This is a genomic window from Rhizobium sp. FY34 (assembly GCF_005222845.1).
GTDB lineage: Bacteria > Pseudomonadota > Alphaproteobacteria > Rhizobiales > Rhizobiaceae > Neorhizobium.
Window position 1 is genome coordinate 112,727 of record NZ_STFZ01000002.1, and the last position, 46,769, is coordinate 159,495.

The following is a 46,769-nucleotide window of genomic DNA, read 5'->3' on the forward strand; positions in this document are numbered from 1 at the left end:
GCGACATTCGACAAGAATGGCGAAGCCGCCACCGTGGAAAGCGTCAAGGCGGCGTCTGACGTCTATTGTCCGCTGGCCGGCGAAATCGTCGAGATCAACGAAGCTGTCACCACCGATCCCTCGCTCGTCAATTCCGATCCGCAGGGCAAGGGCTGGTTCTTCAAGCTGAGGCTCGCCAATATCGCCGACGCCGATGAGCTGATGGATGAGGCCGCTTACAAGGAGCTGGTCGCCTGATGTCCGACACACGCGATTTCCATTTCACCGATTACCAGCCTTACGATTTTGCCAATCGTCGGCATATCGGCCCCTCGCCGTCTGAAATGGCGGAGATGCTGAAAGTGGTTGGCTACCGGTCACTCGATGCGCTGATCGATGCAACGGTGCCGTCCACCATCCGCCAGCGCGAGCCGCTCGCCTGGGGTGCGGCACTCACCGAACGCGAAGCGCTCGACCGGATGCGCGAGACCGCCAACAAGAACCAGCCGCTTACCTCGCTGATCGGCCAGGGCTATTATGGCACGATCACACCGCCGGTCATTCAGCGCAACATTCTGGAAAATCCCGCCTGGTACACGGCCTATACGCCCTATCAACCGGAAATCAGCCAGGGTCGTCTTGAAGCTCTGCTGAACTTCCAGACGATGATCTGCGATCTCACCGGTCTGGACGTCGCCAATGCCTCGCTTCTGGATGAGGCAACCGCTGCCGCCGAAGCCATGGCGCTTTGCCAGCGCCAGGCAAAATCCAAGGCGACCGCCTTCTTCGTCGATGAAGCCTGCCATCCGCAGACGATTGCGCTCATCGAAACGCGCGCAGCGCCGCTCGGCTGGAGCGTCGTCATCGGCAATCCGTTTACCGATCTCGATCCCGTCGATGTGTTTGGCGCCATTTTCCAGTATCCCGGCAGCCTGGGCCATGCGCATGATTTTTCCGGCCTGATTGCCCGCCTGCACCAGACGGGTGCGGTGGCCGCCGTCGCAGCCGATCTTCTGGCGCTGACGCTTCTGAAATCACCTGGTGAAATGGGCGCCGATATTGCCATCGGTTCCTCGCAACGCTTTGGCGTACCGATGGGCTATGGCGGTCCGCATGCCGCCTTCATGGCGGTCAAGGATGCGCACAAGCGCTCCATGCCCGGCCGTCTCGTCGGCGTGTCGGTCGATGCGCGCGGCAATCGCGCCTATCGCCTGTCGCTGCAGACCCGCGAACAGCATATCCGCCGCGAAAAGGCGACCTCCAACATCTGCACCGCACAGGTGCTGCTGGCGGTCATGGCCTCCATGTACGGCGTCTTCCATGGGCCGGAAGGCCTGAAGGCGATTGCCCAGCAGGTTCACCGCAAGGCCGTTCTGATGGCCAAGGGCCTGGAAAAGCTCGGCTACAAGGTTGAGCCGGAGACCTTCTTCGATACGATCACGGTCGAGGTTGGCCATATGCAGGGCCTGATCCTCAAAGCCGCCATTGCCGAAGGTGTGAACCTTCGCAAGGTTGGCACGACGAAGATCGGCCTGTCGCTGGATGAGCGCACCCGACCGGTGACGCTGGAAGCGGTCTGGCGGGCCTTCGGCGGCACTTTCCAGGTGTCCGATTTCGAAGCCGATTACCGCCTGCCGAAGGATCTGTTGCGCACCTCGCCCTATATGACGCATCCGATTTTCCATATGAACCGCGCTGAAAGCGAGATGACCCGCTATATCCGCCGGCTGTCGGATCGTGATCTGGCGCTCGATCGGGCCATGATCCCGCTCGGCTCCTGCACGATGAAGCTCAACGCCACGGCGGAAATGCTGCCGATCACCTGGCCGGAATTTGCCGACATGCACCCGTTCTGCCCAGCGGACCAGGCGCTGGGTTACAAGGAAATGATCGAGGATCTCTCCGCGAAACTCTGCCAGATCACCGGCTATGATGCGATCTCCATGCAGCCGAATTCCGGTGCGCAGGGCGAATATGCCGGGCTTCTGACCATCCGCAACTATCATATTGCCGAGGGCAATGCGCATCGCGATGTCTGCCTGATCCCGACCTCCGCGCATGGCACCAATCCGGCATCTGCCCAGATGGTCGGCATGAAGGTGGTGCCCGTGAAGGCCAAGGATAATGGCGATGTGGATCTTGATGATTTCCGCGCCAAGGCTGAAGCACATTCCGCCAATCTTGCGGCCTGCATGATCACCTATCCCTCGACACATGGCGTGTTTGAGGAAACGGTAAGCGAGATCTGCGCCATCACCCATCAGCATGGTGGCCAGGTCTATCTCGATGGCGCCAATATGAACGCCATGGTCGGCCTGTCGCGGCCGGGCGATATCGGCTCGGATGTCAGCCACCTTAACCTGCACAAGACCTTCTGCATTCCCCATGGCGGTGGTGGTCCCGGCATGGGCCCGATCGGCGTCAAGGCGCATCTGGCAAAGCATCTTCCCGGCCATGTGGCGACGGATGGACGCGATGGGGCTGTGTCGGCAGCGCCCTTCGGCTCGCCGTCGATCCTGCCGATCAGCTGGTCCTACTGCCTGATGATGGGCGGTGAAGGCCTGACGCAGGCGACGAAGGTTGCGATCCTCAATGCCAATTATATCGCAGCCCGTCTAGCCGGCGCCTATGACGTGCTCTACAAGTCGGCCGCTGGCCGGGTGGCGCATGAATGCATCATCGACACTCGACCGCTGGCCGTGTCCGCCGGCGTAACGGTCGATGATGTGGCCAAGCGCCTCGTCGATTGCGGCTTCCACGCACCGACCATGAGCTGGCCGGTGGCCGGCACGCTGATGATCGAGCCGACCGAATCGGAAACCAAGGCGGAAATCGACCGTTTCTGCGATGCCATGCTGGCAATCCGCGAGGAAGCCCGCGCCATCGAGGAGGGCCGCATGGACAGGGAAAACAACCCGCTCAAAAATGCGCCGCACACGGTGGAAGATCTGGTGGGCGAATGGGACCGCCCCTATTCACGCGAGCAAGCCTGCTTCCCGCCCGGCTCGTTCCGCGTCGACAAATATTGGTCGCCGGTCAACCGCATCGACAATGTCTATGGCGACCGTAACCTGGTGTGCACCTGCCCGCCGATGGAAGCCTATGCCGAGGCTGCCGAATAGCAAAGCCTGATCCCATCCCCGGCCTGCCGGGGGTGGGACGGACTTGCGCCCCATCCCTTGATTGATCCATCCAATGCCACCGCCGCATTCAGCCGGCTGTCAGCTAGGAAGCCGAGAAGCGCATCGGGTCACATCAAGGAGATTCCCAATGGCACGTCGCTTTCGTTACTCCACTTTCGTTGCTTTTTCGCTGCTTCTCTCGTCACAGGCCTTTGCTGCCAGCACCACAGTCATGGTGGCGGAAGATGGAGAAGGCGGTGGCCCGATGACCATCACGCTGGACAAGACCACGGTGCCGGCTGGCCAGGTTACCTTCAAGGTTCACAATCATGCAGCCTCCGAAGAGCATGAAATGGTGCTGGTAAAGCTGAAATCCGCCGATCAGATGATCGCCGTCAACGCGGCCAAGCACCGGGTGGACGAATCGAAACTCAAGAGCCTTGGTGAAGTGGCCGACCTGAAGCCCGGCAAGGACGGCCAGCTTTCCGTCTCGCTGACACCGGGCAGCTATCTACTACTCTGCAATATCAAGGGTCATTTCGAAGCCGGCATGAAGGCGTCGTTTACCGTCACCCCCTGAACCAGGCCATGCCGGCGTAGCGCCGGCAACACGCCAGCAGACAGCGGCTTCCATCGACCGACCAGAAGCGAACTGGTCTCTGGCGTGGAAGCTCGCACCGTCGTTCCCAGCGGGATCAGGCCGCGTGCGACATCCGCGACCGGGTGCGACGGCTATCCAGTTCTGCAGTCTTGAACTGCGAGACCAATGCCCGCAGGCCTGCAGCTTCCTGCGCCAGAGCTGCCGCCGCAGCGGTCGATTCCTCCGCCACTGCTGCATTCTGCTGCGTCGTCTGGTCCATATGATTGACCGCGACATTGATCTCGGACAGTCCCGTCGCCTGCTCGCGGGCGGAACTGAAAATCGCTTCCATGTGCTGGTTGATGGCGTGGATATGCTCAATGATCGTCTTCAGCGAGGCGCCATTGTCACGCACCAGCCGCACACCCTCATCCACCTCGACAGACGAATTGTGGATCAGCGACGCGATTTCCTTGGCCGCCTGGGCGGAACGCTGCGCCAGTTCCCGCACTTCCTGCGCCACGACAGCAAAGCCCTTGCCCGCCTCTCCGGCGCGCGCTGCTTCAACGCCTGCATTCAGCGCGAGCAAATTGGTCTGGAAGGCGATCTGATCGATCACCCCGATAATGTTGGAAATCTTCTGGCTGGCCTGCTCGATCCGCTGCATGGCGCCCTCGGCCTGGGTGACGACCTCGGCGCTTTCCTTGGCGCTAACGGCCGCAGCCTGGGCAACCTTGCGGGCCTCTTCCGTCTTGCGGGTGGATGAACTCACATTGGCGGTGATCTGCTCGAGCGCTGCTGCGGTCTCCTCCAGCGACGCGGCCTGACGCTCGGTTCTTGTGGAGAGGTCGTTGGCACTCGTGGCAATTTCCTGCGTGCCGGAATCAATCGCCTGCGTCGTGCCGTAGATCTGCCCGATCGTCCTGCTCAGGCGTTCAGCGGATGCATTGAAGCTCTGGCGCAGATCATCGAACCCTTCACCAAGGGGTTGCTCTATGCGAAAACTCAGATCTCCATCCGCCAGATGCTGAAGGCCTTGCGAAATGGACTGGATCGTCGCCTGCTGAACACGCGAAAGCTGCTCGGCCTCGTCGTTCAGGCGCTGCTGCTTTTCACGCAAGGCGACCATGGTGGCAATGTCCTGCCAGAAGCAGACCATCAGTCGCTGGCCGGCAATTTCGGCAGCTATGAGCGTGGCATAGACAGGGAAAACCTTGCCATCCAGGCTCTGCACCCACCATTCGAAACGCGATAATCCCTTGGCACCGATCTCTGCGAGCATGGGCTTGATAGCCTCCTGCGACGGCAGGCCACTTGGCTGCTTTTCAATGGAAAACTGAAGCGGATGCAAGCCTATCGCCTTCTCGACGGTCGTGCCGATCATCCGGGCCATGGCCTCATTGCATGCAATCACCTTGTCGGCGTCCATCACCCAATAGGCATCCGGTGATTTCCTGAAAATGAACTCCGCAATCTGCTCATCGAGTGTCTTCTTGCGAGCAAACATGAAAGCTTCCTTCTCTTGCAAAAGGCATGAATTGGCAGGCCGTTTTACTTCGACCATCATTCCCTATTTGTGCATTGTTCGGTTACCAAGAGGTAAAACTTAAGGGTGAAATCGCACTCAATACAACAACGGCATGCTGCCGGATCGCGAGGGGAAGCATCATTGGCCTCACTGCAAACACTTCCCCCGCCACAACCATTTACCGCTTGTCAGCCATCCTCATGCTCAAGACAGGCAGACCCGGTCATTTCACGCTATAGAGGGTAACAGGCAGATTTGCCTGGAGAGGGACGGGAAACAACGATGCTGAACGCCGTAGCCAACACCGCATTGTCGGGCATGCAGGCACAAATCACGCGGGTGTCTGCCACGGCAAACAATATCGCCAATATCAACAGCAGTGGATATGCCCCCCTCTCCACCCAGTTCCAGACCACCGCAAACGGTGGTGTCACAGCAAGTGTCGAGGCGTCCAGCACGCCCACACAGCCAGACCCCCTCGATGACATGACAGGACTGATCGAATCCGAGCTGGCGTTCAAGGCAAATGCCAGCGTCTTCGAGACCGGCGCAGATCTCTGGGATGTGCTGGCGAGCATCAAGAAAGACTAATACCGTTAGCCGGAGAATAATAATTCATGATCCGGCTAAAGAAAATTGCCTATTCGATCGTGTAGGTTCCGATCTCACAAACATTCAGCTTTTCACTAAAGCTCTCATAGCCCTGGGTTTCGTCCGCTTCCTCGAATTCGGCACGGATCTGAACAAGGCAATTATCGCCCACAACCGGGATCGATACGGTGCGCGACTTGCCACTACCCAGGCCGCGCTTCTTGAAAAGCTCGACTTTCTGCCCCTTGCCATTGGCCGGCTGGGCATAGAACCGCACAATCATGCCCTTCGTCTTGTTCTCTATGACAAGTTGTTCATCGGCCTTCGCCGACACGGCCATCGTATAGGACGCAGACCCAATTAGGGCTGCAAGCAAGACTGACAGCATGCGCATACGCAATTCCCCCCAAACGCGTGAGAATCACAGTTTTACACGTCGTCTATTGATGGGCAAGCCATGCAGCATCCCATACGTGGCTGCGCCGTCGCCAACTGCTCCCGGCCCTTCGCTTGAGGCTCAGGGCGTTCGTTGCTCAAATCGCTCCACTGGAGCGATTTGCCGGCTGCGCCGTCTCAACTCACCCCACAAATGCACGTTCAATGACGAATTCGGCAGGCTTGTTGTTGGCGCCCTCGGTCAGCCCAGCCTTTTCCAAGAGTTCCTTGGTTTCCTTCAGCATCGCTGTCGAGCCGCAGATCATGGCGCGATCAATGGCCGGATCGAGCGGCGGAACGCCGAGATCGGTATAAAGCTTGCCGCTTTCCATGAGGTCGGTGATACGGCCCTGATAGGAATAGGCCTCGCGGGTCACAGTCGGATAATGCTTCAGCTTGGTGCCGACGATTTCGGCCAGAAATTCGTGATTGCGGATCTCTTCCATCAGGTCGAAACCGTATTTCAGTTCGGCAATCTCGCGGCAGGTATGGGTGAGGATGACTTCCTCGAACTTTTCATAGGTTTCCGGGTCGCGGATGAGGCTGGCAAATGGCGCAATGCCGGTGCCCGTCGAAAACATGTAAAGCCGCTTGCCGGGTGTCAGCGCATCGAGAACCAGCGTGCCGGTCGGCTTCTTGCGCATCAGCACGGTATCGCCAGGCTTGATTTTCTGCAGATGCGAGGTCAGCGGGCCATCCGGCACCTTGATCGAGAAGAATTCCAGTTCTTCGTCCCAGGATGGGCTCGCGATGGAATAGGCACGGTAGATCGGCTTTTCGCCAACCATAAGACCGATCATGGCAAATTCGCCGGAGCGGAAGCGGTAGCCGGCCGGCCGTGTCATGCGAAAGCGGAACAAATGATCTGTGTAATGCTCCACGGCCAGGACCGTCTCGGCATAAACGCCGTCCGGAATGGCGGCAGGCGCCTTGGCGGCAAACTCTTCGGTCTTGGCTGGAGCGTTCATTCCGTCGTCTCGTTCTGTTCTCGTGTTGTCTCGCGATTGCGAAATATACCATGCGCGACCGCTTTTGAAGGCATGCGCGTTCATATGTCGCGGTCGCGGCAGAAAATATGTGTCGTTTAGTCCAGTTTAACGGGCGTCGATGGCCTGCCACCGCCGCCCGACGGGCTCAGGCGGAGCGGCGACGCCAGCTATAGGTCTCGCCGTCTCTGGCCGCGCGCGCCGTGGGCTGATAATGCACATCGATGCCCGGCAGACGATTTTCCGCCAGCCGCTTCAGCGCCGTCGCATTGCTGACAGCAAAGCTGTCGAAGCCGCAGCGCAGCATCAGCGGCACATGGTCGATCAGCACATCACCCACGGCGCGAAGCTCGCCCGTATATCCAAGCCGTTCACGCAAGAGCGAGGCATGGCTGAAACCGCGTCCATCGCTGAAGGCCGGGAACAGCACTGCCACCAGAGCCAGCCGGTCGAGATAAAGCTCCAGCCGCGCCACGTCGTCGGCGGGTTTGATCAGGACGCCGAAGCCGACCTCATTGGTGGCATCTGCCTGTTCGATCAGCTGATCGATCGACAGATAAGGGCGCTGCTGGCCCTCAGCCTTTATCTCGTCCGTCTCGATGATCCAGCGATCGCCCTCGATGAAGCCGGTTTCTTTCCAGATGCGTGTCATGTGCGTGATGTGTCCCGTTATGCCGCAGCTGCCGTCTGGCCGTAGAGCGCATCCTTGAAAGGCTGCGGTCCGACACGACGATAGGCTTCAAGGAAAGTCTCTGCCTTTGACAGGCGAAGACCGAGATAGGTATCAACGACCTTTTCGACAGCATCCGTCACCTTGTCGGGCTCGAAGCCCCGCCCGATGATTTCACCAATCGAGGTGTGTTCGTCACCGGAACCGCCCAATGTGATCTGGTAAAGCTCGGCACCTTTCTTTTCCACGCCCAACAGGCCGATATGACCGACATGGTGGTGGCCGCAGGCATTGATGCAGCCGGAGATCTTGATCTTCAGCTCGCCGATATCGGCCTGACGCTCCGGATTGCCAAAGCGGGTCGAAAGCTCCTGCGCCACGGGGATCGAACGGGCATTCGCCAGTGCGCAATAGTCCAAGCCGGGACATGCAATGATATCGGTGATCAAGCCGGCATTGGCCGTTGCCAGACCTTGCGCCACCAGCGCCCGATAGACCGGCTCCAGATCCGCCAGCGCCACATGCGGCAGGATGACATTCTGCTCATGACTGATACGGATCTCGTCGAAGGCATATTCCTCGGCTATCTCGGCAATCGCATCCATCTGCACATCCGTGGCATCGCCCGGAATACCGCCGATCGGCTTTAGGGATATGGTCACCATCCCGTAATCGGGATGCCTGTGCGGCTGGACATTCTGGTCCACCCAACGGGCAAACTCGGCATCGGCCTTTTTCCAGCCGGCCAGCTGCGCCCAGCCTTCCGGACGATCACCCAAGGCGGGCGGCGCGAAATAGGCGGAAATTGCCTGGATATCGGCTTCAGGCAGTTTTAGTTCGCTGCCCTGGAGATGCGCAAATTCCGCATCAACCTGGCGAGCCAGTTCTTCGGCGCCGGTTTCGTGCACGAGAATCTTGATACGCGCCTTGTACTTGTTGTCGCGCCGGCCATGCAGGTTGTAAACACGCATGATCGCCGTCGTATAGGACAGAAGATCCTCTTCCGGCAGGAAGTCGCGCAGCTTCTTTGCCACCATTGGCGTGCGGCCCTGGCCACCGCCGACATAGACGGCAAAGCCGATCTCGCCCTTGTCGTTCTTTTTCAGATGCAGACCGATATCATGCACCTGGATGGCAGCACGGTCGCGCTCGGCACCGGTCACGGCAATCTTGAACTTGCGCGGCAGATAGGAAAATTCCGGATGGACCGAGGACCACTGGCGCAGGATTTCCGCGTAAGGCCGCGGATCGGCCACCTCATCAGCAGCAGCGCCGGCAAAATGGTCGGCGGTCACGTTGCGAATACAGTTACCGGAGGTCTGCAGCGCATGCATTTCAACGCTTGCCAGTTCCGCCAGGATATCCGGCGTATCGGAGAGCTTTGGCCAGTTATATTGGATATTCTGGCGCGTGGTAAAATGGCCGTAGCCGCGGTCATATTTGCGGGCGATATGCGCCAGCATCCGCATCTGGCGGCCATTCAGCGTGCCATAGGGAATGGCAACGCGCAGCATATAGGCATGCAGCTGCAGATAGACGCCGTTCATCAGGCGCAGCGGCTTGAAGGCATCTTCCGCCAGTTCGCCGGACAGGCGGCGCGTCACCTGGTCGCGGAACTGGTCCACGCGGGCAGCGACAAAAGCGTGGTCGAACTCGTCGTAACGATACATGTTATCCTCAGGCAGCGATGAAGGCAGGATCGGCGACCGCAAAGCCGCTGGCATATTCCATGGTCGGACCGGCCGCACGAATGCGCTCACGCAGGCGAAGCGGGCGAAGACTACCGTTCACCTCTTCCACTTCGACGATATTGACGTCAACCACGAGATTGGCGGAAAAATCACGCTTGCCGATGGCTTCCAGCGAAGCAATGGCCTCAGCGTGGCGCGCCACCAGCGCATCCTGCAGGCGCTCGTTCCAAGTGCCTGCGGCATCCAGCCAGACGGCAATGCCATCGCTCAGGCGGTTGGCGGTCAGAACCTTGTCTGTCATGTTGCAAGTCCCATCGTCTTTTTCGGTCCGTCGGAGCGCCATATCGACTCTACGAAGTCCATTCTACATCCATTATGGCAGAGCCGCGCAGCCTATAGAAGAAACGCTAATCCCCCGTTTCATCAACGGGCGTATTTCTGTTCCTGTACAGCGCTTGTAGGCAGAAAATGCACCCTCACCGGTCTCCCGGCCCTGCCATCCACATCGCATTGCAGCAGCTGCTTGAAAATGCTTTTGCCATTTCGCCTGCGTGCCTATGATAGAGGCCTTGCAGCAACCCCAAGGAAAGCGCCGTGACCGGAACGACCATTGCCTCCCGCCTGCTCGACGTCATCGAGCATGACATCATTCCGCTGACGGCCAAAGGCGTCGCCGCAGGCAACAAGGTGTTTGGTGCAGCGATCCTGCGCAAATCGGATCTATCTCTGGTTGTTGCCGATACCAATAACGAGCTGGAAAATCCGCTCTGGCACGGCGAAGTGCACACGCTGAAGCGCTTTTATGAACTGGGCGAAAAACCGAACACACGCGACCTGATCTTTCTATCAACCCATGAGCCCTGCACCATGTGCATGTCGGCGATTACCTGGGCGGGCTTCGACAATTTTTACTATTTCTTCAGCCACGAGGATTCGCGCGATGCCTTTGCCATTCCGCATGATCTGAAGATCCTGAAGGAAGTCTTCGATCTCGGGCCAGGTGGCTATCGCCGGCAAAATGCCTTCTGGCACTCCTATGCCATTGCAGACCTTGCCGATGCGGAAGAAGAGACCGCGCGAGCGCCGCTGAAGGAACGCATCGCAAAATTGAAGTTGCGCTATAACGGCCTGTCGGACACCTATCAGGCCAGCAAGAGCGGCAACAATATCCCTCTCGGCTGATCCAAAATCCCCCATATTGCAAGGAAACGGCGGCATGCAGCCCTCCAAGGAAATTTCGCGCCTTCTCGATCTGATGGCGGCGCTTCGCGACCGCAAGACCGGCTGCCCCTGGGATGTCGAGCAGACATTTCAGACGATCAAGCCCTACACGATCGAAGAGGCCTATGAGGTGGCCGATGCCATCGAGCGAAACGACATGGACGACCTGAAAGACGAGCTGGGCGACCTTCTGTTCCAGGTGGTCTTCCATGCGCAGATGGCATCCGAGGCCGGCGAGTTTTCCTTCGCCGATGTGGTGGAGGCGGTGATGACCAAGATGATCCGCCGTCATCCGCATGTGTTTGCCCGCTCAGATGTTTCGACGCCGGATGCCGTCAAGCTGCAATGGGATGAGATCAAGGCGGCGGAAAAACGCGAGCGGGCCGAGCGCCGTGCCCGGCGTGGCAATACGCAGGATTTCAAGGAAGGCTATCTGGGGTCCGTCCATAGAAGCCAGCCGGCGCTGACTGAAGCCCTGAAACTTCAGGAGCGCGCCGCAAAAGTCGGCTTCGACTGGTCAGACGCTGAACCGATCCTCGACAAGATCGAAGAGGAAATCGGGGAACTGCGCGAGGCGCTAGAGGGCGGCCAGGCACACCGGGTAAAGGATGAACTGGGTGACCTTATCTTCGCGCTGGTCAATATCGGCCGCCATGTGAAGGCCGATCCCGAACAGGCGCTGCGCGGCACGAACACCAAGTTTCGACGCAGGTTCAAGCATATCGAAACCTCCCTGGAAGAGCTGGGCGTGACGCTGCAAGACGCGACCTTGGAGCAGATGGAGGCCTTCTGGCAGGCAGCGAAGGTTGAGGAGTGATGGATACAATAGTTGCGAAATGATATCACATCGCCTAAATTGATAGCGCAACATCGAAGGATACTTCGTCATGCCAGCGGTCACGATTCGCAACCTGTCTGAAGCTACCCACCGCGCTCTCAAGGCGCGCGCCAGCCACAACGGCCGCAGCACAGAGGCGGAAATCCGCGATATTCTGGACGCCGCAGTCCGACCAGACGACAGGCTAAAAATTGGAACGTTTCTCAGTCAACTGGGTCGGAGCATAGGCTTGACAGACCACGACGTGGCGGCTTTGCGCCCAGTTGGCGAGGGAGTACCCGCAAAGCCGCTGGACTTCGAATGATCCTTCTCGACACCAATGTTCTGTCCGAGCCCATGAGGCCGGCGCCCGCGCCAGAGGTTGTCGCCTGGCTTGATCAACAGGCTTCCGAAACGCTCTATCTATCCAGCGTCACCATGGCGGAAATGCTGTTCGGGGTGGCCTGCCTGCCGGATGGACGTCGCAAGACCAAGCTTTCAGAAGCATGCGAGACGATACTCGCGGTATTTGACGGACGAATACTGGCTTTTGATGCAGCGGCAGCCAGGCTCTATGGCGAAATGGCGGCGGCGGCGCGATCAGCCGGACAGGGGTTCCCGACGCCTGATGGCTATATCGCTGCCATCGCCGCTGCACATGGCTATACGGTAGCCACGCGCGACGAAGGCGCCTTCAAGGCGGCGGGTGTTGCAACGATCAACCCCTGGCGATCTGCATCCAGAGATATCGACTAGGTTGACCGGCGTCTCCGCCCCTCAACGCTCCCAGTCTTCCTTTTCGGCCACCGTCAACACACCGAGCTTGCGCTCCAGCGCCTGCGTCTGCTGTTCCGTAAGCCGCAGATCAAAGGCAACGGAGCCGTCTTCACGGTCCTCGCGGCCATCCACCAGCGCATTGTCATAGATCCACGAGACCAGAGCCAGCTTTTGCGGCGGCACGATGATGGTTACTTCGGTCAGGACGCCGGACAGGCGGCTGGAAATCTCATCGAGCAGCACATCGACGCCCTCGCCCGTGATAGCCGAAACCGCCATTACATTCTTGCGGCTTGCGGCCTTTTCGGCGATCGCCTCATGCGCTTCCGGCTCCAGCCGGTCCATCTTGTTCCAGATCTCGATGATGCGCTCGTCGCGCTCCTTCTCGCCGATGCCCAGATCATCCAGAATGCGCAGCACATCGGCGGATTGCGCCGCGTTATCAGGGTCGGACATGTCGCGCACATGCAGCACCAGATCGGCTTCCAGCACTTCTTCCAACGTGGCGCGGAAGGCAGCCACAAGATGCGTGGGGAGATCCGAAATAAAGCCGACCGTATCCGAGAGGATGACGGTGCGGCCATGCGGCAGCTTCATGCGGCGCAGCGTCGGATCAAGCGTGGCAAACAGCATGTCTTCGGCCAGAACGCCGGCACCGGTGATGCGGTTGAACAGGGTAGACTTGCCGGCATTGGTATAGCCGACCAGTGCCACGATCGGATGCGGCACCTTGCGGCGCTTGGCCCGGTGCAGCTGGCGTGTGCGCACCACCTGCTCCAGTTCCCGCTCCAGCTTGATGATCCGGTCCTGCAATTGCCGCCGGTCAGCCTCGATCTGGGTCTCGCCGGGACCGCCCATGAAGCCCGCACCACCGCGCTGGCGTTCCAAGTGGGTCCAACTGCGAACCAGACGGCCCTTCTGATAGTTGAGATGCGCCAGATCAACCTGCAGCGTGCCTTCCTTGGTGGAGGCGCGGCGGCCGAAGATTTCGAGGATAAGGCCCGTCCGATCGACGACTTTGGCGTTCCATTCCTTTTCGAGATTGCGCTGCTGAACCGGTGTCAGCGGATGATCGACAATCACCAGTCCGGCATCATGCTGATCGAGCAGCGCCTTGATTTCGTCCATCTTGCCGGTACCGATCAGGGTTGCCGGACGCGGCTGACTGACGGTGACGATCATTCCTTGAGCAATGGTGAGATCGATGGCTCGGGCAAGCCCGCAGGCCTCTTCCAGGCGCGCTTCGTCGGAGCGGCGGGGTGTCGGAATTCCACCCTCGCTCTGTATGCTTTGCGCCGGGCGATGATGTTTCAGCACGGGCACAATCACGACGGCGCGCATGTCGTCGCGGTGCATCTCGGCTTCGGGAACAAGCGATTCGTTGGATGTGTCGCGGGTGGTAATGTCAGTCGTCCTTCGCAATCGCAGGCGCGGCCTAGCGGAAGCTGCAGGCGCCTGAACAGGGTATCGCACGGATGAAATTGAGGAGGCTCGACCAGTGCCACCTCGTGAAACGACCCTGTCGGCAGCGGCAACTTCAACGCCGATGATCCCATCAGATGGGACGAACAGCACCGGAATTCAACAGTCCGGGGCGCAAAGCGCCCCGTCTGGGCTCACTCAGGCTGCATTTTCTTCGCTTTCGAACATCTGCATCGGCTGTCCGGGCATAATGGTCGAGATGGCATGCTTGTAGACGAGCTGGGAATGCCCGTCCCGGCGCAACAGGACGCAGAAATTGTCAAAGGATGTGACAACGCCGGTCAGTTTGACACCGTTGATCAGGAAGATCGTGAGGGAGATTTTCTGCTTGCGGACCGTATTGAGAAAAAGATCCTGCAGGTTTTGAGAACGTTCCGCCATAGCGCCGCTTCTTTCTTTCTTGCCGACCGATGGGCCGGGATATTGATCACGCTCGGAAAGGACGAGTGGAAACCCTCTCCTGCCTTCACCGTCCGCATAGTTGGTTATCAAATCGCTGTGTTTTCCGCAACGCCGAATAGCGCGGCCCAAATCATGGCGGAAATCCTTGTTTGCACGAGTTTGCAGAGGATTCAAAACGCTTTTAACGCATAGCAATCGAACCGATCGGTCCGAAGCGATGCATCGAATGCATATCCGGCTGTCGATTCATCCACAGAGTTATTTTCAAAAATGCGCGCCGCTTGACCAGACTGCCGCCAGACTCAAAAATACTGGATCGAAACGCGGAACAATTGCTCCACATCCTTCACCGATTGCGAGGTGGAGAACAGAACGACGCGGTCCTTCGCCTTGATCTTCGTATCGCCATTCGGGCGCATGACAGCCCCGTTGCGGTAGATTGCGCCAATGCGGATACCCTGAGGCAGATCAAGCTCGCGAAATGGCCGGCCGACCAGTGGCGAGGTTTCCAGCGCCTCGGCCTCGATCACTTCGGCAGCACCATTCTGCACCGCGTAGACGGAACGGATACGGCCCTTTCGCACATGCTGCAGTACGCGCGAAATCGTCACCGCACGCGGATTGATCAGCGAATCGATATTGAGGGAATTGGTAACCTCGCCGAGCGACGAGGAATTGATGAGAACAAGGTTCGACTTGCAGCCAAGCGCCTTGGCCATCACGGCGGTGAGGATATTGGCCTGGTCATTGTTGGTCAGCGTCACAATCAGGTCGGCATCCTGAATATCGGCCTGCTGCAGAATGCTCTTTTCGAGCGAGGAACCATGCAGCACCACCGCATGGTTCAGTTTCTCGGAAACGGCAAGCGCCCTCTCCCGGTCGCTCTCGATGATCTTGATGCGCGTCTTCGGCTGCATCTCCTCGATCCGGCGTGCCACATAGTAACCGATATTGCCGGCGCCAGCGATGACGATGCGGCCAGCCTCCTGATCCTCATGGCCAAACAGGCCAAGTGTGCGGCGCGTATGATCACGCTGGCAGATCACATAGGCAAGGTCGCCCGACTGCAACTGGTCTGCCGAGCGCGGCACGAAGATCCGGCCCTGCCGGTGAATACCGACCACCGTTGCCAGAAGGTCTGGGAACAACTGGCTGAGCTGTTCGAGAGGCGTATTAATGACCGGGCAGTCATCTGCGCATTCAATGGCCACCATCGCGATATTGTCATCGGCAAAGCGCACAACATCGGTTGCGCCCGGAAACGAAATGCGCCGCAGCACCATCTTGCCGACTTCTATTTCCGGCGAGATTGTCACGTCGATCGACATGTTCTTGCTGCTGAACAGATCGGCATATTCCGGCATCAGATAGTTCTGGGCGCGGATTCGGGCGATCTTCGTTGGCACGCTGAACAGCGCATGCGCCACCTCGCAGGCAACGATATTCACCTCGTCATAGAGGGTGACGGCAATGATCATGTCCGCCTGCTCAGCGCCGGCCTTGGCGAGAACATCCGGATGCGCGCCATGGCCGACATAACCGCGCACGTCGAGCGTCTCGGTGATCACATTGATCAGCGAGGCCGAGGTGTCGATGACGGAAACGTCGTTGTCTTCCTGCGACAGGCGCTCGGCAATGCCGTAACCCACCTGCCCCGCACCGCAAATAATGACCTTCATGACATGCCTTTTCCGGCCGAAGCCTGTGGATGGCGCCTGGCTGCGCGGATCAGACGCCGAGCGACTTCAGCTTGCGGTGAAGGGCCGAACGCTCCATGCCGACAAATTCCGCCGTGCGGGAGATATTGCCGCCGAATCGATTGATCTGCGCCACCAGATAATCGCGCTCGAACATTTCGCGAGCCTCGCGCAGGGGTAGAGTCATGATGTGATGGTCGCCCTTGCCGGATACTTTCGGCAGCATGTCGCCTAGATCCGGTGGCAGCATGTCGGCGGAAATTGCGGTATCGGGACCGTCAGTGCGGGCGAGAATCATCAGCCGCTCGATATTGTTGCGCAGCTGGCGGATATTGCCCGGCCAATCATGGGACTGCAGCACCGCCATGGCATCATCGCCGATCTTGCGCGGTCTTATACCGGCCTGCTCGGAAATCTGGCGCATGAACATATCAACGAGGAACGGAATATCCTCGCGCCGTTCGGCCACCGCCGGCACCTTGATCGGCACGACAGCCAGCCGGTGGTAGAGATCCTCGCGGAAGATCCCTTCGGCAATCAGGCCTTCGAGATTGTAGGCAGTGGACGAGATGATGCGCACATCGACCTTCACCCGCTTGTTACCGCCGACCCGCTCGAACTGCTGATCGACCAGAACGCGCAGGATCTTGTTCTGGGTCTCGCGGGGCATTTCGCCCACTTCATCGAGATAGAGAATGCCGCGATGGGCCTCTTCCAGAGCGCCGATCTTGCGCGGCTGGCCGGGACCGCCTTCCGTGCCGAAGAGTGCCACTTCCATGCGGTCCGGCGTGATGGTGGCCGAATTCAGCGCCACGAAGGGGCCGCCGACACGCGCCGACTTCTTGTGGATCATGCGTGCCACCAGTTCCTTGCCGGAACCGGAAGGGCCGAGAATCATGATGCGGCTGTTGGTCGGCGACACTTTGTCGATGGTCTGGCGCAACTGCGACACGGCAACCGATGTGCCAACCAGATCGGAGCTGTCACCGGCACGCTTTTTCAGCTCCGTCACTTCGCGCTTCAGCTTGGAATTTTCCAGCGCACGTTCGGCGATCAGAATCAGGCGATCGGCCTTGAACGGCTTTTCGATAAAATCGAAAGCGCCGCGCTTGATGGCCGAGACTGCTGTTTCGACATTTCCATGACCGGATATCATCACGACCGGCAAGTCCGGATGACGCAACTTGAGCTCATCCAGAAGTGCAAGCCCGTCAAGCTTGCTGCCCTGCATCCAGATATCCAGAAATACAAGCCGCGGCACGCGATCGGAAATGGCCGCGAGTGCACTGTCGCTGTCATGCGCCACACGCGTTTCATGACCTTCATCGGACAAAATTCCCGAGACGATGTCGCGAATGTCGGCTTCGTCATCGACGACCAGAATATCAGACGCCATAGGCCACTTCCTTGTCAATTTCGGTCTTCGAGCCCGTTACCGTTGCGTTCACTGCCTGTGGATGCGGCAGGATCACCCGGATCATCGCGCCCTTGCCATGATCAAAATCGGCGGGTGCATCATGCAGTTCGAGCTGCCCGCCATGTTCTTCAATAATCTTCTTCACGATGGCGAGACCAAGCCCTGTGCCCTTGTCGCGCATCGTCATGTAGGGTTCCAGAATACGGTGGCGGTTTTCCACCGGAAGCCCATTGCCATTATCGATGATATCGACACGGAACTGGTCGCGTGCCGCATCGAAAAGCGCGCGGACCATGACCCTTCGGCCATCCCGCTCCTCTTCGCTTGGCACGGCCTCGATCGCTTCTACCGCATTCTTGATGAGATTGCCGAACGCTTGCCCGAGCATGCGCGCGTCAAACAGCCCCTGCAACGGCTGGTCACCCAGTTCACGGGAGAAGGTCACATGGCTCGTGCCCATTTCCCGCAGGAAAATCGCATCGCGCAGGATATCACGCAGATCGGCATATTCCTTGGCGGGCTTTGGCATGCGGGCAAAGGAGGAAAACTCATCCACCATGCGGCCGATATCGCCGACCTGGCGCACAATGGTATCGGTGCACTGGTCAAAGACGGCGCGGTCGCTCTCATCGATCTGCTTGCCATAACGACGCTTCAGCCGCTCGGCAGACAGCTGGATCGGTGTCAGCGGGTTCTTGATCTCATGGGCAATGCGGCGGGCCACATCCGCCCAGGCGGTGGAGCGCTGGGCAATGACCAGATCGGTAATATCATCCAGCGTGATGACATAGGAATCCGCCGTATTGCGCTGTTCTTCCCGTGTCACCTGCACGGAGAGCGTGCGCTCCTTGCCACCACGCATCAGGTTGACCTCCTTGCGGAAATCGCTGCGGGCGCGCCCCGTTGCCTCCTTCAGCACCTGATCGATCTCAGGCGCCACGTCAAACAGACGCTCTCCAAGCAATTGCGTGGCCGAAAGCCCCAGAAAGTCTTCCGCCGACGGATTGACGATCGAGATGCGATGATCCTCTTCCACGCCAATCACGGCAGCGGTGACGCCCGACAGCACGGCCTCTATGAAGCGGCGGCGGTCATCCACCTCATCCTTTGCCTCCAGGATCTCATCGCGCTGGCTGCGGATCTGCGAAATCATCTTGTTGAAAGTGCGTGACAGATTGCCAACGTCACCATCGGCAGCGCGCACCGGCACCACGACATCAAGATTGCCGGTCGCAACATTGTCGGCGGCAGAAATCAACAGGCGGATTGGCCGCACGATCCGGTCTGCGACGGCAATCGCCGTCCAGATGGCGGCAAGCAGCACGATCAGCGCGAAACCGAGATAGATGACTGCAAACGCCACCTGAAGGCTCATGCGACCAGCTTCCATCGCCTGGTATTCGGCGCGGTTGTCCTCCATCAGTCGCATGGCCGCCATGACCTTCGGGTCAACGGCACGGATTGTGTAGAGAAACGAGCCGGGCAGCGCATCGAGCTTTATGATCGCGCCGACCAGATTGGTAATGCCGGGCGGAATGAGGGTCGGCTGGCCGGCAGCCGAACTTGCCAGCGCATCCTGCGGCACTGCCGGCAGCGGGCGTTCCGTCTTGATATCAGCCTGGGCGATGGCAGCGCCATCTTCGCGCACAAGGAAAGCACCCAGCATGCCGCGACCGCGCGCCTGGCGCGTCATCAGATCGACGAAACCGGTCCTGTCGAGATAGAATGTGGCGCGATTGCGCTCCAGGTCATTGGCCATGGAGACGGTCTGGCCCTGCAGATAGCTGGCGTTTTCCAGCATATAGGCCTGCGCCACATCGAGCGATGACTGGACGATGGACTGGGTGCGCAGCGAGAACCAGCGGTCAAGGCCGACATTCAGCGTCAGGCTGGCAAAGATTGCCACAAGCACGGCCGGCGTGATTGCAACGATGGAAAACAGAACGACGATTCGCACATGTAGGCGGGCCGCCGCACGACCGCGGTTGCGCGCCTTGACCAACCGTCCGACTTCCCGGCCGATGAGATAAAACAACCCAAGGACGAAGAGCGCATTGAGAACTGCGGATGCGATGACGACATTCGTCGTCGGCGCAATCGGCATCAGCCCCAAGAGCACGAAAAGCGTCAGGATGGCGCATAGAAGCGCGCCGCCCGCAAGCAGCAATCCCGGCAGGGCAAAGGATGCCCGGCGATCCTGGGACGACAGCGCCTGCTCATCGCCAGCTTTTGCCGGGCCAGCATTTGCCGGCAAGCCATCTGTCATGCAATTTCTCTCCCGTCCCCGTTTGGCGGAGACACTGCGTTATCCGAAAAATGCAGAAACAGCGCAAACACGTTGCGTGGCCAGGAACCGGCCGACACTTCGCACGTTACCGCCCATCGACATCTGCGTGACTATTGAGCAACGCATTGTGGCGAAAATGCAACGATGTGACGATGCTTGTCAAGCAAACTCGGTCAGGCGCTGCGGGAGCTGCGATAGACGGAAACGCCAAGTTCCCGGATCTTCTTGCGAAGGGTATTGCGGTTGAGTCCAAGCAGGTCGGCAGCCTTGATCTGGTTACCGCGTGTGGCGGTCAATGCGGCCAGTATCAGCGGATATTCCATCTCGGTCAGTACCCGGTCATAAAGGCCGGGCGGAGGCAGCGCCTCGCCAAAACTGGAGAAATAACTGCGCATATTCTCCTCCACCGCCTGGGCGATGGTGAGATTGCCGGTGCGGGCGCCCATCTTGTCGATTGGGCTGTCCGGCACATCCGAACGCAGCTCGGAATCCATGATCTCGCGGGTGATGACTTCCTGTGGATAAAGCGCCATCAGACGGCGCACGAGGTTTTCCAGCTCGCGCACATTGCCAGGCCAGGCATAGCCCTTCATGATTTCCAGCGCTTCGCTGTCAAAGCGCTTGGCGTCGAGACCTTCCTTTTCACCCAGTTGCATGAAGTGGCGCACCAGATCGGCAATGTCTTCGGCGCGGTCGCGCAGCGGCGGCAGGCGCAGGGGCACCACGTTCAGCCGGTAATACAGGTCCTCACGGAACAGGCCCTGGTTGATCAGCTGTTTCAAATCCTTGTTGGTAGCAGCCACGATGCGCACATCGGTGCGGATTGGCGTGCGCCCGCCAACCGTCGTGTATTCTCCCTGCTGCAGCACGCGCAAAAGACGCGTCTGGGCATCCATCGGCATGTCGCCGATTTCATCAAGGAAAAGCGTGCCGCCCTCGGCCTGCTCGAAACGGCCGGTCGAGCGATTCTGCGCGCCAGTGAACGCGCCCTTTTCGTGGCCGAACAGTTCTGATTCGATCAGGTCGCGCGGAATGGCGGCCATGTTGATGGCAACGAAGGGGCCATTGCGGCGCTTGCCGTAGTCATGCAGCGCACGTGCGACGAGTTCCTTGCCGGTGCCCGATTCGCCGGTAATCATCAGCGTCAAATCTGTCTGCATCAGGCGGGCGAGAACCCGGTAGATTTCCTGCATGGCGGCCGAGCGGCCGACCAGCGGCATGCCATCCTGCGTATCATCATCGAGCTTGGCCGGCCGACGCTTCGGTTCCGACAGCGCCCGGCCGATGATGGCGATCAGTTCCGTCAGATCGAAGGGCTTTGGTAGATAGTCATAAGCGCCCTTTTCAGAGGCCTTGATGGCCGTCATGAACGTATTCTGGGCGCTCATAACCAGAACCGGCAGCTCGGGCCGCGCCTTCTTGATGCGCGGCAGAAGGTCGAAGGCGTTCTCGTCCGGCATTACCACATCGGTCACCACGAGGTCGCCCTCGCCGGCGGAAATCCAGCGCCATAGCGTGGCGGCATTCGAGGTGATGCGCACATCGTAACCGGCCCGCGTCAGGGCCTGGTTGAGCACGGTGCGGATGGCGGCGTCGTCGTCGGCGACAAGGATCGTAGCAGTCATTTATAGCTTCCTGTCGTGTTCAAGGTGCGGCCTTCATCGGCGAGGCCCTCTTCCTTGTGCATGGGCATCAATACGCGGAAAATGGTGCGGCGCGCCTGGCTGTCGCATTCGACAATGCCACCATGGGCGCCGATGATCTTGGCCACCAGCGCCAGTCCCAGGCCCGAACCATTGGTCTTGGTGGTGATGAAGGGGTCAAACAGATGCGGCACCAGATCGCTGGGGACGCCGGGGCCATTGTCGATGACGCAAAATTCCAGCGGCAGCGAGATTTTCTCGCGGGTACCGGCCACCGACAGGCGAATGCCGGGGCGATAGGCCGTGGTCAGCATGATTTCGCCATCCTGCTGGTCGCCGATGGCTTCCGCCGCATTCTTGATCAGGTTGAGGAAGACCTGAACCAGTTGGTCACGATTGGCATAGACCGGCGGCAGCGAGGGATCGTAATTCTCGGCAATCTTGATATCGCGGGCAAAGCCGGCCTTGGCGATTGCCTTCACATGATCAAGCACAGAATGAATGTTGAGCGGCAGGCGATCGACCGGGCGCTCATCGGAAAACACCTCCATTCGATCGACCAACGACACGATGCGGTCGGTTTCGTCGCAGATGAGGCGCGTCAGCGCCCGGTCTTCATCCGGCACCGAGCTTTCCAGCAATTGCGCCGCACCCCTGATGCCCGATAGTGGATTCTTGATCTCATGTGCCAGCATCGAGGCAAGGCCCGTCACCGAGCGGGCCGCTGCACGATGGGTCAGTTGGCGGTCGATCTTGTCGGCCATCGAGCGTTCCTGGAAGACAACCACCACAGAGCCGGGCTCGCTGACGACCGGCGCCACATAGAGGTCAACCAGCTTGTCCTGACCCAGGCGCGGCGATGACAGGTCAACGCGGTATTCATTAACCGGGGCCCGGCGCTCGCGGACCTGATCGATCAGTGCCAGAAGCGGACTTCCAAAGGGGATGAAGGTCGAGATCTTGTTGCGCGCCAGATGCGAGGCGCTGGCGCCGAAAAACGCCTCCGCTTCCCAATTGGCGAAGGCGATGCGCCCGACCTCGTCGACGAGGATGACCGGGTTCTGGACGGAATTGAGAACCGCCATGGCCAGTACATTGGCCGTGCCGGCATCCTGCGAATTCTTGCTCATGCAGCCTCCTTGCATAGGGTACCGGAGCTGCCGGACAATTGCTCACCAAGGACGCGGAGAACCACGTCGGCATTCTTTTCAGTCATCAAGGCAGCCTTCACCTCCACCGGCGTTTCCGGCGCACAACGATCCAGATACCAGCCCACATGCTTGCGGGCGTGGCGCAGGCCGGCCTCGCGGCCATAAAATGACAGCATCATCTCGTAATGCTCGCAGGCGACAGCCGCGCGCTCATCCGCAGCCGGCATAGCATGGCCCGCCAGAACACCGGGATGCCAGGGGCGCCCCTGCGCGCCACGGCCAAGCATCACGGCATCAGCTCCGGAGCGCTTGAGGATCTCGTTCGCATCTTCGGCCGTCTCGACGTCGCCATTGGCAATCAGCGGAACGGTCAGAACCTCGCGCACCGGCCTTATGGCGTCCCAATCGGCGCGACCCTCGTAAAACTGCATGCGGGTGCGACCATGCACGGTAATCATCCGGACGCCCGCCTCTTCGGCCCGCCTTGCAATCAGCGGCGCGTTGAGCGAATTTTCGTCCCAGCCAAGCCGCATCTTCACCGTGACGGGCACGTTGACGGCGGCAACCACGGCCTCGACCAGCGACAGCGCATGGTCTGGATCGCGCATCAGCGCCGAGCCCGAATAGCCACCCGTCACCTTCTTGGCCGGGCAACCCATGTTGATGTCGATGATATCGGCGCCATTGGCTTCAACGATACGTGCCGCCTCGCCCATCCAATAGGCCTCACGGCCGGCAAGCTGGACCATATGCGGACGAATGCCGGTGCCCTTCAGCCGCTCCCAGGATTCGCCCTTGTTGTGCGCCAGCTCGCGGCTTGCCACCATCTCGGTCACGACCAGCCCCGCACCATAGCGCCAGGCCAGCTGGCGAAACGGCAGATCCGTCACGCCGGACATCGGCGCAAGCACAATTCTGTTGCGGATAGCGACAGGCCCGACGGAAAATGGCGATGCGAGATCAATGAGACTCAATTGATGATCTTTCGGGCACACGGGATTTCTGCCCTATTTTTATTCAGTCTTTCGGCGTTTGCCAAGTGCTATTCCCTGCCTGCGATATTTCTAGGCGATGCGCTGGAAATGGCGGTTTTGAGTCTATAGTCCTCCAGTGTCAATTCCTTATATCAAACAAATCGATCCAGCAGTTCTCACAGGCAGTTTCATGAAGATCGGCATCATTATCGTGGCGGCAGGACGGGGGGAACGCGCAGGCTCTCCACAGGACGGCCCGAAACAATATCGCCTGATCGGTGGCGAGCCGGTGATCCGCCATACGCTGCGCCCGTTTCTCGGCTGGCGCTGCTGCGGACCGGTCGTCACCGTCATCCACCCGGACGACAGAGCCCTGTTTGACGCCGCCGTGGACGGGCTGGATATGAGCCAGTCAATCCGCACCACATTCGGGGGCGCCAGCCGCCAACAATCGGTGCTTGCCGGGCTAAAGGCGCTGGAGGCCGAAGGTCTCACACATGTGATGATCCATGATGCGGCACGCCCCTTTATCGATCACGCCCTTCTCGACCGGATTGCGGATGCATTCAAAGAAGGCCATGACGCAGTGCTTCCCGCCATGGCGGTCACCGACACGCTGAAGCGTGCCAGCGCCGATGGTACCGTGGAGGCAACCGTATCGCGTGCCGGGCTCTATGCGGCACAGACGCCGCAGAGCTTTGCCTTCACCGCCATCCTGGCGGCCCATGAAAAGGCCGTAGACCTTGGCCATCATGACTTTACCGATGACGCCTCAATTGCCGAATGGGCGGGTATTCCTGTCCACCTGGTCCAGGGGTCACCTGACAATATCAAGCTTACCATCGGACGGGACATCACCATGGCGGACGAAAAACTGAACCAGGCGCTGCCGGATGTGCGCACCGGAAATGGCTATGACGTGCATCAGCTGGTGCCAGGCGATGGCGTCACACTCTGCGGCGTCTTCATGCCGCATGACCAGAGGCTGAGCGGTCATTCGGATGCCGATGTGGCGCTGCATGCGCTGACCGATGCGCTGCTGGCCACCTGTGGCGCCGGCGATATCGGCGATCACTTCCCGCCGACCGATCCGCAATGGAAGGGTGCTGCCTCGCGCATTTTCCTTGCCCATGCGGCAGAGATCGTCCGCGCCCGTGGCGGTATCATCACCAATGCCGATATTTCGCTGATTGCCGAAGTGCCGAAGATTGCCCCGCATCGCGATGCCATGCGCCAGAACATGGCAGACATTCTCGGCATCGCGCTCGATCGCTGCTCGGTCAAGGCCACCACCAACGAAAAGATCGGCTTTATCGGGCGCAAGGAAGGCATTGCCGCCATCGCAACGGCCACCGTCATCTATGGAATGCTGAAGCCATGAGCCTGTTTTCGCGCTCGACCGAGGACAAGGCCGCACGGCTGATCGCCGCCTGCCGCAGCCGCGGCATGATGCTGGCCACCGCTGAATCCTGCACCGGCGGGCTGATTGCCGCTGCGCTGACCGATATCAGCGGCTCCTCGGCCGTCGTCGATCGCGGCTTCGTCACCTATAGCAACGAGGCCAAGCAACAGATGATCGGCGTGGAGGCCTCTGTTCTCGCCAAGCATGGCGCCGTCTCGCGCGAGACGGCGCTGCAAATGGCGCGCGGCGCACTTATACGCTCACGCGCAAACCTTGCCATTGCGGTGACCGGCATTGCCGGACCTGGCGGCGGATCGGTGGAAAAGCCGGTCGGTCTCGTCCACCTTGCAGCCATCAGCAAAGACGGACGGCTGATGCATCGGCAGATGAGCTACGGCGAGCTCGGTCGCGACGGCGTGCGCATGGCAACGGTCGAGACGGCGCTCGACATGCTGCTGGAGCTTTCTCAGGCGTAAATCTTGTCGGCGCGCGCTTCGAAGGCTTCGGCAAACATGCGGAAGGCGCGGTCGAACATCGAGCCCATCACGGCGCCGAGAATGCGGCTCTTGAACTCGTAATCGATGTAGAAATCGACAATGCTGCCGCTTTCAGCCGGCTGGAATTTCCAGCGATTATCGAGGTACTTGAACGGCCCCTCGATGTATTTCACATCGATCGTCAGCTCTGCCGGATTAAGCAGAACCTGGGTCGTGAATGTTTCCCGGATTGCCTTGTAGCCAACAGTCATGTCGGCCACCAGCAGCGTCTTGCCGTCGCGCTCCTTGCGCGAACGCACGTTCAACGCTTCGCAGAGCGGCAGGAATTCTGGGTATCTATCGACATCCGCAACCAGAGCAAACATGTCTTCTGCGGAGTGCCGGACGGGGCGATGGTTTTCGAACTTAGGCATGACCCTGAGCTAATCGCGCAAACCCGAAATGGCAAGAGACAGTTATACCGAGTGTCGCTCCCTTGGCGCATTCGCTTTAGCAAGATCAAATCCACTAATATGAATTTAACCTTTGTCGCCAAGAATTGAGATGACGAGATAGACAGACACACCTTCGAAACCACGACACGGCGTAGATGATGCTATGGCAGATACAAACAAGGGAAGTCGAGCGGCGCGAACGATGGATGACTTTACCCAGCTCATGCGGATGCTTGAATCCGCCCGCCAGCTCGCCGACATGAATCAGCTGTCAATGCTGACCTATCTGATTGAAATGGCAAAAGACGAGGCACGCTGCCACCGGCTGGTGCTGCGCGAACGCAAGCGCGGTGAAGTCATCAACCGCTGAGAATTATTCCGCAGCCGCCAGTACCTTCTTTTCGCGCGCCGCCCGCAACCGGGCAAAATCGTCACCGGCGTGATGCGAGGAGCGTGTCAGCGGGCTCGATGCCACCATCAGAAAACCCTTGGTATAGGCAACCGTTTCATAGGACTTGAATTCTTCAGGCGTAACGAAACTCATCACCTTGTGATGCTTGCGCGTCGGCTGCAGATACTGACCGATGGTCAGGAAATCGACATCTGCGGTGCGCAAATCGTCCATCAGTTGCAGCACTTCATTACGCTCCTCGCCAAGGCCGACCATGATGCCGGACTTGGTGAACATGGTCGGATCAAGCTCCTTGACCCGCTGCAACAGACGCACCGAATGGAAATAACGCGCGCCGGGGCGTACCGTCAGATAGTTGCCGGGCACGGTTTCCATATTGTGATTGAATACGTCGGGCTTGGCCGCCACGACACGCTCCAGAGCACCCGGTTTTTTCAGAAAGTCCGGCGTCAGGATCTCGATGGTGGTCAGCGGCGATGCGGCCCGGATTGCCCAGATCACCTTTTCGAAATGCTCAGCCCCTCCATCGGCCAGATCGTCACGATCAACCGAGGTAATCACGACATGCGACAGGCCCATCTGCTTGACAGCCTTGGCGACATTCTCCGGCTCGTGTTCATCCAGTGCATTCGGTTTGCCGGTTGAGACATTGCAGAAGGCGCAGGCGCGCGTACAGATCTCGCCCATAATCATGAAGGTCGCGTGCTTCTTGTCCCAGCACTCGCCGATATTGGGGCAGCCAGCCTCTTCGCAGACCGTGACGAGCTTATGCTCCTTCACGATCGAACGCGTTTCGGCATAGCCCTTGGAGGTCGGCGCCTTGACGCGGATCCATTCAGGCTTGCGCATCACTTCCGTATCGGGCTTGTGGGCCTTTTCCGGATGGCGAATGCGCTTGGCATCGTCCGGCGAAGACATCCGATCGAGAATTGTGACCATGACTTGCTGCTTTCCTGTCCGCTTGCGCGGGTTAGCGTCTTACGAGTTTTGCGACAAATAGCAGAGCGCAGGCACCGAGGAAACCGCTGACGAGACCGCCCCAGATACCCGGCTCAACCCATATCCCGGCCCGCTGCAGAATGGCACCCGCAAGAGCGGCACCCACCACGCCGATAACGATGTTCATGAAGACGCCGAAACGCAGATCCATCAACATGCCAGCCAACCAGCCGGCGAGACCGCCGATGATGATTGTACCAAAAAATCCCAAGCCTTCCATGACCGTCCTTTCGTGTTCGGACACTCATATGGTCCCTCAAGGACCCAATCACAATGCTCGCCTTCCACAACAGGCATCAGAGATGCCTTACCCCTCATCCGACCTGCCGGCCAACTTCTCCCCGCAGGCGGGGTGAAGGACATAGGCGGAAACGCTTCGCATGTCTCGTCCCCTCTCTCCGCATTGCGGGGAGAGGGTTAGGGTGAGGGGCAAGCCCCAATGGTCCAGACTAGGCGTTGAGCACCTTGCCATAGGCGTCGAGCACGCTTTCCTTCATCATTTCCGACAGGGTCGGATGCGGGAAAATCGTGTGCATCAGCTCTTCCTCGGTGGTTTCGAGGTTCATGGCGATGACGAAGCCCTGGATGAGTTCGGTCACTTCGGCGCCCACCATATGCGCGCCGATCAGTTCGCCGGTCTTCTTGTCGAAGATCGTCTTCACCATGCCCTGGTCTTCGCCCAGCGCGATTGCCTTGCCATTGGCGGCAAAGGAATAACGGCCGACACGGATGTCGCGGCCTTCCGCCTTCGCCTTGGCTTCGGTGAGGCCCACCGACGCGACCTGCGGATTGCAATAGGTGCAGCCGGGAATCTTGGACTTGTCCATGGCATGCACGCCCGGCAGACCGGCGATCTTCTCGATGCAGACCACGCCCTCATGCTCGGCCTTATGGGCCAGCATCGGCGGACCGGCCACGTCGCCAATCGCATAGAGGCCCGGCACATTGGTCTTGCCATAGCCGTCGATGACGATGCAGCCGCGATCGGTCTTCACGCCAAGCGCTTCCAGGCCGAGATTTTCGATATTGCCCTGCACGCCGACAGCCGAGATCAGGCGATCTGCCGTGATCGTCTGCACCTTGCCATCCTTGGTCTCGATATGGGCGGTGATGGAATCCGCACCCTTGTCAACCTTGGACACCTTGGCTTCGGTGATGATCTTCAACCCGCGCTTTTCCAGCTGCTTGCGAGCGAAGGTGGAGATCTCCACGTCTTCCACCGGCATGATATTGGCCATCAGTTCGACAACCGTTACATCGACACCCATCGAGCGGTAGAAAGAGGCAAACTCAATGCCGATGGCGCCAGACCCCATGACGACGATGGATTTCGGCATGAAATCCGGCTTCATGGCCTCAAAATAGGTCCAGATCAGCTTGCCATCCGGCTCGATACCGGGCAGCGCACGCGGGCGCGCACCGGTGGCGACGATGATATGCTTGGCCGTATAGGTGCCCTCGCCCAGCACGCCCTTCGGAATGGGGTTTTGCGGCAGGACCACCGGCTTCGTCATTGCACCAACGACAATCTCGCCGGGCTTGGTCAGCTTCGCTTCGCCCCAGATCACGTCGATCTTGTTCTTCTTCATCAGGAAGCCGACGCCGCCGTTCAGCCGCGCGGAGACACCGCGCGAGCGTGCAACGACATCCTTGACGTCTGCCGTCATGGTGCCGATCAGCGTCAGGCCGAAGGCTTTGGCATGGTTGGCATTGTCCAGAACTTCCGCCGAGCGCAACAGCGCCTTGGTCGGGATGCAGCCCCAGTTGAGGCAGATGCCGCCCAGATGCTCGCGCTCGACGATGGCGGTCTTCAGACCAAGCTGCGCTGCCCGGATGGCCGTGACATAGCCGCCCGGACCCGAGCCGATGATGATGATGTCGTAGGACTGAGCCATGGACGCTTCCACTCCTTGATAAGATCGCGTAACCGGCAATTGCCGTCTCACTTTTATCGTTGCGGGAGTGGAAGCTTGCGGGTCCTAGACCTCAACCTCGGAGGCAACCGGTTCCGCACGCACCAACATCCCGTGTATTTCATCCTTCACCGCCAGACGCTGCTTGCGCAGATCCGCCATGTGAAAGTCATCGCAGGGCTCGATATTCGTTTCGGCCCGATGGATGCGATGGTTGACCTCTTCATATTCCACCGCAAGCCGGTGAAAGTGACCGTCCGTCTCGCGCAGGTGGCGCATCTGGACCAGCTGGTCCGGAAACTCTTCTGCAAGGTGATGGGGTGTGTGCGACATGATCGTTCCTCCGTTTGGATGATGCGATCACGTTACAACCACCGGCTCCCTCTCCTCCTTGACCCTGATCAAACCAAGTCTATCGGTTGATCAAAGTCCCAGCATCATGCGCACGACAGGCTCAAGCCCGCGTCCGATCGCCCGCGTATTCTCTGCATCCAGATGAATGCCATCGAGCGGCGTTGTTTCAGCCACCGAGCCCGCATCGAAGAAGCCGCAACCCGTTTCATCGGCCAGGTCCCGGTAGAGGCTGGCCAGCATTGCCGATTCCTCCAGCGCGCCGCGAAACATCGCCGCAAACGGCGCATTCGCCGTCTCGCAAACCGGCGGCGGTGATACGAGAAGTATATCCGGCGCATCGAAATCGCTTGCCCAGACATGGTAGCGAATGATGTTCACCAGCCGCTTCATGCCGCGCACGGCAGCAAAGGCCGACCCGGCCGGCCCTCGCTTCAGATCATTGGTGCCAAGCATGATGATGACGAGATCGAGAGGCGCATGCGTCTCCAGAATGCTCGGCAGCAGCTTGGCGCCATTTCTCTCGCAATCCGCCAGATGATCGTCATAGGCAGTGGTGCGTCCATTCAGGCCCTCAGTGACCAGATTGACCGATGAACCGAGCGCGCGGCCAAGCACGCTCGTCCAGCGATCTTCATAGTCATGCCGACCAAGAGATACAGGATCATATCCCCAGGTCAGGCTGTCGCCGTAAGCGAGAACGGATTTCATCGCCCGCTCCCAGATTACACCAGCATGCCCATCGGGTTTTCGATGTAGCGCTTGAAGGCGCCGAGCAGTTCGGCCCCGAGCGCGCCATCAACGCAGCGGTGGTCGGTGGACAGGGTCACGGACATGACATTGGCGATCTTCATCTCGCCGTTTTTGACCACGACCCGTTCCTCGCCCGCGCCCACCGCCAGAATGGTGGCATGCGGCGGGTTGACGACGGCGGAAAAGTTCTTGACGCCCATCATGCCCATGTTGGACACGGCGGTCGTGCCGCCCTGGTACTCTTCCGGCTTCAGCTTGCGGTCCTTGGCGCGCTTGCCAAGATCCTTCATTTCCGCCGAAATGGCAGACAGGGTCTTGGTTTCGGCCTTGCGGATGATCGGCGTGATCAGGCCGCCGGGGATCGACACGGCAACGCCGACGTCCGCATGCTTGTGCTTGACCATATTGGTTTCGGTCCAGGACACATTGGCATCCGGCACATCGCGCAGGGCAAGCGCCATGGCCTTGATGACCATGTCATTGACCGAGAGCTTGTAGGCCGGTGTCCCATCCTTGCGCGGCGCTGCATCGTTCAGCTGCGCACGAAGGGCGAGCAACGCATCCAGTTCGCAATCGACCGTCACATAGAAATGCGGGATCGTCTGCTTGGATTCCACCAGACGCTTGGCAATCGTCTTGCGCATGCCGTCATGCGGCACGAGCTCGTAGGAGCTCGGGTCGAACAGCTTGAGCACGGCATCGTCGGAGGCAGGTTTTGCCATCGTCGGAGCAGCGGCAGGCGCAGATACCGGAGCGGATGCGGGCGCAGCCTTGGCGGAACCGCCAGCAACTGCCTTTTCCACATCGGCCTTGACGACGCGACCCTTCGGACCGGAGCCGGAGACCTTGGCGATATCCACACCGGCTTCCTTGGCAACGCGGCGGGCAAGCGGCGATGAAAATACGCGGTCGCCCGTGGCAGCCAGAGCCGCGACTGGAGCAGCTTCCGCCTTGGTCGAGGGCGCAGGCGCAGCCTCGGCCTTTGCGGCCGGTGCGGCTTCCGCCTTTGCCGGCTGAGCGCCACCGCCGGCAGCGGCTGCCGAGACATCCTCGCCTTCAGCGGCAAGAATGGCGATCAGCGCATTGACCTTGACGCCTTCGGTGCCGGCAGGAACGACGATCTTGGCGACCGTGCCCTCATCGACGGCTTCGACTTCCATGGTGGCCTTGTCGGTCTCGATCTCGGCGATCACATCGCCGGACTTAACCTTGTCGCCTTCCTTGACGAGCCACTTGGCGAGGTTGCCCTCTTCCATCGTGGGAGATAGGGCGGGCATCGTGATGTTGATAGGCATCTTTCCGCCCTTCCCTTATTTGTAGCAGACAGCTTTGACGGCCTGGACGACTTCGCCGACATTCGGCAGAGCCAGTTTTTCGAGGTTGGCCGCATAAGGCATCGGCACATCCTTGCCGGCAATCGTCAGCACCGGCGCATCGAGGTAATCGAAGGCTTCGCGCTGCACGCAATTGGCGATGAAATCGCCGACCGACGACTGCGGGTAACCTTCCTCGATGGTAACAAGGCGACCGGTCTTCTTCACCGAAGCGATAATCGCCGGAAGATCCATCGGGCGGATAGTGCGCAAATCGATCAGTTCGACATCGATGCCGTCCTTCTCGAGCTCCGCCATCGCCTTCAGCGCATAGGTCATGCCGATGCTCCAGGACACGATGGTGACGTCCTTGCCGGTCTTGTGGATGCGCGCCTTGCCAATCGGCAGGACGAAATCGTCCATCTTCGGCACTTCGAAAGACTGGCCATAGAGAATCTCGTTCTCAAGGAAGACAACCGGGTTCGGATCGCGAATGGCAGCCTTCAGGAGACCCTTGGCGTCGGCTGCCGTATAAGGCATGACGACCTTGAGGCCCGGAATGCTGCTGTACCAGGCGGCGTAATCCTGGCTGTGCTGCGCACCAACGCGGGCGGCAGCACCGTTTGGACCGCGAAACACCATGGGCGCGCCCATCTGGCCACCGGACATGTAAAGCGTCTTGGCCGCCGAGTTAATGATGTGGTCAATCGCCTGCATGGCAAAGTTGAAGGTCATGAACTCGACGATGGGCTTCAGGCCCGCCATGGCCGCACCAACCCCAACGCCGGCAAAGCCGTGTTCGGTGATCGGCGTATCGATAACGCGGTTGGCGCCGAATTCCTGAAGCAACCCTTGAGTGATCTTGTATGCGCCCTGGTATTCAGCAACCTCCTCGCCCATGACGAAAACGTCTGCGTCACGGCGCATTTCTTCCGCCATGGCATCGCGCAGCGCTTCACGCACCGTCGTCATCACCATTTCGGTACCAGCCGGAATATCCGGGTCGCTGGCAACATCAGCCTTGGGTGCTGCCGGAACCTTGGCAGCCGCCGGCGCTTCGACCGGATCTGATGCCTTGCCGCCAGCCGATTCGGAGACAGTTTCAGCCTTCGGTGCCGCAAAGCCGATGGAATCGGCGCTATCGCCTTCCTGCAGGAGCACTGCAATCGGCGTGTTGACCTTGACGTTTTCGGTGCCGGCGGCGATCAGCAGCTTGCCGATCACGCCTTCATCGACGGCTTCCACTTCCATGGTTGCCTTGTCGGTTTCGATTTCAGCGATCACGTCGCCGGAGACGACCTTGTCGCCCTCGTTTTTCAGCCACTTGGACAGCGTGCCTTCTTCCATCGTCGGAGAAAGGGCGGGCATCAGGATATCGATCGGCATGGGTTCCCTCCCCGATTTACAGAAGAATGTCGGTGTAGAGCTCGGACACATCCGGCTCCGGATCGCTCTGGGCGAAGTCGGCACTGTCGGCGACAATATCGCGAACATCCTTGTCGACGACCTTCAACTCATCCTCGGTAGCCCAACCCTTTTCGATCAAGCGCAAACGCACCTGCTCGATCGGGTCATGTTCCGACCGCATTTTCTGCACTTCATCCTTCGACCGGTATTTGGCCGGATCCGACATGGAATGGCCGCGGTAACGATAGGTGAGCATTTCCAGAATGATCGGACCCTTGCCGGAGCGGCAATGCTCGACAGCTTCGTCGGCCGCAGCCTTCACGGCGCGCACATCCATGCCATCCACCTGAATGCCGGGGATGCCGAAAGAAGCGCCGCGCTGCGAGAAGTCGGTCTGAGCAGAGGCGCGCGACACAGAAGTACCCATGGCGTAGCGATTGTTCTCGATCACGTAGATGACCGGAAGCTTCCACAACTGCGCCATGTTGAAGCTCTCATAGACCTGACCCTGATTGGCCGCGCCGTCGCCGAAATAGGCAACCGAGACATTATCATTGCCGCGATACTTGTTGGCAAAGCCAAGGCCGGTGCCGAGCGAGACCTGCGCGCCGACGATGCCGTGACCGCCGTAAAACTGCTTCTCCTTGGAGAACATGTGCATCGAGCCACCCTTCCCCTTGGAAAGGCCGCCGCGACGACCGGTCAGCTCGGCCATCACGCCGCGCGCACTCATGCCGCAGGCCAGCATATGGCCATGGTCACGATAACCGGTAATGACCTGATCGCCTTCCTTCAAGGCCATCTGCATGCCGACGACGACAGCTTCCTGGCCGATGTAAAGGTGACAGAAGCCGCCGATGAAGCCCATACCATACAACTGGCCGGCCTTTTCTTCAAAGCGACGGATCAGGAGCATCTCGCGATAGGCATTGAGTTCCTCAGCCTTGTCGAACTCGGCGATAGCACCGCCATTGCTCTTTGCAGGCTTGCCGCCTGTCTTCCGACCGGCCGCGGACGCGACTTGCTTGGGCGCCATACATAACCTCCCTGCGTGTTTGTTGGTTGAGCGTACCATAAGCAAGAATGCACGCCCCAGCAATGCCATAAATGCATGGCTCACATGATATATAAAGCTATGAAAATTCAGGGAAAAAGGAAGATTAACCGTATTTCGGTTAATTTAGAAATAGCTATTAAAGATCACAATCTCATCGTTGCGCGACACGTTAAGCTGATAACGCGCCACCTCGTCGAGCATATCTTTTTCCAGCGAGCCGTCGCTCAGCAATTGCACCTGTCGTTCAAGGGATTCCCGCTGCTCCACCAGCTTGGCCAGTTGCGCTGCCCGCTCCACCCGCATGCGCTCGAATTTCTCGGTGGCGATGAGACCAAGATCGCCATGCACGGAATGATAGCTGAAATAGGAGAGGAAAGCGATGGTGATGGCGGGTAGGACCAAACGCCCGAATTTTCGCTCTTTATGATGTCTGGTCCACATATGGATCTTGCCCTGAAACGCATTACACCGTTCAAATTCGCAGATCTTGTTTAACCAATCGTTGCCCGTGGCCGGCAAATGGAACCGCGCAACGACAAAGGCGGCAGCTGTTGCCAGCCGCCGCCTTGACTACACGCAGATGTGATGGGCCAATCAGGCCTTGAGGATGGAGCGACCGGCAAAGGCCGCCTGCGGGCCGAGCAATTCCTCGATGCGGATCAGCTGGTTGTACTTGGCAATACGGTCGGAACGCGACAGCGAACCGGTCTTGATCTGTCCGCAATTGGTGGCAACAGCGAGATCGGCGATCGTGGAATCTTCCGTTTCGCCCGAGCGGTGCGACATGACGGCGGTATAGCCTGCCTTGTGCGCAGTCTCGACAGCGTCGAGAGTTTCCGTCAGCGAGCCGATCTGGTTGACCTTGACCAGGATGGAGTTGGCAACGCCCATCTTGATGCCGTCGCGCAGGCGCGCCGAATTTGTAACGAAAAGGTCGTCGCCGACCAGCTGAACCTTGGAACCGATCTTGTCGGTCAGATACTTCCAGCCTTCCCAGTCATCTTCCGCCATGCCGTCTTCGATGGAAATGATCGGATACTTGGCGGCAAGCTCGGCCAGGTAATCGGCCATGGCTTCCGGCTCCAGCGTACGGCCTTCGCCTTCCATGACGTATTTGCCGTCCTTGAAGAATTCTGTCGAAGCGCAGTCAAGGGCGAGATGAACGTCGTCACCCGGACGGTAACCGGCCTTCTCGATCGACTTCATGATGAAGTCGAGGGCTTCCGGCGCACTCTTCAGGCCCGGCGCAAAACCGCCTTCATCACCCACATTGGTGTTGTGGCCGCCAGCATGCAGTTCCTTCTTCAGCACGTGGAAGATTTCCGAACCCATGCGAACGGCTTCACGCAGGTTTTCCGCGCCGACCGGCATGATCATGAATTCCTGGAAATCGATCGGATTGTCGGCATGCGCGCCGCCATTGATGATGTTCATCATCGGAACCGGCAGAAGACGGGCATTGGGACCACCCACATAGCGGAACAGCGGCAGGCCGGATGATTCGGCGGCCGCCTTGGCCACGGCCAGCGACACGCCGAGTATCGCATTGGCGCCGAGGCGCGACTTGTTATGCGTGCCGTCGAGCGCGCACATCAGCTCGTCGATGAGGATCTGGTTTTCGGCATCATGGCCGCCGATGGCATCGAAAATCTCACCGTTGACGGCATCGACAGCCTTCTCGACGCCCTTGCCGTGATAGCGCTTGCCGCCGTCACGCAGTTCGACCGCTTCGTGCGCTCCAGTGGATGCACCAGAGGGAACCGCTGCGCGTCCCATGCTGCCGTCTTCCAGATGGACGTCGACTTCGACGGTCGGATTGCCGCGGCTGTCGATAACTTCGCGCGCGATGATGTCGGTGATGGCTGTCATGAGCTTTTCCTGCTGGTAGGTGCGGTGGAAACCATCGCCTGTCTTAATCGACCGAGCGGAAAATACAATGGCAGGCATATGACAGCCGCCAGCCCGGAAAGCGCCGCGCGAATATTAGCGATCCAATAACCAAGGATCTCGCACGCAACCCAGACTAAGCACAACTTCTAATTCTTGCCTCAAAAGTTTAAGAACACCTTTATAAAAAAGTAATTCATTCCGAGTGATATTCTAAATCGGAGAGCCGCTTGCGAATCGTCAAGTAGAATCGGCTCAATTTTCTGGTCTTCGGAAGGTGTAAGCGCATGAAAGTGACTATTGCTCGGAGCCTGCTTTTGTTCGGGATCCTCGTTGGCTCCGGCGTCGGGACGGCAATTTCCATCCAGAACTATGCGTTTGACCGGCTGCGTGTAAATGGCCCAGTGTATCAAGAGGTTGTTTTTGGCAAGGATCTTGTAGCCGATATTCTTCCGCCGCCCTTGTTTCTTGTCGAAGCCTATTTGCTGGCGACCGAAAGCGCCGTTTATCCAGAGCTTGCCGGCATTAACTTGAGTAAGATTGCAGATCTGCGCAAAGCCTATGCGGAGCGCAATGCCTATTGGGAAAGCTCGACGCTCGACCCCGTCTTGAAAAACGGTCTCAAACAGAAGGTCAGGCCGACATCGGAGCGTTTCTGGCAGGTCATCGAGGGTGACTATGCCAAGGCTGTCGCCTCCGGCAATGGTGATGCGATCCGCGCTGCCTCCGCAGTCCTGCGCGCTGCTTTCCAGGCGCATCAGAATGAAGTCGTCACGCTCGTCACCTCCGCCAACGCCTTCCTGGCGGCTGCGGAAAAGACGGCCGCCGAGGAGACGAATTCTCTTACGGCAATTTCCTACGGTGCCGCCGGTGCTGCCCTTCTGTTGCTGGTCGCCGGACTTGTGGCGCTCCATCGCCGCGCAATCCGGCCGCTCAGCGGCATGCGCGACTATATGAGTGTTCTGGCTGGCGGCGATTACTCCAAATCCGTTCCCTATGACGACAGACAGGACGAAATCGGCGAGATGGCGGCAGCCGTCACCGTCTTTCGCAGCAATGCGCAGGAGCGCATTGCAAACCGCCAGCGCCAGGATGAAGAACGCGAAGCCAAGCTGCTGGCCGAACGCCAGGCGGCTTCCGAGCGTGCCGCAGAGGATGCTGCCCGCGCCCGCGTGCTGGAAAACCTGAGCCGGGGCCTTGAGCGACTGGCCACTGGTGACCTGACTGCCCGGTTGAGCGAGCCCTTTACCCAGAGCTATGAGAAGCTGCGCCAGGAATTCAATGGCAGTATCCAGTCGCTGGAAGAAACGCTTTCGCAGATCATCCAGGCCATGCAGGCGGTGAAGAGCGGTGCAGCCAGTATTGCCGACGGCACGGACAACCTGTCACGCCGCACCGAAACGCAGGCAGCCTCGCTGGAGGAGGCAGCATCCGCGCTCAACCAGATCACCACGACAGTAAAGACCACCACCGACCGTGCACGGGAAGCCAATACGCGCATGGTGGAAACCAAGTCGAGCACCGAGCAATCGACAGAGATTGTCCGTCAGGCCGTCACCGCCATGTCGAAGATCGAGGAATCCTCGACGCAGATCCGGCAGATCATCAGCGTCATCGACGAAATTGCTTTCCAGACCAATCTTCTGGCGCTGAATGCCGGCGTTGAGGCGGCACGCGCCGGGGAGGCCGGCAAGGGATTTGCCGTGGTTGCCCAGGAAGTGCGCGAACTGGCTGGCCGGTCCGCCAATGCGTCGCGCGAAATTCGGCAGTTGATCGATGCATCGACAAGCCAGGTCGGAACAGGCGTGGCGCTTGTCAATCGTACCGGCGAGGCGCTGGGCACGATCGAGCAGCAGATCCAGAGCGTCAATTCGCTGATCAGTGCCATCGTTTCATCCTCGAGTGAGCAGTCCTTCGCGCTCAGCGAGGTCTCTGAAGCCGTCAATCGCATGGACCAGGTCACCCAGCAGAACGCCTCCATGGCGGAAGAAGCCAATGCAGCCTGTCGCGACCTGAACGCGCATACCGACGCGCTGAACCATCAACTCGCCCGCTTCCGACTCGGCAGTGCAGGACGACGTCAGGAACGCGTTCGCATGGCATCCTGACAACGGAAAGGGCGGCTCACCACCCCGCCCCTTTTCACATTTATAAAGGCTCTTCTCAGGCGGACTTTGCTACCGCGTCAAAGGCCAGAAGCGTTTCCAGCAAACGCTTCAGATCTTTCAAATGCACCATGTTCGGGCCATCCGACGGCGCATTGTCCGGATCTTCATGCGCTTCGATGAATACGCCGGCCACACCGACCGCGACGGCTGCGCGCGCCAATGTCTCGACGAATTCACGCTGACCGCCGGATGAGGCGCCCTGCCCGCCCGGCTGCTGCACCGAATGGGTCGCATCGAATATGACCGGCGCGCCGAGCGATGCCATGATCGGCAGCGAGCGCATGTCGGAGACCAGCGTATTATAGCCAAAAGAAGCGCCGCGCTCACACAACAGCACGTTGGGATTGCCGCTTTCCGTAAATTTGGCGAGCACGTTCTTCATGTCCCAGGGCGCAAGAAACTGACCCTTCTTGACATTGATGACCCGACCGGTCTTTGCCGCGGCCACCAGCAGATCTGTCTGGCGGCAGAGAAAGGCCGGGATCTGCAGGATGTCAGCCGTGCCAGCCACCAGCGCGCATTGCTCTTCCGTGTGAATATCGGTCAGCACGGGAAAACCGAATTCTGCCTTCAGATCGGCAAAGATCTGCATGGCCGCGTCGAGCCCGATGCCGCGCTTGCCAGCAATCGAAGTGCGGTTGGCCTTGTCGAAGGATGATTTGTAGACAAGCTGGATTCCGAGTTCGTCGCAGATTTCCTTGATCTTGCCCGCCGTCATGAAGGCATGGTCGCGGCTTTCCATCTGGCAAGGCCCGCAGATGAGCGACAGACGACCGGTATTGGAGAACAGAACCTGGCCGGCACCTTCGCCGACCGAAACTTGCTTATTGGCTATGACCGCCATGCTTCAACCCTCAAAGGCAAAGGCGACGCCCTGTCCAGGCGCCGCCGAGACGACAATGCGTGCGTCTCTCTTTTCGAATGGCACCTGATTAGCAGCGAGAAGCTTTTCTGTCACCGAAAGATCGGCAACGCGAAAAACCAGCATATGAGCGGCAAGCGGCGCATGGGCGGGGCCTGGAAGATCCGCTGCGTCGGTCATGAGCCTTATGCGCCCGTTCGGCAGGATAAAGAGATCCGCTCCATCCTCCTTGACGGCGCTTTGCCCTGTCAGGCGTTCAAGAACCGACACAAGCCTTGTCGGCTCTGCGCTCGACAGCACGATTTCCTTCAGCGCCAGAACGCCATTTACATGATTCTCCAATGCGGTTCGGTCGGCAGGCAGCGGGTTCAGCCGCTCGCAACTGAACAGGAAGAAGGCATCCGAACCGCAAGCATCAACAAAGGAAAGCCGGAAGCGCGCCGTGACCGCCTGCCCGTCTGCCGTCAACGCCTGTCGCGAAAACTCCAGCATATCGCCGCCAGAGATGCCGTCAGCGATGAAATATTCGTGATCCGCTGCCGCATCCGCACTGGTCACGACCAGTGCAGACATCCCGTCTTCGCCAAATGCTGCACGGAATGCGATATCGCGGGCGGTAAACTGGTTGCCGTCCTGTGCCGAGCGGCGCACCAGGTTTTCATCGCGCCAGGCGAGCGGCTCCAGATAGGTGCCATCGGCCAGGAAGACACAAGAGTTGGACGTGCCGAACGGATGATCGGCATCCGGCGCCACGGTAAATCCAAGCACGCCATAACGGCTTCGCGCCGTGCCAAGATCCACAACGGGCAAAACAAGGTGATCGATTCGGCGTGTCATGGCATCTCCTGCATCACGGCATTGGAAACTAGCCGGTGCGTCACACAAAAACAGGCCCCATTCCACCTGTTCATAACAAGTGGGGGGTATCTTCCATTCTAGATGAGAGGAATTTGAATTAGATTCAACCACGCCAACGGTTTACGGCGCAAAGAGTGATTGAAGAAGTGAGCGAACCGACTTTAAACGGCGGGAAACCCGGTCATAAACTTTCACATGGTCGACATTTCATAGGCAAGTCATCGACACTCTTGGACAAGACGTTGCACGTTCAAGCCGTGCGTCAGCGAAGCGAAGTCGCGGCGTGGGTCTTAACGAATGCTACTTGCAGGCGACCAAATTCGGTCATTGCGCGAGTTCTCTTTGGATTTTTCCCGTAAATTGTTTACAGGGTTGAGTAGGTTCGGTGTGCGCGACCGGTGATGGTCCAGCTAGCTATCCGAATGAATGCCAGATCACCCTGGGCATTCCCAATGAAGCAGGGCGGCGATGGCCATGAGCGCTAATTGGAAAGACGGCCGGATCGCCCCGGCCCCCTAATCCCGTGATGGTGCCAGCTTTGGCACATCCGTATTTTCTAACGCTCCTGCGCCATCGAAACGGCATCCACGAAGCTGACGCCCTTTTCCCGTTCGATCTGTCGTGCGCGGTGAAAAAGTTCGACCTGGCTAGGATCGATGCGATAGCCGTCCGGCACATTGGGCATGCTGGGTCGGGTTTCGTCAGGCATCGGGCCAAGGTCCAGGGCTCCAAACGAAACCACCTTCGGCTGACGTTCGAGGTAGGACATGAACCAGTCGCGGCGCGTTGCATCGCCACTGTCGGCAAAGCTAACGGCCTCACGATCATCAAGGCTTGCAGCGAACTGCATCAGCTCGTCTTTGAAGATCGGCAACACCTTGCCCTCATTGACGAGGGTCTCAACTTTCTGGCCAGCGACCAGACGACGTAGGCGGGAAAGCTCGTCATGTTCCGCGAAGCTGAGGACAGTATGAGGAGCCGGTTGAGAAAAGCAGAGCGAAGCACCTTCGCTACCCGCGAACTGGACCGGTTTGAGGCCGGGCACGGCGGGAGCCGCCGCGCCGAGAAAGCCGACATGCTTCAAGTAGACGTCGCCGGGTTTCGGATTGGCGGAACTATCGGGCAGATGAAGCGAGATGGAGACTTTCTTGTAACGCCCTTCCTTCACCAGTTCCGCGAACTGGGCGACGACATCCTTGATCGTCGCCTTGAGCTTGCCGCCCTCGACATAGAGCCGATCCACCCAACCATAGGCGGGCGCATCGATGTGGGGATGGCCGATAACGATGGGCGCGGGATGATTTTCCACATCGTAGCTTTCAGCGATCCGTTGCAACTCGCCTTCTGTGATGGTTGCCGTCTGTCCAGCCATCGGCTGGAACGTCCCGGCGCGAAAAATCTCGATGGGTCCGTAGGTGTCGCTGCTCATGTCAGGCCACGGTGAACGGAGTTTGGAACAGGAAGCCGGACGCCATGCCGGTGACGACGGGCGCGCGCTCATAGCTAACGCCATACACCCACGACTTGGTATCGCCATCCCAGCGTGGCGGCTCCACGAACGGGTGGCCTTTGAGCGTATAGGTGTAGCCGAACGAAGGGTTTTCCACGGCGCGATCCTTGGTCGGCACGTAGGCCAGCATGGCAGCATTGCCCCACACGTCGTGGAACTTGTTCTCGTCGGTCTCCTCGGTATAGGTCGCGCTGCCGACGACAACCTCTTCCACGTCGAAGTAAGACGCCAGCATTTCCGCCGTGATGGAACCGGACTGCGTGTATTTAAACTGTTCCTTGATCTTGGGATGACGCTTCAGCGCCTTTAGACCCAGTTTCGGGATGACGAGAATGTTGGGATCGAGGCCGCATGATCCGCGCACCTGGTCCTTGGCCGCGTCGATATCGGCTTCCGGGTCGCTGGCAGGATTATCCCAACGATCAGAGCCGGCGAGCGCCATGCGGTTGACGACGGGATAACTGGCGGGATCGCTGGCGAGCTTGGCATGTTCGATTTCAAGGGCCAGCGTCATGGCATACATGACGGTGTTCGTGGCCCGTGTGCCGAGATCTATGCCGGGAACCGTATTAGCGTCTTCCGCGAATTCACGCGGCACGGTCGCGTCCAGGGCGTTGCCGACGATGGAGAAGGGCCTGCCCTGGTAACCGACCTGAATGCGCTTGGTGTTCGCCCCCGGCGCGCGCACTGCCTGATATTTCTGGAAGCTTTCCTTGCCGAATTCGATCACCTGCCCGCCGCGTGCGGTGACGGGAACGGCGGGAAAGAGCTTGTGGCCAACGCGCTGGGCATGGGTGTAACCCAGCGCAATACCGGACAATACGGGGTCGATGACGCGGGCTGAATGTTGGTTCAAAGTGGTCATGTTTTTCCTCCTGGCTGGAAACTGGAATTAAAGGCCGCTGGCGCGACTTTCGGGGGTTGGATGGCGTGTGGGAACGCAAAAGGCGCCATGGCGCGTTAGACCCCCGCTAGAAACGGTGGGAGGAATGGGAGGAGTGCCGCACTCATCTTGTTCATTCACTACAAATCCCGAAAGACCCAGTTTGAGGATCAGGCGACGAAGGTAAGAGGCGCTGAGATTGAGGTTCAGGGCGATCTCGTTGCGTGGCACACCGGCCATTATGGCGTTGGTGATATACTCGTCGCGCTCCTGGTTGCCGGGATCGCGCTTCGGGATGTACATTTTCGAGGAAGCGAATTCATCGCAGAGTTGTGTGGCGACCTCCCACCCGAGACGCCTGACGATCAGATGATCTTCTGTCAGTACACTCGTTTTCGGGACCGCTATTTCGGCACCACCAAGTCCCGCACGAACTGCATTGAACGTCTCTATGCCGAGAAGCTCGATCATCAGTCGCGTATCCGTGTCGGGGCAGCGCGAAAGTCGGCCGTTTTTCTTCAAATATTCATTCACGTGAACACCTGCCTAATCGTGCTTCGCCGCATAGGGAGGACATTAGTCCTCCCTAAATCCGTAAAGCCCGGACCTGATGTCCGGCCAAGATGTTGGTTTTTTCGGCTAGGTTTGTGTGGTGAGCGCTTTGAGCGCCAAGGGCAGCGGCGGGGTTTTGGTCTTGCTGGGTCGGCAATGCCGCCGCTGCCCGCCGAATTTCCTATCGGATGCCGTGGCTGTTCCCGCCGCATCGCCGCCACGGCATCCGGTTCGGCGGCTGGCCTTGTCGCAAAGGCCAGCCGCCATCACCCCGCTCCATCAAAAAGATGAAATGGGCGTAGCGCGTTCCCGATGCGTTTTTCGTGTTCGGATGACAGATGACACCGGAAATTCCGGCAAGGCCCGTTAGACCCCCGTTAGAAATTGAAGGTGGGGCAACAGGTGGTGCAGGGCCGACTGTTGTCAGCCCTGCCTACGCGTTCTGCGCTCAACCATGTTGGTGAGGGCTGCGATGACTTTTTGCGCGCCGGTCTTTTCCAGCCATTTCGGACCATGGCCGTGCCGGTGTTTTTCCATCCAGTGTCGGAGACTGGTTTCGTCCCCGGTCCCGTCAGTGAATTGCGACCATAAGGCGGCGATCTTGCGCAGTTGCGCTTCCGATGCCATGCCCGGCCGACGCCCGGCGTCTTTCTTTGCCGAGGTCGATTTGAAGCCCAAAAGCTCAAAATGCGCCATGATCTTCCCAAAGCTTTTGCGATCCAGCCTCTTGGTGCTGTCCTGCCCTGAGAAGCGCAACAGAATGGCCCGGTAATCGTCATCCGTCAGGCCGACTTGAACCTTGGCAACGCGAAGAATTGCATAATGGTAGGTGTCGAGGCCGTCAGTCATCATCCTTCCTCTCCAATTTTTTCAGGCTCACATAACCCTTGTCTGCCAAGGATTCGCTCAGCGCCGAGAGTGTGTCCATCTGGTGATCCACGAATTCGTAGAAGACCTCCATGGCGGCAACGAGATCAGCTATTTCGCCTTCATCGTTGCCTGAGGGCCTATCATCGAACTGATACAACTGGGCCATGCGGCACATGACGCGCACGCGGCGCTCAACGTCATCGATAATGCCGGCAACGTTCAGTTCCTCGAATGGATACGGCCGGGGTTTAAGATGGCTTTGTCGCGATGTGGCGAACGGCATCGGCTTCATAGTCTGCCCTCCCTGTTCATTTCCTGAATGGTAGTGTTAAGCAGGCACGTTCTAGCCGCCATGGCGCGCAAAGCAGCTACTGGGAAATGCGACAGATATTCGTTGTCCCTATGGGTGCTGAAATTTGCGTGCCAAAGCTGGTCACAACCCCAGGCAAGAACCTCCAGATCGTGGTGAAGTTCGTAGATATCGAGTGCAGCAGCTTCAAAGGCGTCCTTTGAGTGGGCTGGCTTAAACTGCGGATTCAACAGGCTTTTTATCGTCATGTGCGTGTTCCGAGGTTAGAATTTGGAGCGCAATGCGGTACAAATGCGCGGTTGGTGAAATGGCGGCTTTTCAGGCGTCATCTTGCATCAGCAACTTTAAGGCGTCTGCCTTGCCGTAGAGGGCGGGGACTGCGCTTTTGAGGTGGTGAATGTGGATCGCGGCGGTGCCACCAGCCAACCGCTTGGCGTACTGGAGAAGGCGCACAAGCGCTCGAACGTTGGTTTGTGTCCCAAAGGCGCTGATCGCCTTGTAAGCATCCATGCCCTCAACGCCGTAGGCTGCACCGATTTCAACACAATCGCGGCCATCAAGGGCGGGAAGCGCAACGCGCATCCCGATACGATCCTCAATCTGCTGAAGCGCCTTTACGTCCTTTTTGCCTGAACTGATAATTCGTTCCGAATTCCCTCCCAGGACCAAGGCAAACCCACAGGTCTCCTGAACTTTTAGAAGTTCTCGCTTGGTGCGGTCCTCAAGGGTCTGAAACTCGTCAATAATGATAAGCTTCCGCTCCGTTGGCACGGCGAAGCGATGCGGCGAGATACTGTAAATCACCTGATTGAACAGCTCTCTCTCATATTGGCTTCCAGCAAGAACTCCCGACGCTGACAGCAATGCAAGGTACATCCCGGAGATATTTTTGTGCGCCTCGCCAATCTGGCCGTAGGAACCATTGAATTCCTTTGCCAAATGAAACAAAGCCGTTGTCTTGCCGTGGCCCGGATCGCTGACAATATAGGATGGATACGGCGACACCATTGCGTAGGAGATTGCATCACGGATGCGCCTGACGGCTCCAATCTCTACGAATATATCTGTAATGTATGGTTGGCTCAGCCCCATCACGACGCCCTTCTTGTGCTGGCAGCAAACGCGGCGCGCGCCTCGTCAATGAGGCGCTGCTCTTCGTCTGCCTTCTGGCGGTTCTTCTTTTCGGGGGAAACGGGCAACATTGCCCGCTTGCTGGATGCGGTTCGGTTGACCGAAATCACGCCGTCAGGCTCGTTCGGAACCACCGGCAATTGCTTCTGACCGTAGGCGATCAAAGCCGCTCCAACGTCTACCGTGGGGATCGGCTTGGAAAGTTCCGTTAGGGCCTTGTTGCGGATACTCTTGCGGCGAGCGCTTTCTTTGGCGCCTCGCGCATCGAGAACGTCGAATGCCCTGTCCGCGACAGCAACTCCGATTTCGTTCCCGTTGATATCGGTGACGAGAACTTCGGAAAAGCCATGATAAACGGGCACATGAACCAGAACTTGGCGCTCAAAGTGTCTAAGAAGACCGTCGCAGGTCCAGACCGCGCCCTTCAGGCCAATACCGTGTTTCCGAACGACACGGGTTTCCGGTTTCGTGAAGACGGTAAGAAGATCAACGGGGTTCATGACCGTGGCCTTCCAACCGGCATTAACATGCTCCCGAAACTTCATCGCTGGCGATTTACCGCCCAATGCTCCCTTCTGCGGCATATGCTCGTATGCGGTTAGATGCCCGTAGATGGTGGCGCACAAGGCTTCAAAGCCATCAGAGAATGCCGCGGGGAGTTTGCCGAGCGCAGGCCGCTTGGGATTCATTCGATCATCGTCAATTCAGCCATTGATATGACGAAAATATTGCTGGTTCATCTGCCGGAACCAGCCTTCGACGTGCTTCGCGGCAGCATTATAGGGCTTCGCGCGTATGATGCGGTTCCGGTCGTCTTCACCGCCAAACGCAATGACCTTACTGCCGAGCTTCAACGCATCGCTTAGATAGTCCGCGAAACCGTACTCGGAGCCATTGTCGGCATACAGCAACTGCGGAACGCCAAAAGACGGATTTTGGCACATATTGACGAAGGCGGTGATGACGTCGGTGTTTCGAACGCCGCCGCCATCCTCGAACAGAACCACTTCACAGAACACCCGGTATGTGCCGAGATCATGAAAGGCCAGAAGTTTCGGGGTTGCGATGGTCCCATTATCGCGCCGCACCAGCACATTAATATGATGCACGTCCATAACGACGACTTCCATGGGAGCAAGCCCCTCGACCGTTCGGCGGACGCGCGGAGCGTCGTCTTCGCTGGCCTTGCGGTCATTGGTGTGACGGTAAGCGGCCTTTAAACGGTACTCTTCTCTCCAGAAATCCAGCGGAATGGCGAAGACCTTCGCGGCCGTCGCCGGGTTGTTCATGGCGAAGCCATACGCCGCCGTCATATCCTTCAGCTTTTCCGCCGTTAGAATGAGGCCCTGCTTGCGCTGCGCACCGCCTTTAATCAGAGCGCGGACGTGAATTTTGAGATCGTTATGGATCATTTCACGGGTGCTTCGGTCGAATGGGACCGCCCTCTCCCATGCACGGCTGATAAAAACCCGCTGCTGCCCCACATCTTTCCTGACAACCTGGGCAAGGCAAAGATGCATGCCGTCATGGGTTTCGTAACGATGCACCCAAAACTTCAGCGTCGAAAGTGCGAGCCTGACCGGCTTCCCGCGCCATCCCATGCGCTCGGTCCCCGCAAGGCGCATATATTCCGTTTGACGATCCGAACTGCCCTTCGGCTGGGCTAGGGTCTGTGGGGATTCACAAATCAGCGCGAATGTGATTCACGCTTTGGATGGATCGTTTTGTACTGACAGACGCCCAATGGGCG

At 58.9% G+C, this 46,769-nt stretch carries 48 protein-coding genes (1 of these 48 cut by a window edge); 12 read left to right on the top strand and 36 right to left on the bottom strand.

Features of this window, described 5'->3' with window-relative positions:
• The 3 genes from gcvH to E8M77_RS01625 all read left to right on the top strand — a co-directional run.
• Window positions 1-237, top strand: the 3' portion of a protein-coding gene (gcvH, locus tag E8M77_RS01615) for a glycine cleavage system protein GcvH (protein WP_137128867.1). The gene continues 126 nt to the left of window position 1, outside the view; only the last 237 of its 363 coding nucleotides appear in the window; its start codon lies off the left edge, out of view; its stop codon occupies window positions 235-237.
• Complete coding sequence (gcvP, locus tag E8M77_RS01620; RefSeq protein ID WP_137128868.1) at window positions 237-3,101, top strand: aminomethyl-transferring glycine dehydrogenase; 2,865 nt, start codon at window positions 237-239, stop codon at window positions 3,099-3,101. Before gcvH ends, gcvP begins: the two co-directional genes overlap by 1 nt.
• Window positions 3,102-3,249: 148 nt before the next feature.
• Window positions 3,250-3,681, top strand: a complete 432-nt coding sequence (locus tag E8M77_RS01625) for a cupredoxin domain-containing protein (RefSeq protein ID WP_137128869.1) — start codon at window positions 3,250-3,252, stop codon at window positions 3,679-3,681.
• Between the two features lie 115 nt (window positions 3,682-3,796).
• Here the strand turns inward: E8M77_RS01625 and E8M77_RS01630 are convergent, their stop codons facing one another.
• Window positions 3,797-5,188: a methyl-accepting chemotaxis protein gene (locus tag E8M77_RS01630; RefSeq protein WP_205910445.1), complete on the bottom strand. Its 1,392-nt coding sequence runs from the start codon at window positions 5,186-5,188 to the stop codon at window positions 3,797-3,799.
• Between the two features lie 303 nt (window positions 5,189-5,491).
• Between E8M77_RS01630 and E8M77_RS01635 the strand changes: the two genes are divergently transcribed.
• Window positions 5,492-5,800: a flagellar basal body protein gene (locus tag E8M77_RS01635; protein ID WP_137128871.1), complete on the top strand. Its 309-nt coding sequence runs from the start codon at window positions 5,492-5,494 to the stop codon at window positions 5,798-5,800.
• Window positions 5,801-5,849: 49 nt separating this feature from the next.
• On the opposite strand, the gene E8M77_RS01640 is transcribed toward E8M77_RS01635, so the two are convergent.
• From E8M77_RS01640 to E8M77_RS01660, 5 genes are all read right to left on the bottom strand, one after another.
• A complete protein-coding gene (locus E8M77_RS01640; protein ID WP_137128872.1) occupies window positions 5,850-6,194 on the bottom strand; it encodes a hypothetical protein in 345 nt (114 codons plus the stop codon).
• A 184-nt stretch (window positions 6,195-6,378) separates the two neighbouring features.
• A complete protein-coding gene (locus E8M77_RS01645; protein ID WP_137128873.1) occupies window positions 6,379-7,203 on the bottom strand; it encodes a ferredoxin--NADP reductase in 825 nt (274 codons plus the stop codon).
• A gap of 166 nt (window positions 7,204-7,369) precedes the next feature.
• A complete protein-coding gene (locus tag E8M77_RS01650) occupies window positions 7,370-7,873 on the bottom strand; it encodes a DUF934 domain-containing protein (RefSeq protein WP_137128874.1) in 504 nt (167 codons plus the stop codon).
• Window positions 7,874-7,890: 17 nt separating this feature from the next.
• Window positions 7,891-9,561: a nitrite/sulfite reductase gene (locus E8M77_RS01655; protein WP_137128875.1), complete on the bottom strand. Its 1,671-nt coding sequence runs from the start codon at window positions 9,559-9,561 to the stop codon at window positions 7,891-7,893.
• A gap of 7 nt (window positions 9,562-9,568) precedes the next feature.
• Window positions 9,569-9,883: a DUF2849 domain-containing protein gene (locus tag E8M77_RS01660; protein ID WP_137128876.1), complete on the bottom strand. Its 315-nt coding sequence runs from the start codon at window positions 9,881-9,883 to the stop codon at window positions 9,569-9,571.
• Window positions 9,884-10,176: 293 nt separating this feature from the next.
• Between E8M77_RS01660 and E8M77_RS01665 the strand changes: the two genes are divergently transcribed.
• From E8M77_RS01665 to E8M77_RS01680, 4 genes are all read left to right on the top strand, one after another.
• Window positions 10,177-10,764, top strand: a complete 588-nt coding sequence (locus tag E8M77_RS01665) for a nucleoside deaminase (protein WP_137128877.1) — start codon at window positions 10,177-10,179, stop codon at window positions 10,762-10,764.
• A 34-nt stretch (window positions 10,765-10,798) separates the two neighbouring features.
• The gene (mazG, locus tag E8M77_RS01670) at window positions 10,799-11,620 is read left to right on the top strand and encodes a nucleoside triphosphate pyrophosphohydrolase (RefSeq protein ID WP_137128878.1); all 822 of its coding nucleotides are present in this window, start codon (window positions 10,799-10,801) and stop codon (window positions 11,618-11,620) included.
• A 70-nt stretch (window positions 11,621-11,690) separates the two neighbouring features.
• The gene (locus E8M77_RS01675; protein ID WP_137128879.1) at window positions 11,691-11,945 is read left to right on the top strand and encodes a plasmid stabilization protein; all 255 of its coding nucleotides are present in this window, start codon (window positions 11,691-11,693) and stop codon (window positions 11,943-11,945) included.
• Window positions 11,942-12,376 (top strand): type II toxin-antitoxin system VapC family toxin, encoded by a 435-nt coding sequence (locus tag E8M77_RS01680; protein WP_137128880.1) that lies wholly within the window; start codon window positions 11,942-11,944, stop codon window positions 12,374-12,376. The genes E8M77_RS01675 and E8M77_RS01680 overlap by 4 nt, the downstream gene beginning before the upstream one ends.
• Before the next feature lie 21 nt (window positions 12,377-12,397).
• Here E8M77_RS01680 and hflX read toward each other — a convergent pair whose 3' ends face one another.
• The 8 genes from hflX to dusB form a co-directional block, all read right to left on the bottom strand.
• Window positions 12,398-13,753, bottom strand: coding sequence for a GTPase HflX (hflX, locus tag E8M77_RS01685; protein ID WP_137128917.1), 1,356 nt, complete (start codon window positions 13,751-13,753; stop codon window positions 12,398-12,400).
• A gap of 264 nt (window positions 13,754-14,017) precedes the next feature.
• Complete coding sequence (hfq, locus tag E8M77_RS01690; RefSeq protein ID WP_037155370.1) at window positions 14,018-14,260, bottom strand: RNA chaperone Hfq; 243 nt, start codon at window positions 14,258-14,260, stop codon at window positions 14,018-14,020.
• Window positions 14,261-14,583: 323 nt separating this feature from the next.
• Window positions 14,584-15,960 (bottom strand): Trk system potassium transporter TrkA, encoded by a 1,377-nt coding sequence (gene trkA / locus E8M77_RS01695; RefSeq protein WP_137128881.1) that lies wholly within the window; start codon window positions 15,958-15,960, stop codon window positions 14,584-14,586.
• Between the two features lie 49 nt (window positions 15,961-16,009).
• A complete protein-coding gene (locus tag E8M77_RS01700) occupies window positions 16,010-17,374 on the bottom strand; it encodes a sigma-54 dependent transcriptional regulator (protein ID WP_137128882.1) in 1,365 nt (454 codons plus the stop codon).
• Window positions 17,364-19,661 carry a PAS domain-containing sensor histidine kinase gene (locus E8M77_RS01705; protein ID WP_137128883.1) on the bottom strand — a complete coding sequence of 766 codons (2,298 nt, stop codon included), beginning with the start codon at window positions 19,659-19,661 and terminating at the stop codon, window positions 17,364-17,366. Before E8M77_RS01705 ends, E8M77_RS01700 begins: the two co-directional genes overlap by 11 nt.
• Before the next feature lie 194 nt (window positions 19,662-19,855).
• A complete protein-coding gene (ntrC, locus tag E8M77_RS01710) occupies window positions 19,856-21,307 on the bottom strand; it encodes a nitrogen regulation protein NR(I) (protein WP_137128884.1) in 1,452 nt (483 codons plus the stop codon).
• Window positions 21,304-22,455 carry a nitrogen regulation protein NR(II) gene (locus E8M77_RS01715; RefSeq protein ID WP_137128885.1) on the bottom strand — a complete coding sequence of 384 codons (1,152 nt, stop codon included), beginning with the start codon at window positions 22,453-22,455 and terminating at the stop codon, window positions 21,304-21,306. The genes ntrC and E8M77_RS01715 overlap by 4 nt, the downstream gene beginning before the upstream one ends.
• Window positions 22,452-23,471 carry a tRNA dihydrouridine synthase DusB gene (gene dusB / locus E8M77_RS01720; RefSeq protein ID WP_170975707.1) on the bottom strand — a complete coding sequence of 340 codons (1,020 nt, stop codon included), beginning with the start codon at window positions 23,469-23,471 and terminating at the stop codon, window positions 22,452-22,454. Before dusB ends, E8M77_RS01715 begins: the two co-directional genes overlap by 4 nt.
• A gap of 169 nt (window positions 23,472-23,640) precedes the next feature.
• Here dusB and E8M77_RS01725 point away from each other — a divergent pair, with 169 nt between their 5' ends.
• Both E8M77_RS01725 and E8M77_RS01730 read left to right on the top strand, forming a co-directional pair.
• Window positions 23,641-24,831: a bifunctional 2-C-methyl-D-erythritol 4-phosphate cytidylyltransferase/2-C-methyl-D-erythritol 2,4-cyclodiphosphate synthase gene (locus tag E8M77_RS01725; RefSeq protein ID WP_137128887.1), complete on the top strand. Its 1,191-nt coding sequence runs from the start codon at window positions 23,641-23,643 to the stop codon at window positions 24,829-24,831.
• The gene (locus E8M77_RS01730) at window positions 24,828-25,328 is read left to right on the top strand and encodes a CinA family protein (protein WP_137128888.1); all 501 of its coding nucleotides are present in this window, start codon (window positions 24,828-24,830) and stop codon (window positions 25,326-25,328) included. The genes E8M77_RS01725 and E8M77_RS01730 overlap by 4 nt, the downstream gene beginning before the upstream one ends.
• On the opposite strand, the gene E8M77_RS01735 is transcribed toward E8M77_RS01730, so the two are convergent.
• Window positions 25,319-25,762, bottom strand: coding sequence for a type II toxin-antitoxin system RatA family toxin (locus tag E8M77_RS01735; protein ID WP_137128889.1), 444 nt, complete (start codon window positions 25,760-25,762; stop codon window positions 25,319-25,321). The genes E8M77_RS01730 and E8M77_RS01735 overlap by 10 nt on opposite strands.
• Before the next feature lie 184 nt (window positions 25,763-25,946).
• On the opposite strand from E8M77_RS01735, the gene E8M77_RS23800 reads away from it, so the two are divergent.
• Window positions 25,947-26,153: a hypothetical protein gene (locus E8M77_RS23800; protein ID WP_170975701.1), complete on the top strand. Its 207-nt coding sequence runs from the start codon at window positions 25,947-25,949 to the stop codon at window positions 26,151-26,153.
• Between the two features lie 3 nt (window positions 26,154-26,156).
• On the opposite strand, the gene lipA is transcribed toward E8M77_RS23800, so the two are convergent.
• The 10 genes from lipA to eno form a co-directional block, all read right to left on the bottom strand.
• The gene (lipA, locus tag E8M77_RS01740; protein WP_137128890.1) at window positions 26,157-27,134 is read right to left on the bottom strand and encodes a lipoyl synthase; all 978 of its coding nucleotides are present in this window, start codon (window positions 27,132-27,134) and stop codon (window positions 26,157-26,159) included.
• A gap of 31 nt (window positions 27,135-27,165) precedes the next feature.
• A complete protein-coding gene (locus E8M77_RS01745) occupies window positions 27,166-27,414 on the bottom strand; it encodes a GlsB/YeaQ/YmgE family stress response membrane protein (RefSeq protein WP_137128918.1) in 249 nt (82 codons plus the stop codon).
• Window positions 27,415-27,643: 229 nt separating this feature from the next.
• Window positions 27,644-29,089 carry a dihydrolipoyl dehydrogenase gene (gene lpdA / locus E8M77_RS01750; RefSeq protein WP_137128891.1) on the bottom strand — a complete coding sequence of 482 codons (1,446 nt, stop codon included), beginning with the start codon at window positions 29,087-29,089 and terminating at the stop codon, window positions 27,644-27,646.
• A gap of 84 nt (window positions 29,090-29,173) precedes the next feature.
• Window positions 29,174-29,440 carry a YdcH family protein gene (locus tag E8M77_RS01755; RefSeq protein WP_137128892.1) on the bottom strand — a complete coding sequence of 89 codons (267 nt, stop codon included), beginning with the start codon at window positions 29,438-29,440 and terminating at the stop codon, window positions 29,174-29,176.
• Window positions 29,441-29,530: 90 nt separating this feature from the next.
• Window positions 29,531-30,169 carry an SGNH/GDSL hydrolase family protein gene (locus E8M77_RS01760; RefSeq protein ID WP_137128893.1) on the bottom strand — a complete coding sequence of 213 codons (639 nt, stop codon included), beginning with the start codon at window positions 30,167-30,169 and terminating at the stop codon, window positions 29,531-29,533.
• Between the two features lie 14 nt (window positions 30,170-30,183).
• Window positions 30,184-31,506, bottom strand: a complete 1,323-nt coding sequence (locus tag E8M77_RS01765; RefSeq protein ID WP_137128894.1) for a pyruvate dehydrogenase complex dihydrolipoamide acetyltransferase — start codon at window positions 31,504-31,506, stop codon at window positions 30,184-30,186.
• 15 nt (window positions 31,507-31,521) lie between these two features.
• Window positions 31,522-32,910 carry a pyruvate dehydrogenase complex E1 component subunit beta gene (locus E8M77_RS01770; RefSeq protein ID WP_137128895.1) on the bottom strand — a complete coding sequence of 463 codons (1,389 nt, stop codon included), beginning with the start codon at window positions 32,908-32,910 and terminating at the stop codon, window positions 31,522-31,524.
• A gap of 16 nt (window positions 32,911-32,926) precedes the next feature.
• Window positions 32,927-33,967 (bottom strand): pyruvate dehydrogenase (acetyl-transferring) E1 component subunit alpha, encoded by a 1,041-nt coding sequence (gene pdhA / locus E8M77_RS01775; RefSeq protein ID WP_137128896.1) that lies wholly within the window; start codon window positions 33,965-33,967, stop codon window positions 32,927-32,929.
• Between the two features lie 144 nt (window positions 33,968-34,111).
• Window positions 34,112-34,429, bottom strand: a complete 318-nt coding sequence (locus tag E8M77_RS01780; RefSeq protein WP_137128897.1) for a septum formation initiator family protein — start codon at window positions 34,427-34,429, stop codon at window positions 34,112-34,114.
• A 153-nt stretch (window positions 34,430-34,582) separates the two neighbouring features.
• Window positions 34,583-35,857 (bottom strand): phosphopyruvate hydratase, encoded by a 1,275-nt coding sequence (eno, locus tag E8M77_RS01785; protein WP_137128898.1) that lies wholly within the window; start codon window positions 35,855-35,857, stop codon window positions 34,583-34,585.
• Between the two features lie 305 nt (window positions 35,858-36,162).
• Here eno and E8M77_RS01790 point away from each other — a divergent pair, with 305 nt between their 5' ends.
• The gene (locus E8M77_RS01790; RefSeq protein WP_137128899.1) at window positions 36,163-37,983 is read left to right on the top strand and encodes a methyl-accepting chemotaxis protein; all 1,821 of its coding nucleotides are present in this window, start codon (window positions 36,163-36,165) and stop codon (window positions 37,981-37,983) included.
• Between the two features lie 55 nt (window positions 37,984-38,038).
• Here the strand turns inward: E8M77_RS01790 and kdsA are convergent, their stop codons facing one another.
• From kdsA to E8M77_RS01845, 11 genes are all read right to left on the bottom strand, one after another.
• Window positions 38,039-38,887 carry a 3-deoxy-8-phosphooctulonate synthase gene (gene kdsA, locus E8M77_RS01795; RefSeq protein WP_137128900.1) on the bottom strand — a complete coding sequence of 283 codons (849 nt, stop codon included), beginning with the start codon at window positions 38,885-38,887 and terminating at the stop codon, window positions 38,039-38,041.
• Window positions 38,888-38,890: 3 nt separating this feature from the next.
• Complete coding sequence (locus E8M77_RS01800; RefSeq protein ID WP_137128901.1) at window positions 38,891-39,742, bottom strand: VOC family protein; 852 nt, start codon at window positions 39,740-39,742, stop codon at window positions 38,891-38,893.
• A 577-nt stretch (window positions 39,743-40,319) separates the two neighbouring features.
• On the bottom strand, window positions 40,320-41,192 hold the full coding sequence (locus E8M77_RS01805) for a hypothetical protein (RefSeq protein ID WP_137128902.1): 873 nt from the start codon (window positions 41,190-41,192) through the stop codon (window positions 40,320-40,322).
• 1 nt (window position 41,193) lies between these two features.
• Window positions 41,194-42,138 carry a major capsid protein gene (locus tag E8M77_RS01810; protein ID WP_137128903.1) on the bottom strand — a complete coding sequence of 315 codons (945 nt, stop codon included), beginning with the start codon at window positions 42,136-42,138 and terminating at the stop codon, window positions 41,194-41,196.
• Window positions 42,139-42,165: 27 nt separating this feature from the next.
• On the bottom strand, window positions 42,166-42,627 hold the full coding sequence (locus E8M77_RS01815) for a hypothetical protein (RefSeq protein WP_137128904.1): 462 nt from the start codon (window positions 42,625-42,627) through the stop codon (window positions 42,166-42,168).
• A 504-nt stretch (window positions 42,628-43,131) separates the two neighbouring features.
• A complete protein-coding gene (locus E8M77_RS01820; protein ID WP_170975708.1) occupies window positions 43,132-43,557 on the bottom strand; it encodes a regulatory protein GemA in 426 nt (141 codons plus the stop codon).
• A complete protein-coding gene (locus E8M77_RS01825) occupies window positions 43,550-43,870 on the bottom strand; it encodes a hypothetical protein (RefSeq protein ID WP_137128906.1) in 321 nt (106 codons plus the stop codon). The genes E8M77_RS01820 and E8M77_RS01825 overlap by 8 nt, the downstream gene beginning before the upstream one ends.
• Entirely contained in the window at window positions 43,867-44,136 is a 270-nt protein-coding gene (locus E8M77_RS01830) for a hypothetical protein (RefSeq protein WP_137128907.1), read from the bottom strand. Before E8M77_RS01830 ends, E8M77_RS01825 begins: the two co-directional genes overlap by 4 nt.
• A 70-nt stretch (window positions 44,137-44,206) precedes the next feature.
• Window positions 44,207-44,980, bottom strand: coding sequence for an AAA family ATPase (locus E8M77_RS01835; protein WP_348639894.1), 774 nt, complete (start codon window positions 44,978-44,980; stop codon window positions 44,207-44,209).
• Window positions 44,980-45,708: a Mu transposase C-terminal domain-containing protein gene (locus E8M77_RS01840; protein ID WP_137128909.1), complete on the bottom strand. Its 729-nt coding sequence runs from the start codon at window positions 45,706-45,708 to the stop codon at window positions 44,980-44,982. Before E8M77_RS01840 ends, E8M77_RS01835 begins: the two co-directional genes overlap by 1 nt.
• Before the next feature lie 15 nt (window positions 45,709-45,723).
• On the bottom strand, window positions 45,724-46,620 hold the full coding sequence (locus tag E8M77_RS01845) for a hypothetical protein (RefSeq protein WP_137128910.1): 897 nt from the start codon (window positions 46,618-46,620) through the stop codon (window positions 45,724-45,726).
• Between the last annotated feature and the right edge of the window lie 149 nt (window positions 46,621-46,769).

Bases quoted from the DNA above. Each gene is read 5' to 3' on its own strand.
- lipA (WP_137128890.1), bottom strand. From the start codon at position 27,134: ATGGTCACAATTCTCGATCGGATGTCTTCGCCGGACGATGCCAAGCGC.
- E8M77_RS01680 (WP_137128880.1), top strand. From the start codon at position 11,942: ATGATCCTTCTCGACACCAATGTTCTGTCCGAGCCCATGAGGCCGGCG.
- E8M77_RS01650 (WP_137128874.1), bottom strand. From the start codon at position 7,873: ATGACACGCATCTGGAAAGAAACCGGCTTCATCGAGGGCGATCGCTGG.
- E8M77_RS01815 (WP_137128904.1), bottom strand. From the start codon at position 42,627: ATGATCGAGCTTCTCGGCATAGAGACGTTCAATGCAGTTCGTGCGGGA.
- E8M77_RS01635 (WP_137128871.1), top strand. From the start codon at position 5,492: ATGCTGAACGCCGTAGCCAACACCGCATTGTCGGGCATGCAGGCACAA.
- E8M77_RS01840 (WP_137128909.1), bottom strand. From the start codon at position 45,708: ATGAATCCCAAGCGGCCTGCGCTCGGCAAACTCCCCGCGGCATTCTCT.
- E8M77_RS01735 (WP_137128889.1), bottom strand. From the start codon at position 25,762: ATGCCTAAGTTCGAAAACCATCGCCCCGTCCGGCACTCCGCAGAAGAC.
- hfq (WP_037155370.1), bottom strand. From the start codon at position 14,260: ATGGCGGAACGTTCTCAAAACCTGCAGGATCTTTTTCTCAATACGGTC.
- E8M77_RS01645 (WP_137128873.1), bottom strand. From the start codon at position 7,203: ATGAACGCTCCAGCCAAGACCGAAGAGTTTGCCGCCAAGGCGCCTGCC.
- E8M77_RS01835 (WP_348639894.1), bottom strand. From the start codon at position 44,980: ATGGGGCTGAGCCAACCATACATTACAGATATATTCGTAGAGATTGGA.
- ntrC (WP_137128884.1), bottom strand. From the start codon at position 21,307: ATGACTGCTACGATCCTTGTCGCCGACGACGACGCCGCCATCCGCACC.
- E8M77_RS01755 (WP_137128892.1), bottom strand. From the start codon at position 29,440: ATGTCGCACACACCCCATCACCTTGCAGAAGAGTTTCCGGACCAGCTG.
- gcvP (WP_137128868.1), top strand. From the start codon at position 237: ATGTCCGACACACGCGATTTCCATTTCACCGATTACCAGCCTTACGAT.
- hflX (WP_137128917.1), bottom strand. From the start codon at position 13,753: ATGCACCGCGACGACATGCGCGCCGTCGTGATTGTGCCCGTGCTGAAA.
- E8M77_RS01800 (WP_137128901.1), bottom strand. From the start codon at position 39,742: ATGACACGCCGAATCGATCACCTTGTTTTGCCCGTTGTGGATCTTGGC.
- E8M77_RS01780 (WP_137128897.1), bottom strand. From the start codon at position 34,429: ATGTGGACCAGACATCATAAAGAGCGAAAATTCGGGCGTTTGGTCCTA.
- E8M77_RS01630 (WP_205910445.1), bottom strand. From the start codon at position 5,188: ATGTTTGCTCGCAAGAAGACACTCGATGAGCAGATTGCGGAGTTCATT.
- E8M77_RS01715 (WP_137128885.1), bottom strand. From the start codon at position 22,455: ATGAGCAAGAATTCGCAGGATGCCGGCACGGCCAATGTACTGGCCATG.
- E8M77_RS01805 (WP_137128902.1), bottom strand. From the start codon at position 41,192: ATGAGCAGCGACACCTACGGACCCATCGAGATTTTTCGCGCCGGGACG.
- E8M77_RS01845 (WP_137128910.1), bottom strand. From the start codon at position 46,620: ATGGGATGGCGCGGGAAGCCGGTCAGGCTCGCACTTTCGACGCTGAAG.
- eno (WP_137128898.1), bottom strand. From the start codon at position 35,857: ATGACAGCCATCACCGACATCATCGCGCGCGAAGTTATCGACAGCCGC.
- E8M77_RS01700 (WP_137128882.1), bottom strand. From the start codon at position 17,374: ATGGCGTCTGATATTCTGGTCGTCGATGACGAAGCCGACATTCGCGAC.
- E8M77_RS01820 (WP_170975708.1), bottom strand. From the start codon at position 43,557: ATGACTGACGGCCTCGACACCTACCATTATGCAATTCTTCGCGTTGCC.
- E8M77_RS01660 (WP_137128876.1), bottom strand. From the start codon at position 9,883: ATGACAGACAAGGTTCTGACCGCCAACCGCCTGAGCGATGGCATTGCC.
- E8M77_RS01790 (WP_137128899.1), top strand. From the start codon at position 36,163: ATGAAAGTGACTATTGCTCGGAGCCTGCTTTTGTTCGGGATCCTCGTT.
- E8M77_RS01810 (WP_137128903.1), bottom strand. From the start codon at position 42,138: ATGACCACTTTGAACCAACATTCAGCCCGCGTCATCGACCCCGTATTG.
- kdsA (WP_137128900.1), bottom strand. From the start codon at position 38,887: ATGGCGGTCATAGCCAATAAGCAAGTTTCGGTCGGCGAAGGTGCCGGC.
- E8M77_RS01825 (WP_137128906.1), bottom strand. From the start codon at position 43,870: ATGAAGCCGATGCCGTTCGCCACATCGCGACAAAGCCATCTTAAACCC.
- trkA (WP_137128881.1), bottom strand. From the start codon at position 15,960: ATGAAGGTCATTATTTGCGGTGCGGGGCAGGTGGGTTACGGCATTGCC.
- E8M77_RS01770 (WP_137128895.1), bottom strand. From the start codon at position 32,910: ATGCCGATCGATATCCTGATGCCCGCCCTTTCTCCGACGATGGAAGAA.
- pdhA (WP_137128896.1), bottom strand. From the start codon at position 33,967: ATGGCGCCCAAGCAAGTCGCGTCCGCGGCCGGTCGGAAGACAGGCGGC.
- E8M77_RS01625 (WP_137128869.1), top strand. From the start codon at position 3,250: ATGGCACGTCGCTTTCGTTACTCCACTTTCGTTGCTTTTTCGCTGCTT.
- E8M77_RS01655 (WP_137128875.1), bottom strand. From the start codon at position 9,561: ATGTATCGTTACGACGAGTTCGACCACGCTTTTGTCGCTGCCCGCGTG.
- mazG (WP_137128878.1), top strand. From the start codon at position 10,799: ATGCAGCCCTCCAAGGAAATTTCGCGCCTTCTCGATCTGATGGCGGCG.
- E8M77_RS01705 (WP_137128883.1), bottom strand. From the start codon at position 19,661: ATGACAGATGGCTTGCCGGCAAATGCTGGCCCGGCAAAAGCTGGCGAT.
- lpdA (WP_137128891.1), bottom strand. From the start codon at position 29,089: ATGGCTCAGTCCTACGACATCATCATCATCGGCTCGGGTCCGGGCGGC.
- E8M77_RS01745 (WP_137128918.1), bottom strand. From the start codon at position 27,414: ATGGAAGGCTTGGGATTTTTTGGTACAATCATCATCGGCGGTCTCGCC.
- E8M77_RS01675 (WP_137128879.1), top strand. From the start codon at position 11,691: ATGCCAGCGGTCACGATTCGCAACCTGTCTGAAGCTACCCACCGCGCT.
- E8M77_RS01765 (WP_137128894.1), bottom strand. From the start codon at position 31,506: ATGCCTATCAACATCACGATGCCCGCCCTATCTCCCACGATGGAAGAG.
- E8M77_RS01760 (WP_137128893.1), bottom strand. From the start codon at position 30,169: ATGAAATCCGTTCTCGCTTACGGCGACAGCCTGACCTGGGGATATGAT.
- E8M77_RS01725 (WP_137128887.1), top strand. From the start codon at position 23,641: ATGAAGATCGGCATCATTATCGTGGCGGCAGGACGGGGGGAACGCGCA.
- E8M77_RS23800 (WP_170975701.1), top strand. From the start codon at position 25,947: ATGGCAGATACAAACAAGGGAAGTCGAGCGGCGCGAACGATGGATGAC.
- E8M77_RS01730 (WP_137128888.1), top strand. From the start codon at position 24,828: ATGAGCCTGTTTTCGCGCTCGACCGAGGACAAGGCCGCACGGCTGATC.
- E8M77_RS01830 (WP_137128907.1), bottom strand. From the start codon at position 44,136: ATGACGATAAAAAGCCTGTTGAATCCGCAGTTTAAGCCAGCCCACTCA.
- E8M77_RS01640 (WP_137128872.1), bottom strand. From the start codon at position 6,194: ATGCGCATGCTGTCAGTCTTGCTTGCAGCCCTAATTGGGTCTGCGTCC.